Below are 57,671 nucleotides of genomic sequence, written 5' to 3' on the forward strand. Positions count from 1 at the left end.
CCAGTCCCTCGGCAATCATCCGTGTGGTTGCATAGCAAACTGCTTTATAGCAGTATTTATTGTCTTCGGTAATTTCATTTTCGCAGTTATGGTCATCACACGGCTTGCCGTCAGTATATACTTTATCAACCTGGCGGATGGGCAGCCCGTGAAAACTGAAGAGAACGTGGTCATACTCCGCGTGGTTATACTTTTTACCGATTTCAATAAACGCATTGATATATCCCGGATCATCATAATACTGGCTGATAACTCTCACCTCCGGTATCACCCACCATTTGCTGATAATCTGCATTGCTTTCTCAAGCGCTGAACCGGTGCTTGCGGATGCATACTGCGGGAAAAGCGGAACGATAATAATCTTCTTATAATTGGCCTTGTTCATCCGTGCCAGCACCTCATCCAGCGAGGGATTCTGATATCGCATGGCAAGTTCAACACCAAAATCATCTCCCAGTTCTTTTTTGAGCAGGTCACGCACGCTGTTGCCATAGAGCAAAATTGGTGAGCCCTCCCTGGTCCATAGTTTCTGATAGACATGAGATGAGTTTTTAACCCGGAAAGGGACGATAATCAGATTAACCAGAATCTTTCTAAGCAGCCAGGGGATATCAATCACCCTCGGATCGTTCAGAAATTCTGTTAAATAGCGGTACACATCAAAAATGCCCGGTGTGTCAGGGGTTCCGAGCTGAACAAGCAATACTCCCGTGGATGGGTTCTTTGGCACTAATAACTCCGTAAAATCATAAAATAAAACATCGTGCAAAAATACGATATCAATTATGAAGTTTGAATTATGAATTGTGAATTTCGAGGGTCGAATCCGGATAAAATTTACCCCCTTTGTACCACCGAGGATTATCCTGCCCTCAGCCCGGCTTTAAGGATACGCATTTTCTGTGCTCATTTACCCCCGGTTTGGCTGAAAAATATCCGCAATGCTTATTTAGACCGCGTGCTCATGTTCTCCCGCTGGAATCCACACTTCAGCAAGAGCCTCCGCCAGGCGGTCAATATCCCCGCGGGTATGGGTTGCCATCAGACTGACGCGGAAGCGCTGTCCGGAAAGAGGTACTGCCGGATATTCAATGGAATTAAGGAAAATGCCCATACGGTGCAGGTCATACGCTGCTTTACGGATATTCATGTTCTGAGGCACGGGTATTGGAATAATTGCTGAATTTCCGCTTACGGTAAATCCACTTCTCTCAAGGCAGGCATGTGCATAAACAATATTCTGCCTTAGCTGTTCAAGCCGTTCCGGTTCTCGCTGCATCACATCAAGCGCTGCATCAACCGCCGCGATAATCAGAGGAGAGACGGTAGCAGAGAACATATACGAGCGTGCGTAAAATCTCAGATAGTTTATGATATCCGCACTTGCCGCAACAAATCCTCCGGTAACTGCGAAGGTTTTACTGAACGTTCCCATGATCACATCAACTTTTCCTTCAACCCCGAACGCTTCTTCAGAACCCCTGCCGGTTTTTCCCGCTACTCCGGTTCCATGCGCGTCATCAACCAGCAGGATCGCTCCGTATTTTTCGCAGATGGCAGCCGTTTCATCAAGAGGGGCAGCATCGCCATCCATCGAATATATACCCTCAACTCCCACAAAGATATCTCCATGATTCGTCAGGCGGGCTATCCGGAGTTTTTCTTCAAGCGCGGGCATCGAATTGTGAGGAAAGCGGAATGATTTTGCGCCCGAAAGTTTTATCCCGTCGGTAAAGGATGCATGACTGTATGCATCATATATCAGAATCGCATCTTTATCAGCAAGCCCCGAAACCAGCCCCAGGTTTGCTGCATAGCCGCTTGCAAATATCATTGCTGATTCTGTTTTTTTAAGTTCCGCGAGACGCTCTTCAAGCCGGCGGTGCAGTGATGTATATCCGTTCAGCAGCGGCGGGCCTCCGATTCCTGTGCCAAACTGCTGCGCTGCTTTTTTTACCTGTTCTTTAATGTAAGGATGATTTGCAAGTCCGAGATAGTTATTTGAACCGAACATCAGCATCGGACGCATCCGGCCGGTCTCCTCATCATACACCAGCACTTCCCGGTCAGCAGCCGATCCGATCATCCGCATATACATAAGCTGATGATGTTCATCAAGCTGATCCGTGATCTGCCTGAAATAAGCCATTTTCTCTTTGAAGCTGAATCTCCTTCCGCTCTCCATAATCGAGTGAAGGTCAAAATTCTCTCCCCCTCCGCATGCAGTGTCTTCTTTCATCGCCGTTTCCTTTTAGATAGTAATAATAACTGAAAGAAACTTACCCACCCCAGCGGAACACACTGTCACGGTGATGTAAAAAAGTTGTCATGATCTTAAATCGTTCCGGCCCGCGCCAGGTATAAATAGTTTTCACTCAGGAATTATTCCAGGCTGCATTCAGCTCATTAAGATAACCACCCGGGTTTTCAGCATAATGCTCATACAGATTTCTTATATATCCCGTATCAGGTTTCCGCTTTTTCCCTTTAATTAGAAATTCTATTGCCGGTTCTTCAATCACTTCCCCGATTTTTATAATGCTAAAACCGCCTGCTTTCTCATATTGGGCTAATTCTTCCGCTCTGCCGGATGGAACCGTAAAGACCAGTTCAAAATCACCGTGAATGGCTGAAAGAAAAACTTCAGCACCTGTGCCTGTTGCAGATGCCAAAGCAAGCGCTTCCTGAGCAGTAAAAACTTCAGTATCCGCAAAAAGACGGAATCCGCAGCCATTCACCCGCATGAGCTGGTCAAGCGCGGCAACAAATCCGTCGCTGCTGTCAATGCATGCCGAAGCAAATTGTTTTATCAGGTATCCTTCCTGCAGTTTTGCTTTGGGCAGATAGGTAATTGTTCTTTTGTCAGCGGGGATGAATAATTTTTCAAACGCGTAAGCATTTCCAAGACCCGGTTTTCCGGTTGTGCAGAGTATATCCCCCGGACTGCACCCTTTCCTTGTCATTGGTTTCCCGTCACTGATGATTCCCAAAGCTGTTCCGCCAAGCATTATGCTGCGGCCTCTGTTGGTGTCTCCTCCGAGTATATACGTCCCGCATGCCTGCACTGCGTTATGTATTCCCATCTGAATGTTCATAATGTCCTGCTCTTTTATTTCGACTGGTAAAGTCTCCTGCATCACCAGACCGAGAGGAACCGCACCCACAGCCGCAAGATCACTCAGATTGATCATCACCGCCATCCATCCCGCCTGCCGGAAATCATCATACAGCCCGCTGCTGATTTCCTCAGATATACTGTCTGTGGTTACTGCAAGAATCGTACTGGTGCCATCAAGTCTGATCAGTTCAGCATCGGACTCCTGCAGCCCGTTTACCTGAAAAGGGGAACGGGTGAAATTTTTTACCAGGTTTTCAATAAATAGATTTTCACTAACACGGGTGTTTACCTGCATACTTTCACCGCTTCCTTATAAACAGAAAAAATTGCTTTTTTTGTTTTCACCGTTTCGCCGTCACACTCAACCGTAAACTCCTGTTCTGCTGATACCGCAAGTTTCTCCGCCGAAAATGATGAGGTTTTTGCAATCCTCCGGAATTTCCCTCTCACAAGAGCATTCATCAGTGACGGGATTTCTCTTTTGTTCATGTCCCCGGCAAGGTACACCCGCAGTAGCCCGTCGTTATATACAGCTTCATCATCATACCGGAAACTGCCGGAGAAATGAGGATTCTTCACTATGCCTAAATTAGTTACGTTACAGTGCAGTTTGCTCTCTTTCCGGTGCAGGCACACGGGAATATTTCTGTATCCGGCAATCGTTTCAGCCGCAGCCAGCAGTATGGCGGAACCTGTATGAACTTTCTTCAGTATTGTAAGCAGCGCATCAGGATGATTAAACCGGTAGTTTGCCTCTGCTGTTATTCCTATGCTTGCGTTTATCATAAAATACCGTCGGCCGTTATCATAATCCAGAGAACAGATATCACGGAGTACGGCGCGTTCGAAGTCCAGTGCGACCGGAATGCCGCATATCATCATTGATATCGGCTTATGGAAATCATTGCTTGAGCCGAGACCTATGGCGCCGATCGTATAACCGGAAAGCATGCCGGGTGATATATACAACAGCAGAGTGTTCAGCAGAAGGTTCACAGTTCCGTCTCCCCCTGCTGCAATAAAGCGGGTCTCACCTCTCTGTATGCGCAGTTTCATCTGCATTCTCCATTCATGATTTTTAATTGAGATCACAGACGCCTCACGTATATCAGGTGCTCCCTTTATTGCATCCCACTTAGCAGCACCCCTCCCCTGCTGAGCATCCGGATTAAGTAAAATAACCATGGCCTCGTCTATATCTGGCTTTCAGAAGGCCGGAGTTTCAGCACGGCAATAAATAGAAAATAATATCCCGCAAGAAACAGCCACCATTCCGGTCTTTGTAAGAGAGAAACAGCCGAGAGACAAAGTATATATCCATGCACTATCAGGGCAATCGGTTTGTGGGCACTATCATCCGTCCGCACCCTGTGGAGCAATACCTGTGCCGTTACTGTCACTGCAAGTGATAACATAAGGAATACCATTGCCGGGAGAACCATGCTGAGTTCTTTCCCTGCTCGCAGTTCTTTAATCAGCAATGATGCAGCCGGCAGAATCATCCCGAGTGCAAAGAGGTCACTGAAATACGCTGAAATTTTTCTTCCAAATTTGACCGGCAGCGTGAAGTATCCGGTCTGGCGGTCTGCTTCAATATCCTTAAAATAACCGCCCAGCACAAAATTAGCATACCCTGAAAAAACTAAAATCACCGCCGGTAAAAGCATCAGATGCGCACCCGTTGATTCAGCAGGACTGGTTATATATCCCATCAGAAAAAGAACTGCAACTATCCATGCATTATAAAACGGACCAGCCCAGTATCTTTTTTTAAACCAGGTATACGTCAGAAGTCCGAGAGCAGAAAGCCCGCCGAGGGCAATATTCCAAACTGAATAATGAGCGAAAATTGCAACGCAGATTAGTAAACCAGCCATACTGACAAATAGGACATCTCTGACAGAAATCAGTCCCTGAACCAGAGGCCGGTAAGGGGAGGAGATTACATCGGTATCCGTCTGAAAGCAGTCCGTAAGCGCCTGCCCAAAACCGTAGGAAAGGAACGAAGCAAGTCCGACGAGTAAAAATCGGGTAAAATCACTCCCTGCTGAAAAAGCCAGTCCGGCAAGTCCGGTAATACCTGAGACAAAGAGCAGATACGGCCTCATGGTGACCGCAAATGCTTTCATAAATCCGATGGAAAACAGGGGATAAGGTTTGATGATAAGTTCGTTGTGCATGGCCAGGCCTCATATAAATTGAACTGTCTGTTGGTTCAAAATTACCCGGACTATAATCCTGCTATGTCACAGTAATGTAAAAATGTTGTAAAACTAATGTCGTGCCCGGGGAAGACTCCTTCCAAGAAAATACGCAGGAGCCAGAGGTTCACCAATTGGTGGTTTAGGAGTTGATAACAATTTCAATAGCTCCCGGTTTTAACCGGGAGCTATTGAATACAAAAAAAATAATTATGAAAAAGCGGATGAGGCAGAGATTAAACCGGAAACTATTGAACAAAACAGAGAGCCATTATGCCCGCCGAACCTTGTGTAAAGGAGCTAAGCCGCAAAGGTTTCCCGCAGATTTCGCAGATTAACGCAGAAACCACTACTAATTAATCCATCCCAATTACTAATTACTTCCTGTATATTCTTCATTGTTCATTGTTCATTGTTCATTGTACATCGTTCATTGTACATTGTAGATTGATTCTCCCTATTACTAATTACTAATACCTAACTACTAATTCCTTCTCCGCGTCTTTTGCAATCCATGATGCAGTTTTGTTGTTGAGTGTATATAACCTACCGCAGGATTCAAGCGCCTTCAGCCGGAGCGTTTCATTCCTCTTCCCGATTGAGCGCAGAGCCCAATTGACCGCTTTCTTTACAAAATTTCGGTTGTCTGTGGCTGCTATATATATCTCTTCAAAGAAAGGGAAATACGTTTCATCCGGCAGTTTGTGCCGCTTGAGCGCAAGCGATGCCATCAGTGCAAATCCCGCACGGCGGACATATTCTTCATCTCTGCGTGCCCATTTCATTGCCTTATCAAATGCATAGGGCGTGCGGTCAAAAAGCATCATGCAGCTTGCATCGCATATATCCCACGAGTCAAAATCCTTTACCCTTCTTTCCATTTCTTCCGGAGTAATCTTTTTGGGATCATCAACCAGTGCGGAAAGAATCCGCGCTTCATGGATTTCGCTGTCCCACAGAATTGCAGCAAGCTCCGGATTTTTTTTATAAACTTTGGCTATTTCTCTCAGTTCCGGTGCTTTTATCCCCAGACAGTTTTTAACGGAAATACCATACCGCGCCATCCCCTCAAGCCGGCTGGGATCGGCTTTTGCTTTCATTAAAGCAATTACTTCATGAAAAGTCTTTTCTGAACTGGTCATTCTGAGCACTCAAAACAGCAAGAAAAGGATATTAAGCTTATTAACCATTTCACAATTCATACTTCATAATTCATAATTCATAATTCATAATTCATACTTCCAATGTATGCTGTTACTTCTATTTCGATAAGCATATCCGGATCAATCAGTCCTTTTACTTCCACCATGGTGCTTGCAGGTTTGCAGTCTTTAAAATATTCTGCGTGAGCTCTGCCATAATCTGCCCACCTGGATATATCAGTAACAAACATCCTCGTTCTTACCACATCACTCATATCCGCCCCCGCCTGTTTAAGGGCTTTTTCAATTTTTGCCAGGATAAACAGGGTCTGATTAAACGCATCACCGTGATAAAGGACAATGCCGTCCTCAGTTGCTGTTGTTCCCGCCACTTCAATCCAGTCCCCCGCCTTAACCGCCCGGCAATAACCGAACATTTCTTCCCACGGCGCCCCCGAGGTAAACCGCTGAATTCGGGTCATATCGCTGCCTCTTCGCTAAACTATATTTAGTCTGAATAAGATGTATATGATTTCCGGTGCAGATTTGAACCGGATATCGTAATTTACTGTTTTGATTATTGTAATTCTGTGATTTAAACGTTATAAAGAAAATAGTTAACAGGAGATCTCTATGCTCAATGCAAAACTGGAAAAAGCTCTAAACAAACAGATCAATGAAGAGTTCTATTCATCATATCTTTATCTCTCCATGTCCGCATGGTTCGAAAGCAAAAGCCTGCTCGGATTCGCCAACTGGATGAAACTGCAGTCAAAAGAAGAATATCAGCACGCTGAAAAATTCTATAACTACGTTTTCACTAAAGGCGGAACCGTAACCCTCGCCCCAATCGGCCAGCCAAAAACCGAATGGAAGAGCGTTCTGGATGCTTTCCAAAACACTCTCGAACACGAGCAGCATATTACAAAATGCATCAACGACCTTGTGGATTTGGCTCTTGCCGAAAAAGATCATGCTACCGGCGCCTTCCTGCAATGGTTCGTTAATGAGCAGGTTGAAGAAGAAGCCAACGCAACCAAAATCCTTGATGACCTGAAGATGATCGGCGATAACAGCTACGGTATCTTTATGCTCGACCGTGAAATGGGTCAGCGCAAGCCGGAAGCTGAACCGGAAGCCGGCAAAGAATAACTCTTATTTTAATCAGTAATGAGTAAGTCGTAATTAGCAATAATTACACTTACTCATTTTTTATTTGTTTTTATTGGTGCAATTCGTGGTTTTACCTTCTCTGTAATCCGCATAATCTGTTTAATCCGCGATCTGAATCTTTCCCCCTCTCTCCTGCATCACACCCTAATAAATTTAAGGAAAAACACATGGAAGAAGTACATTATTATCAGACATCGGTAACCTGGAAGCAGGACCGTATAGGCCAGATTGACGCCCCGGTAATGCCCCCGGTTGAAGTTGCCACCCCGCCTGAATTCCCAAAAGGCGTGCCCAATATCTGGTCACCGGAGCATCTTTTTGTGGCCTCTGCCAATGTCTGCCTCATGACCACATTTCTCTCGATAGCTGAAAACTCAAAATTTGAATTCATCTCCTATAATTCGAATGCCACCGGAAAACTCGAGAAGGTTGACCGCGCGTTTATGATTTCAGAAATCACCCTGGAGCCCGAAATTCTGGTTGACTCACAGGATAAAGTAGAAAAAGCAGAGCGCCTTATTCACAAATCTGAGCAGCATTGCTTAATTTCGAACTCTATGAAAACAAAAATTAACCTGAACCCAAAAATCATTGTAAAGGGATAACGATTCCTATGCCGATGTACGAATATAAATGCAGCGACTGCTCAGCCAAATTTGAGCAGTTTCAGAAATCACTTACATCCTCTGAAACCGTGGAGTGCCCGCAGTGTAAATCAGAAAAAGTTACTAAATTGTTTTCTGCTTTTGCTTCTGTCGGAACCTCATCCGGTTCATTTGCGTCAGATTATTCAGACTCCTGCTCAACTTCCGGCGGGGGATGCTGCGGAGGCGGAAGTTGTTCAGTAAATTAGAAACTATCAAAAAAGGGCTTATGAAGAATCAGAAGTTTTTATTCACTTTTATTATCGTTGCTGCCGTATCAGTCTTTTTCTTTGCGCAGTCTAAACCGGAGAAAAATATGAGTGTTGAAGAGCTAAAACAGGCAATGAAAACCGATAAAAATCTCCTTATCCTTGATGTTAGGACACCCGGAGAACTGACCGGAAATCTCGGCCAGATTGACGGTGTGGTAAACATTCCTGTTCAGGAACTCGAAACACGGGTGAAGGAACTGGATAAATACAAAGGAAAGAAAATCGCGGTTATCTGCCGTTCAGGCAACCGGTCAGTACCGGCTACCAACATCCTGCTAAAGAACGGACACGAAGCATATAATGTTCCTGGCGGAATGATTGCCTGGCGTAACGCGGGCTTCTGATCCCCTATTCCAAATATTCGTTCATATCCGGTATTGCACGTTGAGTTCAGTACCGGATTTTTTTTGCCCTCCCTGTAAGTAATTTCTTTCCCTGTAGCAAAACGGTCTTTTCAGTAATGCTTCATGAGTTCATTCACGCGGATCGCTTGTTTCCCAATTACAAAAAAAAGCCCCGGCCGGGGAGAGCACGGGGCTGTCTACACTAAGGTTCACAGGCCAGGGGAGAAACCTGCAAACGAGACTTTTAAAATTAAAACATTTTTCAGATATGTCAAACCCGCACCGAAAATTTATCGTCCGCCTCCATTGATTATTATTTCAGTGCTTTAGCCACAGAGCGTCAGTTACCATGCAAACTCCGCCGTATCTCTTCAGGATAGGTCTGATAGCTTCCTCAAGTTCATGCTCCCTTCCCGGCTCAGTTGTAGTGATAATCAGGACATTTTTTGAAATTCCTGATAAATCATCCCCCGACTGTGACCCTCTGTCTCCGCTGCCGGTGACATCCGGAATCACTGAGTATCCGGTTATATTCCTCTCCCTGAATGACCGCATCAGCTCTTTAAGCGCGGCATCGGGTGTTATTATTTCAAAGCGTTTTACCTTTTGCATAGAGGTCATCCTGTTATGAGTGTTACAAGATACAGATAGAGCGGAATTCCTGCAATCACATTAAAAGGAAAGGTGATTGCCAGTGCCATTGTTACGTAAATACCGGGATTGGCATCAGGCAGCGCCAGCCGCATCGCAGCAGGAACGGCTATGTACGATGCACCGGCACAAAGAACCGTAAATAAAAACGCATCTCCCGTGCTAAGATTCAGGAACCAGGAAACTCCCAGTCCGGGTATTGCCTGCACCAGCGGGACAATCAGAGCGAAGAGAACAACAGTCAGATTAATCGTATTGCTTCCTTTAATCCTTGCCGCGCTCACCAGCCCCATATCCAGCAGGAAGAGACACAGAATGCCCTTAAATAAATACTGCACAAACGGAGCGAGATCAGCTTCACCCGAAGAGCCGGTTACCATCCCTATGACCAGACTGCCTGTAAGCACCAGAACCGATCCGTTAAACACTGCCTCCCGGATTAGCTCCTTTAGCGGAAGTCCGCCTGACTCGCTGTTGTTCCTTCTGCTCATGACGATACCGGAGATGATCGCGGGCGACTCCATAACTGCCAGGGCTGCCACCAGATACCCTGCGTATGGAATCTGCAGTTTCTGAAGGAGTGATACAGCGGTAATAAAAGTAACCGCACTTACTGAGCCGTAGGAAGCAGCTATAGCAGCTGAATCAGATTTCCCGAAATACCTGCTTAATACCGGATAAAGCAGAACCGGAAAGATAAAGGAAAGCAGGAGCGAGAATACAAGAACCCAGATGAGCTGTTCGTTTATGCCGGTTTTGCTCAGCTCCGTCCCCCCCTTAAAACCGATCGCCATCAGGAGGTAAAGTGAAAAGAATTTCGGAAGCGGCTGAGGTATGGAGAGGTCCGAGCCTACCCAGACTGCGAACATACCCAGAAAGAAAAAGAGTACAGGAGCGTTTAGTAAATTAGACGAAATAATTCCGGCATCCATCAGCTAATCTCATGTGGGTTAAGAAAATGACACATTATTGCTCCAAAAATACAAAACAGTCCCTCATTTCCTGATTTTGGAAACATGGAATTCCCTTTTTTGAGTTTTAGGAGGGGTTTTTCCTGAATCTGAAAAACCTTCCGTCTCCTTTTCCCAAGAAAATGTGCGCTTTTCGTCTGAAAAATTGGGGTTATCCCCTTTTTAATGCCCTTGGCATGTAATTTGTATAATATAAGCAGACTTAAAACCGGACAAGAAACATGAAAAGCTTAATTCAATATTTTATCTTCGTTTTTTTAGTAATCGGACTTTACGGATTCGCATTCGCCAATTATTCCAATACTGCTGAAGAGCCTGCCGGAAAAAAGGCATTCGTTGATGCAAAATGCACCACCTGCCACGGTATCTCAAGCGAAGGTGTAGTTACCAAAAGCAAAAAGAAAGAAAACCCTGATCTTTCTGGTATCGGTTCTAAACTGAAAGCCGATTTCATGAAACAGTATATATTAAAGAAAGAAATGCTTAACGATAAGAAACATCCTTCAAACTGGAAGGGTGATGAAAAAGCTCTTGATGATATCGTTAACTGGCTGGAATCTTTAAAAAAGAAATAGCAAAGAAACACAAAAGACCCTCTTTTCGCCATCCCCTGGCGATACACACACACGAAAGAAAGAAACCCTCTTAAAGGTCTGCAAAGCTCTCAATTTGCAGACCTTCCTCTTTTTAAAGCGTTTCCCTCATTTCGGTTAACTTCCTGCAGTCACTCAATCCGAGCTGTAAACAATAATTTCACTTCCTGAAGAATTCGCATACAGTTTTTTTCCGTCCGGGCTAAACTGAAGGCCATGAACCGGATTGGTAAAATCTGAGAGTATCATAATGGTTTCACCTGAGGTGAAATCCCATATTCTGACGGTATTATCCGCACTTCCTGTTGCAATCCGTTTTCCGTCAGGATGAAACGCAACATCCCAGACGTATTGCGAATGTCCCTTCAGTACCCTGATGATATTACCAGATGTATAATCAAGTATTCTTGCGTTATTATCAGAGCCTGCGATACCGATATATTTTCCGCCGGGACTGACACGAAGTTTTAGGTTCATGCCATTATTCAGCGGAACAACCGAAAGAGAATCAAGTCCGGGAACGGAAAACATTCTGAGCATGCCGTCGCTTGTGGTACAGATAACTTTTTTATCATCCGGTCCAAAGCAGAGCGCATAAGGCCTTGCGGGAAGCGATGCCCTGGAAAGCAATTCACCGCTTTCAGCATTCCAGAGAAATACTGCTTTCTCAGTTGAAACTGATGAGAGATAATTGCCCGACCGGCTGAAGGAGAGACTGCTGGTTCCGCCGCTCATTCCGCTGAGCTCCCGCACCATGCTTCCGTTTTCAGTATCCCAGATTCGTATCTGCTTTCCCCAGTTGCCGCCGGCTATATATCTGCCAGACGGATGAAAACTCAGATCGTTAAGCAAATCGGGCAGGGCAGGTATCAGTCTCAGCGGTGTGCCCTTCTGCGCGTTCCAGAGCGCAATCGCTGAGTCTGATGCACTCATGGCAAGATACCCGCCGTCAGGGGAAAGTCCGAATGCATATATACTTTTATGTCTGTACCTTCTGTCGCTGAACTCAAGACCGGCTTCTCCTTTCCATATTCTGAGAGCGGTATCAGCACCAGAGGTAACAAATGCTGAACCGTCTTTTCTAAAACCGATTGACTGGATTTTATCCCTGTGTCCGAAAAGTTTATTCACGATGGTGCCTTTACCGGTTTCCCATATATACAGCGCGGCATCCGCTCCGCCGGTGTAAATAAACCTGCCGTCAGGGGAGTAGGCAATACTGAACACTCCCTTGCGGTGTCCTCGCAGTTCATAAAGCAGCTTTCCGGTTTCAAGACTCCATACACGCGGAGTCCCGTTTTTTGTTGCGGCAGCAATGGTTTTCCCGTCAGGGCTGAAGGAAATATCATCTATCGCGGAATATACCGGCACATCATTAAAATCAAATGTGCTTTTCAGCTCTCTGGTCTCCGTGCTCCACACCGGAACTACCCAGTTCCAGGTCCCGGCAGCAAATAGATTTCCGTCAGGGCTGAACTTTACAGAAACAACCGGCTTAACATCATACTCAGTAGTCCAGAGATTTTTGCCTTCGATATCCCACAACGACAGAATGCCTTTCACTCCACCTTCCTTCAGGTACCATGACCCGAAAAGTATCATCTTTCCATCGGGGTGTATATCAATATCTGCAAGTCCGTGCCCGGATGTATATATACGTCTCAGTTCCTTACCGGATGCAAAGTCCCAGATTCTTATAGTTGTATCTCTTGAACAGGTTACCACCAGTCTGCCGTCAGGCGAGAATTTGGCATTATATACCGCTGCCTTGTGTCCGGTAAGTCTTTTTACTTCAGTTCCGTCTGAGGAGTTCAGCACCACTACATCCCCTTTTGTGCTGCCTGATACAAGAAATTTTCCGTCAGGTGAGTAATTGGTCTTTAAAGGAACAAACTCCTGAACAGTTATCCTTTCAGAAGGACCAGCAGCTCGTTTTTTAAGAAAGTGCCACTCCCAGTTACGGAATTTTTCCGGAGCGGCCTCAAGCCATTTCTCAGCAGCGGGAGCTTCGTCAAGACGGAGTGAGTTGTTAGCTGCTGCTATATGAGCAAGATACGACTGGTACTCCCTGTCACTCTGCTGAGCAAAAGCTGATACCAAAACCCCGGCTAAAAGAAACAAAACCAAACGGACCACACACAGCTCCTTACCTTAGTTTCATGGGAAAGAAATTTGAATGGTGAATATAATAAACCGGCTGAGGATGAACTAAAAAATTATACTGCCCCGGTTATTCAAACTACATTTGAACTAATCCCCCTTCATTTGCGCAATCTGCGGTAATCATAAGAATGAACAATGTACGATGTACAATTTATAATGTGCTTTCCCCCGTTACTGACAATTCACTTATACTGCTAAGATAATTTGCCAGCATAAAATGTGATTTTAGCTCAAAAACGAACCTTGTTTCATGACATCCAAAAAGCAGGGTCCTTGTTTTACAATACTTTAGCACAATAGCGTATCAAACTCAAAAAAAAAGGCGGCTCACCTGAACCACCTTTTTGCAAAGTGAATGATTTCCTAAACCGTGCGGGAGTATTTTCCGCTGTCTTTTTTCGCTTCGATATAGCCGTCAAAATTCATGGCAATATTGCGGATAAGCAGTTTGCCTGATTCCGAAACGGTTATCTTTTCTCCTTCAATGGCTACAAGTTCATCTTCAATCATTTCAGTTAAACCGGTCAGACCGTTTTTGAAATACTCACGGAAATTGATTGAGAAGAGCTTGCTGGTTTTTTCCATATCCAGTTCAAAGTCACACATCAGCCGCATAATTACATGCCGGCGGATATGATCGTCTTCGGTCATTTTATAACCCTTGGTAACCGGCAGACGCTCTTCATCCAGTGCTTTGTAATACTCCTTTTCGGTTTTATAGTTCTGAGTATATATATTCTGCAGCTGGCTTATCGCGGTAATGCCCATAGCGTAAAGATCAGCTCCTGCATTGGTGCTGTATCCCTGGAAGTTGCGGTAGAGTTTCTTTTCTCTCAGCGCAACCGAGAGTTCATCATCCGGTTTGGCGAAATGATCCATCCCGATAAAATCATAGCCGTTATCAGTCAGTTTTTCAATCGTCATCTTCAGGATGGCAAGTTTCTCTTCAGGCTTCGGAAGGTCTTCTTCCCTGATCAGCGCCATATGTTTTTTCATCCAGGGCACATGAGCGTAGTTAAATACGGCTATACGGTCCGGATTAATTTCAATAATCTTGTCAACCGTGCTCTCAAATGATTCTAGTGTCTGGAACGGAAGTCCGTAAATCAAATCAAGATTAATGGAACTAAAACCAAGTTCCCTTATCCACTCAATGGTCTGCCGGGTCATATCTTCCGGCTGAATGCGGTTAACCGCTTTCTGCACTTTTTCATTAAAATCCTGCACCCCCATGCTGATGCGGTTAAATCCGTTGGTGCGGAGCGCTTCAAGATGCGCGCGGGTCAGTCCTCTCGGGTCTATCTCACAGGAGTTCTCTGAAGTATCATGAAACAGGAACGAGGTGCGTATATAAGAAGCCAGATCATTAATTTCATCCGGATTCAGATGCGTAGGGGTTCCTCCTCCCCAGTGAAGCTGAGCGACTTTCCGGTCAGGGAGTATATAGCTGCGCAGCAGATCAATTTCTTTCTTTACATAATCAACATACTCTGCCACACGGGTACGGTTGCGGGTGATAACCATATTGCAGCCGCAAAAATAGCAGAGTGTATCGCAGAACGGGAGGTGATAGTACAGTGAAAGATCAGGAAGATTTTCTCCATAATTGGTTCTGGTGATTTCATCCATATAGTTATCAGCGGTGAACTCCTCGGTAAAGTGAGGAGCCGTGGGATAACTGGTATATCTTGGCCCCGGACGGTCGTATTTCTTAAATTTTGAGAGATCTACTTTATACATAGTAACTTAGTGCTTCTTCCTGTGTTGCTTCTTGTCAGACTTCTTTTCCTCTGAGTGGAATCTGACACTTTCTTCTTTAACATATTTAACCAGTGCCTTTGCTTTTTCCGGATCAATATCCGGAAGTATGCCATGCCCCAGGTTAAAGATATGTCCGCTTCCCGTTCCGTATGATTCAAGCACACGGACAGTTTCCTGTTTAATCTTATCGAATGAACCGTAAAGTATTGTAGGATCAAGATTGCCCTGAAGAGCAACACGTTTCCCGATCTTTTCTCTGGTTCTTCCGATATCAATCGTCCAGTCAAGCCCCACCACGTCTGCTCCGCTCTTTGAAATTTCTTTCAGAGCATAATGCACTCCCTTTCCGAAAACAATGACCGGCTTGTCTTTATGCTTAATGCCGTCGATTATTTTCTCTATATACGGCAGGGAGAACTCCATATAATCATGGTAGCCAAGATTACCGCCCCAGGTATCAAAAATCTGAATTGCATCAGCCCCGGCATCCATCTTCGCCTGCAGATAGAGTATAACAGACTCAGCAATCATATCAAGCAGCTTGTGCGCAAGGGCAGGGTTATTATATATAAGGCCTTTAATCAGCGCGAAATTTTTGGAACCCTTGCCTTCAACCATATACGTAAGAAGAGTCCAGGGGCTGCCGGCAAAGCCGATAAGCGGCACACGGTTGTCAAGAGTGCGTTTTGTCATGGAAACTGCATCCATCACATATTTCAGATCCTTAAGCGGATCAGGTATCTTCAGACGCTTCAGATCTCCTTCATGAGCTATTGGCTCAGGGAAAACGGGACCTTTCTTTTCTTCAAGTTCTAGATACATCCCCATCGCCTCGGGAATAACCAGTATATCAGAAAAGATTATCGCGGCATCTACTCCGATTAAATCCACCGGCTGAACCGTGACTTCTGTCGCCAGTTCAGGGGTTTTGCAGAGTGTAAGAAAATCTGTTTTAGCTCTTACTGCTCTGTATTCCGGGAGATACCGCCCCGCCTGGCGCATGATCCATATCGGGGTTCTTTCTGTTTTCTCTTTTCTGCATGCTCTGAGAAATAGGTCATTTTTTATCAAACTGTCTCCAAAGTTCTAACTGTTGAAAATTTCAATACTTTTTCTTGCGATCAGGATAGATTTAGATACCCTCACTGGCCGCTATTCCTGCCGCAATCTCTTCCAAAGAGGGCTTTTCCGGACAAAAATCATAGCTTATACCCTGTGAAATGAGGAATGCGCCGGTAGTCCTGCCAATAACTGCAATTTTTATGCCGCTAAAATACTGCTTATCCTGCTCAATCTCCATGAGGGAAATAAAATTACTTACTCCGGACGGGCTTTGAAACACTATCCAGTCCGGTTTCTGATGTCTCAGAGCCTCAATCACCTCTTTTACCGTCTCCCTTTCGGGAAGTTTATTGCTATAAACAGTTACCGGAAAAACCGTTCCACCCTTTTCCGGAAGACCCGTAAGCAATTCCTCTCTGCCGATTTCAGAACGGGGCATCAGAAATGAGCAGCCTTTTATCCCTCCTTCTCCAAGTAGTCTGAGAATAGAAGCTGCAGTTCCTTCTTCCGGAAAAACAGCATCTCTTACACCCTGCTCATGAAGTGCGTGCGCTGTTTTTTCACCAACCGCTATTACTTTCTGTTTTAAAAGAACCGGTGTAAGATTCTGCTCCCTGCAGTAATCAAAATAGGAGCTCACACCGAAGGCTGATGTAAAGATGATATAATCCGCGTGAGCGTCATATGCTTTGCTGAATGCTTCTTTATCAATATATTGCTTCAGTGATATGACCGGAAGAAAAACCGCTTCACAATTAATGCCGCTGAACACCCCAAGCGATGATTCTTTTTTATGCACTTCCCCGGTAATAAGAATGCGCGGGAGAGAGAAGCGGGTCATGCCACCTTCATCAGAAGTTGAATTTCAAACTGATTATCTGTCATCCGCATAATCTGAATTCCTTCACGGGACTGCGTGCGGATATCATTCTCATGGATATAGCGGAAAAGAGTTTCATACGCCCTCCCGATTATCTCCGCCGGGTCACCTTTGCTTTTTACCGATACATATTCCCCCTCTATGCGGTATATAAAATATGGCTTCTCAACCTCAAGATATTCACCCACCAGAACACCCTGCCAGCTTCGCAGATCCTGCTCCGGCGTATCGGCAGGATTATCATAATATATGCCGACAATCTGCTTTTCCAGGTAAGGCAGTCCTTTTTGGTCAAGATACTCTGCCACCTCAGAAACATACTCTGATGATTTCATATAGTCCCCCCTGAACTCGCGGCAGACACAAAGAACAGGCGTGCTGATCTGAATCAGTCCGGCAGAAATATTATTGTCAATCATATAATTAGTAATTAATAGTTAGAAATTAGTAATAATTTTTGCGGCATAGCTGCGATACATTACTGTCACACATAAAATATAACCACAAACAGCGCCGCAGGCGCGACATATCAATAACATAGAACAAAGCGCTTCATACCAGCACCGTAGGTGCGGCATATCAGTAACATACAACAAAGCGTTCCATCACCAGCGCCGTAGGTGCGGCATATCAACAGCACCCCTCTTTATGTGATATATACACAACAAAAACAAAAAGCCGTACCCCCGGTAAAGAAGGCACGGCTTTATTAATCAGCTGGCTGTCAGATAGAATAGCCGATACCGAACCGCAGAGCGAAATCAGGTATCGTGAAAACCTTCACCCCGATGCGAAGATCATTAAAAATTGTATACTCACGGCTCAGACCAATTCCTGACGGAAGCGGAGAACCGAGAAGACTCTTAACATCCTTATTCTGTGCCGGATCAGCAAATCCCATAGCAATGCCGTCTCCGAACATCAGCCCTGCTTCAAAGATGTAATGCGGATCGCGGTATCCTGACCACTTACCAAAAGTCTGGAAGAAGAGACCATCCACATCAAAGAACAGAAGCAGACGGGTCGGTATCAGTGCCCAGCCCCATCCTTTAACCTTATCAGCAAACTTTATATTAGCGCCGAATTTTATTCCGAGGTCAACATCTTTGCCGAATTTATAACGGTCATACTCGTAAGACATTTCATTCAGATACTTAACGATATTAAGCGCAAATGCATGATCTCCCCACTTATAGTCAGCACCGATAGTCAGTGATGAAGGGAACTGAAACCGTGTCTTCTGGGTGAACGGGTTGGCTGCCTTGGCAGTCAGATTAGGACGCGCCAGATCAAGTGAATCAATAATGATATTCAGCGCTTCATCACCTTCACCAAGAACACGGCCGGTCATAAACTTTGGCTGATAGCTCTGCCCGTATGCATTATTATCCGCCATTTCGAATTCCGGTATATAATCATAAGCAAGAGAGATATTAAAATTCTCGAACTGATGCAGAATACCGAACTTCACTCCCCACTTGGTATCATCGTAATTTGCTTTGATCTTGTAACCAAATTCATTTGTCTGACCTGATGCAAAATCAATATTCTGGTCATTGGGATTGTTAAAATGATATTCCTGAGTTCTGTTCAGAACCATCATTCCGTCAATCTGCATATTATAGTTAATGTAATTGGTTACATTATACTGAGTGAGCGCCAGTCCAAAATGTGTCCGTCCGAATTTAGTGTTCAGAAGGGGCGAGCCCACGCCGATGGTCATGGCGTTTACCCTGAAATAGACATCCGAAGTGATAGTCACATTCAGTGGCATATCAAGACGTACCTCCTGATCGGAAACCTGCTTTACGGATTCAAGTTTTGTTCTGACTCCTGAAAGCACCGAGGATAACGAAAAATCAACCGGGAAATTAACAGCAAAAGCAAGCACAACTTTCTCATGCACGGGGAGAGAAATGGCAAAAGTGCCAAAGCCGCCCGGCTGGCCAAATTCAAATGAATTGGTCTTGGTTGACTGCTTATATGCACCCGCGGGGAACTTGAATGTTGTTGTGTCCTTTAAGAAGTCATCCGTGGTTTCTTTAAGACTTGCATCCATGGTCTTCTTAAAATCAACACCCAGAAGATTTGCATCCAGACTGAACTTCGTATCAAAAAAGACGAATGCTTTTTCATTCATCAGTCCGAGTTCAGCCGGATTGGTAAATACCGCCGCGGCACCGGTGCTTATAAGAGGCGATATCACGCGTCCCAGCGTTCCGGAACCATAACCGCCTCCCATGGCACTCAGACTGAAGTTCATGTTAAAATTCAGTTCGCCTCCTGAGTAATAACGCATAACAGGAGTATCGCTCTGGGGTAATATATACGGCGCTGAAAAAAGCACCGCGAGAAGAACAATATATAGCTTTTTCATGACTGCTCCTGTTCCTTAAAATTCTAATCCGAAAGTCAGGCGGCTGGTATTCGCCAGATTTTCAATAACATTGGTATAATCAAACACAAATCTTCCGCCGAAAATCTTGAACTTCAGCCCGGTTCCCAGAACAATCCGTTCATCCTCAACATTGTTGATGGTGTTCTGAACTCCCGCGCGGACGAAGAGGAAGTTAAACAGACGAATTTCAGCGCCGCCCCGGATTTTGTTATATACATCTTTCGAAAGTGAAGGAAGATAATCCGCGGTAAACATAAAATTATCGGATATCCTGAATGAGGTTCCCACGACCGATTCAAACGGAACCAGTTCAGAATAACTTCCTTTCGCTTTAGCGGCCGGATTGTCAACTTTTGAATCCCAGAATACCGGCGAATAGATATCCTTAAGCATGATACCCATGTTTACTTTATCATTCACCTTAAAAAGAACTCCGATATCAAATCCGAATCCGTTTGCTCCTCCTTTTACCTGATTAAGCTGCGCCTGCGCGATTTCATCGGGTTCAAATATCCGGTAATCATCTCCTCCGAGAGTATTATTCCCGAATGATGAGCGGCGGTATTTAATACTTCCTCCGACGGTCAGATCTTTCCAGACTTTTCTGCCGTAGCCAACCTGCACGGTCATCTCATTCATTGCCTCATCACCTGAGTAAATAAACGCGAGGCCGAGTCCGTCAAGCCCTGAGTTATAGGGCATAGCATAACCGAGATAATTGTACTTAACCAGCCCAAACTGATTGTGGAATGAGAAGGTTACTTCTTTTGACTCAATGTTGGTCAGTCCCGCAGGATTCCAGAGAACCGCGTTAACGTCATTTGCAAGTCCTACATAAGCGCCTCCGAGCCCCATGGGACGGGCGCCATAGCCGACATCAACAAATGCTCCCGCAACCGAGGCAAGCTCCTGAGCCCTCATGCCGGCAGTCAGCAGCAGTACTGCCGTTAGTATCTGTAACAGTTTCGCTTTCATGATTATTTCCTGTTCGATAATAAACTTTATGGTTAATTCCCGGCTCCGGCATATATACTCCGGAGCCGCGGCTTTCAATTTACTTTACGAGAACAATACTTTCCAGTTCTTTCACTTCGCCTGAACCGTCCTTGGCAATAATCTGGATGATATATCTTCCGTTTCTTGCCATCAGACCATCGTCGGTCTTGCCGTCCCAGGTAATCTGTTTAATTCCTGCGGAACTGCCGTAGCGTCCGGGGAACTGCAGATCATCCTGCAGAAGCGTGCGTACCAGTTCACCGCGCATATTGAAGATGCGGATGGTTACGCTTGCGGGCGGTTTAGCCGAATTCAGGAAATAACCGATCATGGCCGGTGATACTTCCGGTGAAAAAGGACTCGGCATCACGGCAATATATTTCAATCCAAGCGGCTGATTTTCCGTAAGCATTGAATACTCGCCGAATCTTCTGAATGAGCCGAATGAAAGATCATTAGCGGCAGAAAGTTCTTCACCTTCTCCTCCTTTTGCAAGTGACGCGCTCAGGATGCTCCACTCATTTGTGTTAACATCGTAGAAGCCCATCACAATACCGCCGTCAAAGAAATCAAGTGATTTATCAACCGGCAGCTTAAGCGTTGCGTTTTTCAGGAGCGAATCCCCCTTGAGCGCAAAGTCAGCTTCATAACTGATGGCATACTGACGGTCAGAAACCACATAAGATGCTGCCTTACCGACGGGATTATAGTTCTTCTTTCCCGGTCCGAATGCGGGCTTATTAATGGTAACATTAACCGGTCCCGGAACTGAACCTGATTGTATATTCAGCGTGAGTCCTTCTTTGTTGGTCAGTGTAACAACTGACGTTGGAAGAAGCTGTGCGTATACACTCAGATCAGCGCTTCCTTTTTTGCCGCCGCTCTTATCTTCAGCAGTAACCGTTACGTTACCGATGAAGGTTGAGTCAGCCGGCTTGAAGAATCCGGAATTGCTGATGGTACCGGCTGCGGCAGGAGTAAGCGACCATTGCAGACTGCTTCCGAGATAAACGCTGCGCTGCAGGGTATCAAGGCCGGTGAATGCAAACTGAAGTCCTGCTGACGTGTTTGCAAGTTTATTTGTTCCTGATGATACTTTAATTTCACTCAGCGGTATATCAATACTCTGCAGAGACTGATTTACTCTGACTGATGATCCCTTAAAGAGAGCAGTTGCAGAAAGAATAAAACTTCCGTTCTTCGTGGGTTTAATCAGTACTCTGGTTGAGTCATTCGGATCAGGGAATGAGAAAACCAGTCCGCTTTCAGCGCTGCTTTCCCATCTGATTCTGCCCGCCGGATTTGCTCCGGTAAACTCAGAAGTGAGCGATTTATTGGTACCGTCACGAAGATTAAGATGGAGCTCGTATTCATCATCCTTTCTCAGAATGATGTTATCTAATGACGGCTCAAGAGTTGCCTGAGTAAGCACTCCTGATGCAAGAGGAGTTACTACATACTCCTCTGTGCCGAATACCACACCGGTGGCATTATTGCGCACCCTTATATAATAGTGCAATGGTTCAAGAGAGTTCTGAGCAGGTATAGATGCACTCAGTACTTTATTGCTGAGTGACATATTCAGCTGGCTGAACTCACTCTGATTTTCATTCCTGTAAAACACTGTGCCGGTTAAGGTAGTGATATTATCACTCACATTTACCGCAATGCGTGTCGCGCTGTCAGAGAGCACGCGCGTAACAGGTACATGTTTATATCTGAAGCCAATGTTTCTGGTGACCTTCGTGGTGTCAGAAGCAAGAGTAATTACAAACTCGCTTTCATCCGGCACCATATATCCTTCAAGCTCAAATGCAAACCGGTAGTTTCCTGCCGGCAGACGGTCTGAAGATGCATAACGGCCGGTATTCGAGGTAACATTCTGATTCTCTGAACCGTCCGGTTTAATCAGAGTAATCTTAACGTTCGGCAGAGCAGTAATACCATCCGTCACGTTAAAGGTAATTTGTCCGCTCGGCAGAATGAAATTGCCTGCTGAGACTGATGTGCCGATCTGTGATGCGGTAAATCTGATGATCTTGCTCTGGGCAACCAGTCCCGCGCCGGAAATGGTTACGATATATGTTGTGGTATCAGTAGCACCCGATGAGACCGGCAGGTTATCAATGGTGAAATTACCGCTGGCATTGGTCACTGTTGTAAACGTATTTGATGAGGTGGCATTAACAGTGATATTTGCCACACCGGCACCGCCAAAAAGCACGCGGCCGGTTACAACTGCTGATGCTTTTACAAGGTCATAGTTCTTATTATTCAACGAAGCTCCGGCTGCAATGGTTACCGTTTCAGTTGCGGTAACGTATCCGGTCTTTGATGCCGTGATAACGGCTTCACCCGGAGGGACATTGCTGATAGTATATGCTCCGTTGGCATTTGATTCAGCTGAAATCAGCTGTCCGGTGGCTGTATTACGGATTGTTATCTGAGCCTGTCCGAGAGCTGTTGTGCTCGAACCTGACACACTTCTGATAACACCGGCGATTGATGAGGTATTGCGTGTCAGAACAAAGCTTTCACTTATGCTGCCTCCGCTTGCAACCGTTACCGCCTTTTCAGCTGGGACGGAGCTATAACCGCTCAGTGATGCGCGCAGTATATATCCTCCTGATGGAATATCCTGAAAACGGAGTTCTCCGGTTGTTGAAGTTGCGCCGCTGAAAACTCTTGTTCCGTCGTTGCTTACTAAGGTTACCGATACATTTTCCAGCGGAGCCGAGGTATTGGTTCTCGCGGATACATTTACGGTACCGGAGTTAACTGTCGCAGTGAAATTAATTGACTGGCTGTTGCTTCCGTCAAGAGCAAAGTTCTGCGTTGCAGGGCTGAAGGTAAATCCGGTTTTAACAACCGATATGGTGTAACTTCCCGAGGTAAGATATTCCATCCGGTAGTCACCCGTGCTGGATGAAAGGATTGATCTTGTTTCACCCGTAGTGTTATTAACCAGCGTGATGGCAGCCGCATCGGTACCGGCATTACCGGAAACAACCGATGTGCTCACGCGGATGACAAGCGACTGTACCGGCACACTGGTTGCTCCGGCGGCGATGTTCAGATTCACTGAATCATTCGCGTGGCCTTCACGGAAAATTTCAGTATATAAACGATAGTTTCTTCCGGAACTCACTGCCGGGAACTCAAATGCTCCCTGTGAGTTTGCCGTGGTTGTATATACCGCATCAGATGCAGTAAGCCTTACATCGGCATTAAATCCGAGAGCCAGGCCATTCTGATTCAGCACTGTTCCTGTTACGCGGACTGTGTTCGGCGTAAGCGGAATAAACAGATTAGCTGTTGTGGTAACATTCACACTCTGGGTTGATGTGGCGTATCCCGCGGCGCTTGCCGTTAGGGAATAGGTGCCCGGAGCCAGTCCGGAAACGGTGAATTCACCCGCAGCATTGGTAACAGCATTGCCTGAACCGCCTGAACCGCTCACTGCCACAACCGCATTAAGGATACCGTTGCCGGCAGGATCGCGAACTGCACCGCTGATAACTGAGTTATTCAGCGCCATATCATTTATGTTTGCCGTTCCGTTGAGTGCGGTTGTCGTAAGAGTTACGTTAATACTCTGTGATGACCGGTAACCGCTTCTTGATGCTGTTACAGAATAAGCACCCGTTGCAAGACCAGTTATTTCATATGCACCGCTCGCGCTGCTCACTGCTGAAAGCGCCGCTCCGGCAGCATTTACCGCGGTAACCGTAGCACCCGATACTGCGCCTCCGCCTGCAAGGGTTACTGTACCGCTGATCTTTCCGGCAAGTGCAAAGAGTGTTGAATTGACTACTCTGGACTGACCGTCATTCAGAGTAAATGAACTGAGCACTGAATCCGCATATCCGGGAAGTCTGAAGGAAAGTGTATATACTCCTCCGAGAACTCTCTGCAGCGTATAACTTCCGTCAGATCCGGTTGTGGCGGTTGCACCTCCTGCAGTGCCGGTCAGATTAACCACAACACCGCTGAGCGGTACTGCCGCATTGCTTCTGACAATACCGGTTACCAGCGCAAAATTTTCGTTAAGATTAAAATTGATATTCGTTAATGACTGGCCAAGTGCCAGAGTGATGGCAAGACTGTCAAGTGTATACCCGGCCCTGAATGCACGGAGTCTGTAACTTCCGGCAGCAGCACCCACGGTATATTGTCCGTTGAGGTTCGTGGTAATCTGCTCAATAACAGCACCGGTGGATGGGTTAACCAGCTGCATGGTTACGCCGCTGAGCGCCTGTCCTGCCACTCTTACCTGTCCTGCTACTGAAGATGGTACAGCATTCATTGTTCCGTTAAGCGTGGTTGAACTGCCCGCTGTAAGAGTTGCTGTTGTCTGTGATACTGTTGCGTATCCGGTAGCACTGAAGGTCTGAGTATATGCCTTGCCTGCCTCAACAGTAAGTGCATATTCACCCGTAATGCTGGTTACCGTACTGAAATTATTATTTGCGTTCGCATTATCAACCAGACGTACCGTTACTCCTGAAAGAGGCAGGTTGTTAGAACGGACTGTTCCTCGGACAATTGCTGTATTCTGAACAAGATTAAAATTATTATTGGAACTGGTTTGTCCCGGGCCAATAACTGTTGTATCAGTTACGGAAGTAATGAATCCCTGCCGGAAAGCAAACTTTCTCCATGTGCCTGGCGCTAGACTGAATGAATAGTCACCGTTTGCATTGGTAACAACGGTAAAAGTTGAAACACCGTTAGTCGCGGTTACCGAAGCGCCTGGCAGAGGCTGTCCTGCACTGGATACACGGCCCGACATCACGCCTGCATTGGCTGACATCTGAAAGTTAATTCCGGAAAGTGACTGACCTGGATTTACCGTCACGGAAACAGACTGAGGAGTTACATATCCTGATCGGGTGACCGTAACAGAATGAGTTCCGGCCGGAAGACTGAGTGTATAGGTACCGGTTGAGAGTGTTGTCGTTGTGGCAACCCCCTGCACTGATACGGTTGCACCGGCTAAAGCGCCTCCGCCTAATGCAGAAACATTACCAGAGATTGAACTCGGGTTTGGTGTAAGAGTAAAATCAACTCCTGAAACCGTCTGTGCAACACTCAGAGTAAGCTGGACAGCATTGCTCGGAGTAAATCCGCTCTGTGAGGTGCTGATGGTATATGAACCATTTTTCAGACTGAGTGTATATTGTCCGTTGTTTCCGGTTATCGCGGTAATAGTCTGGCCGGATACCGGTGTGGCCGTAACGGTAATACCGCTGACCGGAACCTGCCCGGTAGAGCCGGTTACCTGATAAACAAATCCCGTAACCTGATTTGCACGGGGTACCAGTACAAAATTCTGGTTCAGTAAATTACCGCCTGTGGTCAGGGAAAGAGTTCTCGGCGCCGGACTAACAAAACCGGTTTTCGTAACCTCAACAGTCCATGAACCGGAAGATATATTAAACGCATAATCGCCCGCGCTGTTTGTGGTTGTCGTCTGAACTTCCGTTCCCTTTGTTGCCTTAACGATTGCAAGCTGCACCGGTGCATTCTCATCATTAACAACTTTGCCTGAGAAAGCAGCAGCATCAAGCCTGATAACAATAGGAGTGGATAAAACAATCTGACCGGTATCAACATTCACCTGAACGGCTGTGTTGGATATATATCCTGCCTTTGAGGCGACCACACTATAAGAGCCCTTTGGAAGGTTCAGACTGAACGATCCGCCGGATGTGGTGCTTCCGCTGGTAACGGCGCCGGTAAGATTATTGGTAAACCGGACGGAGGCAGCCCCTACTGATGCATTCGACTGATCACGGACACTTCCTGATACAATCGAGGGGAGAGGCCTCATGATAAAATTAATTTCCGTCTGTGTTGTCTGACTGAGTGAAACAGTGACTGTCGTATCCAGAAATCCCTGCTTCCTTGCAGTGAAGCGATAGGTATCATGCGGTATTGAATCCGAGAATGATGAACTATTCGATACCACATACGGAACTGATGGCGTATATCCTGAAGTGGTTGATGCGATCTGGAATTCGAAGTTCGTTAACGCCGTATTATCAAGCGATGAAGTAGCCCGCACCCTGTATTTTGAAGTAGGCACCTCATATTGGAAAACCCGGCTCAGACTGGCGCTTCCTGCACCGGTTATTGAATTTGGAACAACAAACCATACATACTTTCCTTTAATCAGATTAAGCCGCGCGGGGAAATCCAGAACGTTATTGGTCGTAGTTCCATTCCATAACGGAAGGTCTATCTCCTGGTTGCTTCCCGCAAACTGCGTTACACGGTTAAAAAGATATACGGTGTAGCTGTTTGCATTCGGCACAACATCCCACTGGAATCTGATGGTAGGAGACGCAAAGAATGTTGTATTAGCAGCCGGGGCAACCAGATTGGGCACAGCAAGTGAGGAAGATGACTGATACGTAAAAGTGGTAATACCGCCAAAGGCAGTACTTGCGTATGCAATATTGGTCTGATCATACATATTCAGGATTGTATAATAATACGTGGTTCCTGATATAAGAGGTATGGCTGACTGCGTAAATGGAGTATGGGGACTTATAGTGCCATATTGCGCGGAGTTGCTGGTTGTTATAAAGTCCCAGACAATGTTTGCACCCTGCACACTCGGGTTTCCGAGTGAATCAGTTCTTACCACAAAAGGTGTGCTTGAAACAATAATCCAGTATGCAGATACACCGGGGAGAGCATTCCACTGGAAATTCGGTGTGGCATTGGTTATTGTTCCTTTAGGCGCGCTTGGCGTGGGGGCAAGTGCTGTTTCAATAACAAACTGCACTTCATTGGAATAATCAATGGTGCCCGGATTGCTGTTGAAATTTGCCTGAATGCCGGCGAGGGTGGTCTGTGTTGAATTGGTTATAAGGCCATAATATCTTCCGACCGGAAGGTTAAGCGGGCTTCCCCCCGGAACTATTGTACCTGTGGTTCCCAATACATTAACGGAACCCAGACCATAATTACCCGGAGATGACCCCACCCGGAATCTGTTGGATGTACCAGAAAGGTTCTTAGTCCATTTAAGAACCATCTGACTGTTTGTCCCGTAGAATACTTTAATTACAGGGGTGTTGCTCCCCGAATTGAACCCTCTGGGAGGTTCAAGTATCATCGTTTGCGACAGGGCAAAAGAGGTCAGTAAAAGAAATCCAAGAAAGAATTGTGACACGAAAGCGGATTTTCTCATCGTTCTACTCTTTTATTAAATATGAAAATGATTCAATTTCAAAGGACAGAAAATATTCCCGGAACACACAAAAACGGGGAATATTTAGCACCCTAAATTTAGTCCGATTTTCACAAATAACAACGTAGTTTTATTATTTTCCGTCTTTAAATCACAGCGGTTTTTTTCCGTTGTTCATTATTCACCTTTCTTTTAAGTAAATAATACGGATTCCATGAAGCAACTTTTTTTTCTGTTTTTGGCATTCCTGCTGCTTATCTCACAGGCACTGCCCCAGCAAAAGGTAACCGCCTGGAAAGGAGCACGGATATACACCGTGGAAGGAAACGTCATTGAGAATGGCGTGATTCTGTCCAAAGGGGGAATAATTACTGCGGTTGGTTCCGCTGAATCAGTTTCCATCCCTTCGGATGCAGAAGTTATTGATGTTGAGGGAAGGGTTATCATCCCGGGACTGGTTGATACCCATTCCCACATCGGCAATGGTGACGGAGGAGACGCATCATCACCTACTCACCCGGACGTACGTATTCTGGACAGCATTGATCCACGGAGCGATACTTTTATGAGGGCAAGGTCAGGCGGAATTACAACCGTAAACGTGATGCCCGGCTCAGGCCATCTCCTTAGCGGTCAGACCGTTTATCTCAAACTGACCCGCACCGGCAAACTGCAGGATATGCTCTATTGCGATGACCCCATGACCGGTATCTGCGGCGGCATTAAAATGGCTAATGGTACCAATTCCCTGCGCGGTGCACCGTTCCCCGGAACCCGCGGAAAATCTGCCTCCATTGTCCGCCAGTTGTTTGTGAAAGCACAGGAATACAAAAAGAAAGTGGATGCTGCCGGAGGCAATCCCGAGAAAATGCCAAAGCGTGATCTTGAAATGGAATCACTGGTGCAGGTTCTGGAAGGAAAGAAAATCGTCCATCACCATACCCACCGTAATGATGATATTCTCTCGGTTATCCGGCTGCAGAAAGAATTCGGGTTTAAGGTGGTGCTGCATCATGTTACAGAAGGATGGGTTGTGGCTGAGGAAATCGCAAAAGCCGGAATCCCCTGCTCTATCATTATGATAGACTCCCCGGGAGGAAAGATGGAAACGGTTAACCTCGCTTTCGAAAACGGAGCGCTTCTTGAAAAAGCAGGTGTGGATGTGGCGTACCATACGGATGATTATATAACCGATTCACGCCATTTCCTCCGCAGTGCTGCTCTGGGAGTAAGAGGCGGTATGTCATTCGATAAGGCTCTTGAATCACTCACACTTGCCGGTGCAAGAATGCTCGGGCTTGAGAACCGGATAGGATCACTCAAAACCGGAAAGGACGCGGATTTTGTCATCCTCTCCGGCGAACCTTTCAGTGTATATACCAAGGTTGAGCAAACCATCGTTTCCGGTGAAGTGGTGTTTGACCGCTCCAGACCTGATGACTATAAATACGCTACAGGCGGCTACCGAGTTTACAAAGACCTCTTTTATGATCATGTCCATGAGGAAGAGAGATAATGAAAATGAAAAATCTGATTGTAACCCTTCTGATTCTCTGCTCCTCTCTTTCAATGGCTCAGATTGCCGTAAAAGGCGGTATAATATATACCATGGACGGCAAGCCTGTTGCCAACGGTGTTATTCTCATCAAAAACGGTTTGATTGAGGCAATCGGCCCAGCATCTGAAATCACCATCCCCGCAGGATATACCGTCTATGAGAATAAAGTTGTAACTCCCGGACTGATTGACGCCCGCACCGTTATGGGGCTCAGCGGTCTCTATAATCAGCCGCATGACCAGGACCAGCTTGAAAAATCCGACCCGTTTCAGCCGGAACTCCGTGCATTCGATGCATTCAATCCGCAGGAAGAACTGCTCGCCTATGCCCGGCAGTTCGGTGTAACCACCATCAATACCGGACATGCCCCCGGAGCGCTTGCTTCCGGACAGATGATGATCGCCAAGACCTGGTCCCCCGATCAGACAGCCAATATCATGGATTCAGCAAGCTATGTTGCGTTCACGCTCGGCTCATCAGTTTCGTATATATATAAGAAACCCGGCACACGGGCAAAAGGGATCTCAATGCTGAGGCAGGAATTTATCCGCGCGCAGGATTACCTGAAAAAGAAAGATGATGCGCCGCGCGACCTGAAAATGGAGACCATGGCCTCAGTACTCCGCGGTGAGATAGGCGCACTTATCACCGCAAACACATCCGTTGAGATTCTGGCTGCTCTCCGTCTGGCTGAGGAGTTTGGCATTAAAATCACTCTGGATGGTGCAGCCGAAGCATCAGTAGTTTTGAATGAGATCAAAAAAGCCGGAGTTCCTGTCATCCTGCACGCTCCCATGGCCCGCAGTTACGGAGACCTCAAAAACGCATCTCTTGAAACAGCATCTCTGCTGAAAAAAGAAGGAATCTCTTTTGCCATTCAAAGCGGTTACGAAGGGTATGTGCCTAAAACCCGCATCATTCTTTTTGAAGCAGCAATGGCAGCAGCAAACGGACTTGGAATGGAAGCGGCTCTTGAATCCATAACCATCGGCGCAGCCAGGATTCTTGGCATTGATAAAAAAGTTGGATCCATCACCAAAGGCAGACAGGCAGATATCGTTCTTTTTAACGGAGACCCGTTTGAATATACCAGCAAGGCATGCACCGTTATAATAGACGGAACTGTTGTTTCAAACGAATGTAAATAATAATTTCTCATACAACATTTAAGAGGGCTGGCTTGCTTCAGCCCTCTTAAATGAACCCGGAGGGTTCACAGGTTGGTAGAAACATGATATATCCAGCAATTCCTGATTCCGGAGGAATCACAGATCGGCAATTGACTGCTGAGTCTGAAACCGGAGGGTTCACAAATCGGCAGAAACATGATATACCGCTCCCGCCCTCACTGATTCCGGAGGAATCACAGATCGGCAATTGACTGCTGAGTCTGAACCCGGAGGGTTCTCAGGTTGGTAGAAACATGACGTGCAAGCCCCGCAAAACCCATGTTTGCCGTTAAATATTTACATGCGGGAAAACTCCCTGTATTGCAGCTTTGCGGTATATACTCCGTCTTTCTGTATCAGCGCATATAAATATATTTTAATAAGTTTCCCGTTTTCAAGCTGATAGGATAAATTTCCGGTAGTCGTGTTAAGTTCAACATATCTGGCAGGAATGTTCGGGTATGTGATAATAAGCATGACTCCGCTATTCTGGTTCGTATGCTGTTGAACCTGAAGGAAGGTAATCTCAACCTCCCCGAGCTGAAAATAGATGTTTCTGCCCAGTTCTAAACTTATAAACGAATATTCTTCCCCCGGAGACAAAGTATTAACATAGTTCGTAAGATCATAATCACTCTCCCCGCAGCTCAGATTTAACCCTGCAATAAGAATAATCAAAGCATATACTCTGCTCTTTGATAAAATTCTGTTTTTCATTTTCCGCTCCATTCAATTATTATTGTGACCTGATCAAAATAACCGGGTCAACAAGAAATCTGACATTCCCTTCATACCAATACAACATGTCTTACAGCCTGAAACCAATTCTTTCTTCGAGGCTGTGCTTCCAGGGGATGCATCTGCTTTGCTTCTGATACATTTTCCTGCCGGTAAAAATACAAAGATTATCCTGAATCCGGATGAGATAACAAATTATCAGCGGAGTCTTAACAGTAATCAAACGTCCGCTCATGATCGCGCTGCGGAATCTCTGAGAAAAATTCCGCGGCTTCCGCCCCGGCAATTTGACAAATCCGTGTATTCCGCCTCCCCACAGCCCGGGGCTGTTACGAAATCCGCCCCCATATTGGCGCCAAATCATTATATTTGACCTTATTTTCTATTAATTTCAGACTCCTTTGAAGCGGTTATTTGGCCTTAGTATTATCATGTTTCTCTCCCTCATATTTGTTTCCTGTGAGGAAGAGGGTCCGCCCGTACTCCCCGGACTGGTAAAAAGCACTCTTTCCGTTGCCACACAGCCGCCAAATGCCACAATTGTCATCAATAACAGGCAGTCCGGCAAAACCTCCCCCGGCGATCTCTCTGAACTTGAGCCGGGCTTTTACCGCATTGATCTGAAACTCAACACTTACCTTGATACCACGTATTACTATCTGATTAAACGGGGGGTCAGGGATACCATTTCAGTTGAAATGCGTGAGGATCCGGCTTACTGGTGGCAGATTTTCCGCAAGGAATCTCACCCCATCCCGACTAATTCATTTAACAAAGTAATGATTGATTCCGCCGGGGTTAAGCACCTCAGCGCTACTTCTTTCGGGCTGGTTATCTTCGATAATGCTTCATGGACAAATTACACCAGAACCAATTCTCCGCTCCCCTCTAATACGATTAACGATATGCACAAAACCGGAGGCGTACTCTGGATTGCAACCGATGCCGGACTGGTCCGCTTTGACGGCAGCATCTGGACAGTATATAATGCTGCAAACTCCGGGCTTCCTTCGAATTATATTACTGCCGTTACCTCCGATAAACGGGGAAGAATCTGGTTCGGCAGTGACAACGGCGGACTTGTGGTTTTTGACGGCGTTGTTTTCCGTATATATAATACCTTTAATTCCGCCGTTCCCTCGGACAATGTGACAGCTCTTTTTTCTGATACCGAAGGAAATATCTGGGCCGGAACATGGGGCGAGGGGGTCTATAAATTTGACGGAACGACATTTGAAACCTTTAATAATTATAACAAGGGACTGGTCAGTAATTTTATCAGGCATATCACTGCTGACAAGAACGGTTCTATATGGATTGCAAGCGGCAACTTCAGCGGAGGAGGAGGACTCTCCCGCATCACTAACGGCTTTTTAACAAATTTCACACAGTTCAACTCAGGATTCAGGGGATCAATTGTAACAGGCATTCAGTTTGATAAATACAACAACCCATGGGTTACTACCGCTGATGCAGGACTGATGTTCCGCGAAGGAAGCAGGTGGAGGCAGTATATACGGGAAAATTCAGGCATGCCTTCGGCTTCAGCTCTCTCGGTTGCAATTGATCAGGACGGAAGCAAATGGGTGGTCTCTGATTTCCTTTCAAAATATATCGGCTACAGGTAAATAAACATTTATGGATATCTATAACTATCAGCTTCTGGTTATCGGCGGAGGCTGCGGCGGAGCATCGGCAGCTATTCAGGCAGCACGCCTTGGCATTAAAACCTTATTAATAGAAGAAACCCCCTGGCTTGGCGGTATGGTTACTTCCGCAGGAGTATCTGCATTCGATGGAAATAAATATGCTGTCGGAGGCGGTATCTTTGCAGAACTCCGTTCCATGATAGAAGACTATTACGGCGGTGCAGATAAAACCTTCACCGGATGGATCAGTCTCACCTGTTTTGAACCGAAGAAGGGAATGGAGTTCCTTCACCAGATTGCTTCACGCGAAAAATCACTTGATATCTGGTTTGAATCATCATTGGTTAAACCTCTCCTCAGCGGAAAACGTGTAACCGGCGCGCAGATAAAAAGAAAAGACGGATCAGTGGTTCAGGTTAACGCGCAGATTACCATTGAAGCAACTGAATTCGGCGATCTGCTTAAACTCGCTGATATACCCTATCGCCTGGGACGTGATGCAAAGTCCGACACCGGAGAAACCGATGCATGTGACAAATGGGACGGCGAGGTACAGGATGTAACTTTTTGCGCCATTCTTAAAAAGTATGACGGAACTGCACCTGCCATTGCGCCGTCTGCTGACTATGATCCAGAGCGGTTTATCAACTCAACTGATGTTCACTGCGATACCACCGACGAAAAGATACTTGGGCACAAACTGCATTCATTTGAAAGCTTTATCACCTACGCGGCTCTTCCCAATGATAAATATCTGCTGAACTGGCCATTCCGTTCAAATGATTATCCCACGACTATTGATTTATACGAGAATCTGCCAAACCGCAAATGGCACTACGAACAGGCAAAACGCCTGACGCTTGACTATATACATTATATACAAACCCGGCTCGGTCATCCTGAGTGGGGCCTTGCAACTGATGAATTCCCGACAGAAGACCATCTCCCTTTCATCCCCTATGTGCGTGAAAGCAGAAGGATAAAAGGACTCCGCCTTATGAAGGAGGAAGATGTTATTCCTGTAAGCGGTTCATACCGCCCGCCCCTGCAAAAGGATTCCATAGCGATTGGTGATTATTTCCTCGATCATCATCACAGCAAGTTTTTTGTTGGTCCGGAAGATGAGCGTATATCTGAAAACTTTCCCGATAACGCGCCGTTTCAGATTCCGATGGGAACTCTCATCCCCGAAGGATATGAAGGAGTCATCGCTTCAGAAAAAAGCATTTCCGTAACGCATATCGTCAACGGCTGCACACGGCTTCAGCCCTGCGTGATGCAGACAGGACAGGCAGCAGGCGTACTTGCAGCGGTTGCAATTAAAAAGAATATATCAGCCTCTGCGGTTGCCGCGGAAGAAGTTCAGGATATTCTCCTTGATGCAGGCGCACCGCTTTTCCCCTATAAAGATCTGTATCCTGCCAATCCTCACTTTAAGGTAATTCAAAAACTTGCTCTTCAGGGAGTAATTATTGATGAAGAAGATCATCAGTTCTATCCGGAAAAAACTGTCTCGGCAGAAGAAGTAACCGGCTGGTTTAAGAATTACGCTGCCGGTGTCCCTCTTAACGGTCAGGAACTCGCTGGAATGCGCAGAGATGAAGCTTTTGCACGCATTGCAGAGAGACTCTCACGCAGATGAGAATCAAACTGCGGTGATATGCATCTAATGAAGTTAATCTCTAAAAGCGGAAGATTTTTTTGACAGAACAATTGCTGCATGTCATTGAACATGCATTTTTTGATACCCTCCCCGTAGTACCGGTGCTTTTTGCTGTCTATTTCCTTATGGAATATTTCTGGCACAAAAAAGCGCTTGATCTGCTTACCTTCCTGCGGGTTTCAGGTAAATACGGCGTTATAGCAGCCACACTCTTCGGGCTGATTCCCCAGTGCGGCATGTCAGTCTTTTTCACATCACTCTACCTCAGCAGAAAGATAACTGCCGGAGCATTGGTCGCGAGCTATCTTTCAACATCAGACGAAGCAATTCCGGTAATGATGGCTAGCGGCGGGCAGTGGCATACTATATTATATATCGTTGGAATCAAAGTGCTTCTCGGAATCGCGGCCGGATATACCATTGACTATTTTATAAAAAGCAAACTGTATGACGGACCTCCCGTTGAAGAGGGACGCAAGGACCTGGTGCATATCGGCATGGAGAAATCAGGCTCCGAAACCATGAAGATGATTAAACACTCCGTTTCAAGAACTCTTGAAATTACCGGATGGGTTTTCGGCGCGACTGTTATCATTGCGCTGATTCTCGAGTTTGCCGGACCGGGAGGACCGTTTACCGCTCTTACAAAATATCCCCTGATTGAGATTCCCGTCACTGCGGTATTCGGCCTGATTCCCAATTGTGCCGCATCAATCGCTATTGCTACAGGATATATACAGGCAGGGCTCTCCTTCAGCGCGGCGATAGCGGGACTGAGCGCCGGAGCCGGCTTTGGGCCCATTTTGCTGGTAAAACAGGGACGCTTTAAGAGTTCCTTTATGATTCTGGTTTATACATTAACCTCCGCCATTGTAGCCGGACTGATTTCCCACGCAATAAGCATTATCTTTTTCTGATTAACATACCATGACAATACTCGAACGGGAAGAAATTCATCTGCCTGCACATCTGCAAAAAATGCTGGTTTCCGGCTGGTCTGAAGAAACCCTGAGCAATACCATTGTAGAAAGCATCGTATATCTCTCTGACGGATATAAAGTAAAGGGATATCTGGCTTATCCGAAATATATACCGGAAGGAACAAAGCTCCCCTGTATCCTCTGGAACCGTGGCGGTGCTAAAAGCCGCGGCGCGATTGACCGCTTTACCGCGAAAGGTATGTACGGTGAAATGGCGCGCTGGGGATATGTTGTACTTGCATCATTCTACCGCGGAAGCATTAAGGGAGAAGGGGAAGAAGAGTTTGGCGGGGCAGATGTAAACGACATTATCAATCTAAAAAAAGCTGCCGAAGAACTCCCCTTTGCAGATACCACCCGCTGGGGCATCGAAGGATGGAGCCGCGGCGGCATGATGACCTGGCTTACGCTGCACCGCGATCATGACTTCAAATGTGCAGTACTGGTCGGGGCTATCAGTAATCTGAAAGAATACTCAGACCGAGTCCCGAGTTTCAAAGAACACTATTATGCGCTTGTACCCAATGGTGATTTTGAAGCCGAGCTTGCAAAACGCACTGCAGTTAACTTCCCCGAACGATATCCGAAGGATGTAAAATACCTAATCATTCACGGCGGGGCTGATGAAACCGTACCCGTAAGACAGACCTATCAGATGGCAGAACTGCTGACCAATCAGGGCATCACACACCGGACCGTCATCCTTGAGAACGGTGATCACTACCTCAAAAACCAGCGCAAGGAAGTCGAACGCTTGAAAAAAGAGTGGTATGCAAAATACCTTTCTGAAGTGTAGAAATTTTAATTCCCTCACAACCCACCCCAACTCCGGAGGAGTCGCAGGTTGGTAGATGCATATTGGTAGAAACACAGCGCCTAATTAATCCCAACCCGGAACGGGTGATATTATTATAGAAAAACGATTTACAATTTACCCAAACCCGGAACGGGTGAAATTATTTTCCGGATACCACAATCTAGTGTCATCGCTTTGGGATTTTTTTGACTTTTTCAATCCCTTTCTCAAAAACCCGTGCAAAGAAGTAAACACGCCCAAAAGGAGTGGCAACAAATATCTCTTTAATCCGTTAATACCTTTGCACGCAAATAAGGTCCGTTTATGTTCAAATTAATACAATTCCTCCCCTACAAGACCATCAGGCGTTTGTGCTTCACTTTAAAACACATCATAGTGGCTATCCTGTAAATCTAGTGATTCCTTGACAATTTGATGGTGTTCATTTTGTTTTTGTTTAGTCCTTTTCTTTTTAGAAGTGATCAACACAAGGATTCAAAAATGTCTCTCTTTATTTTTAGCTTGGGTCTATCTACGAGAGGTAGCTATCTACTTCACAAAAATAGAAGTGGTCTTTCCTCCACACTCCTCGATAGATTCAACGATAATATTCATTATTACCTTTAAAAACTTCTTTGATGCTTCACTTGTATCATCAATAGCGGGAGGAACAACATTATCTAAAATTGAATCTACCTTCTTGGCCCGTAATGTAGCTGATCCGCGACCAGAAAACTCAAACGCTACTTGCCATTCTGTAACGACGCTTTCTTTGAGACTAATTCGTGCAAACTCTAACAGCTTCTGGCTGATTTTCCGCTTTATCTCATTCGTCTTCTCAATTCTTACTTCTTCAGACACATTTGATGGCCGCCAATCATCCGGGCTATTAAGAAATCCACTGATTTGTTCGCTAAAACTGTCCCAAAGATCAGATATTGGTTTTAATGTGTCATAATGATCCATCCAAGTTTGACCCAGTCTCTGTGATAATGCTTTAATTCTTGAAAAATGCTGCTTGTTAATTCCTGGTATCTCATTGGTTCCAAACAAAAAACCATCCCATTTATTATGAAACTTAATTACAGCTGAACGTATTTTAAATACGAGTGTTGATATATCATATTCAAGAGTAACAGGTCCAAACTCTGGTGCCACATTCATCAACTCTAAACTATTAATAAGATTAAATAATTGATCCCGAGTAAACTTGAATTGGAACTCAGTTGTTATTTTTTTGTCCAAGTTACCTAGGTAATAAGAATTATTTGCGAAATGATTTGTTAAATATTTTTTAACTTCATATCCCAATTCATTTTCAAGTTTGCCTAAAAGATTATCAACTGATCCATTTATATGATCAATTTTATCGTCCAAGGTTGGAAGATTATCACCAGACACACTATCGAAATGCGTGAAACAAACTACAAGTTTTCGATAGTGACCACTTATTGCAGTACTTTTAATTACTGCATACGGAGATGCAAGCATTGAATTCTGGGCATTGTCAACTAAAATTATCGCATCAGAATTATCAAAATTTTCTATTACATTTGATGGTAAGTTTGCTGCTGTATTTGGTATATGCCCCATTCCTTCACCATCAAGAATAACCAATTTGGGGATTCTTTCTAAAAAGTCAGGTTTAAAAGGACCCTGAGTGCGAATTCCCGAAACGAGTGGGGTTAGAAGTTTCCCAAAAAGTTTAGATGAATTACTTGAAAAAAACTTCAGTGCGTTTATAAATTCACTCCGATCAGTTGTTTCAAGCCTCCAATAAATAGGCCAGCCAAATTTTTCCCTCTTTAGTTGATTCTGATCAAGTAAAGTAAATCTCTTCTTGATCTCCTCGACAATATCCTCTACAAGTTCTATGAAGTCATCCTCCTCATACTCTGATATGGCAGATTCGATTATTTCTTCCACTATTAATTGGTCTTCATCCGAAAGATTTGATTCCGCTGCTAAATCTGCCTTAGTTGAATCGATAATTTTTTTTGTTAAATTGACTATTCTATCAAGATAATCTTTAAGTTTGATCTCAATTTCTAGTTGTTCACTTTCTGTAATCCCAATATCATTACTTTCTATGGGTTCAACATACTCGTAATTGGAATACTTTTTCCTTTCCTTAATTTTTCCCAGTACATAGCTTAATCTAAATCTTTGGTCTTCATCTTCTAAAAAGATTCTTAGAGTATCATTTCTGTTGTCTGTAGATAGAAACTTTTTAATAGCATTTCTGATAGATTCTTTTATAAATTCCCTCGTCTCGCTTTCCGTAAAAAAGGTAACTACCCCCAAATATGGACCATTAGCCAGTATTATCTCTGTGTCAAAAATGGTAGTTTTAGCTGTTGATGTCGCTGGGAACTTTTCTTTTATCGGATCAGTGCCAATCATTTGCCTGAGAAGTGTTGTTTTTCCTGCTCCGGTCTGTCCAAGCAGCAGTACTGTTGAATAGCCATCAATTTTGGTCTTAAGGGGGATAATTTCTTCTCTCTTTTTTCTGTAATCACATAAAATGTATTCGATTTCTGAGTAAAATGACTCAACAATTCCTTTATCAAACTGTGCCAGAGCGTTTGTTTTAGAATTAATATCCCAATAAAACTCATCGGACAAGAGTGCATTCATTTGTTGGGTTAAAATTTCAGCAGTTTGTTCATCTCTTGTACTAAGCCCTTTTCTGACTTTTTTGCCTTTTTTACCCTTGGAATCTATCAAAAGTGGGTGTCTGTATTCTAAAACCCACCCTTCTCGACCTGCTGGTTTTACTTTTCGAGCCGTGTAAACCTTTTTTTCCATTTCATACCTTAAAAAATGTTATTTTTTGTTGTTCCAAACTTACAAATCCTTAAATCTATTGTCAAGAAGAATCTGGAACAACAAGGAATAACTGAAAATTTAATTAGTTGTGATGATTTTTGCTCTCGTAGATTTGGAGGGTGCCTCAAAAAAGTTTGAGAAAATTTTTTTAGATTAGTCGAGACGGCATTCAATGGAATAATTCTCAATTACTTTCCATTTTTGGTTTACCCTGCAATGTGATCCGCTTTTATCGCCAATTAATCTAACGGGAAAAAGATTCCGGGTTGAAAGATAATCATAAACCGGATTTGCAAGATCAGCTTCACGCAGCACTTCTTCGAGGATATACCCTAACCGCTGCAGCACAGCAACAGGGATGGAGTCGTTCAGTATTTCGTATAACTTTTGGGCATTCATCTGTTCGGATAATTCAGATAACACTTCCGCAACCCTGTTCATGCCCCCTGCCTGTTTATAATAAGCAACCAGATCAATGGCAGTCAGTTCCGGACTGGATATCCTGAAGTAGCCCGCATCTGATTTTCTTTTGATAATCCCTGGCTCCGGGAAAACGGACTTTACAAGGTAATTTACCTTTAATCCTTCTGATTCACTTCTTCGCATCGGGGGTTTTTGAATAAACACAAAGGATTCCATCACCGCCTGATGCGCGGCCCCGTAATAGGCAGCAGCCGAAAGCAGTCCCACATAATACTCACGATCAAGAAACCTGAAGAACTGGTCAATGAATAATTCGAGCGGAAGTATTTTCCTTTTCCGGTATTCCGGGGGAATTATCAGATAAAACCCCTTGTAAAAAGCAACAAGTTTCCCCTTTTTGACCAGCCTGTTAAGAGCAAGTTTGAGAGAATTTTCTGACCTTCCGGAAAAACGCATTTTCAACCCGACCCAGGAAAAACTGATTTTGCCTGAAGACTGCAGCTCGTCCAGGTAGTTTTCGAGGTATTTGTAACTCTGATTTTCCATAAAACAATAGTAATTGTTTGCGTAAATTATTGTTTTCCAACATTATTTGCAAACGTCTGCTCATTTTTCTGACTCTGACCCTGCTCCCTAATGTTTATGATTACCGCCCCCTCACCATGTGGCTCCTTGGCGGAATGCCAAATCAAGCCGGCAACCCGACTCCGGAGGCGCGAAACTAATTATGAAGTTTGAATTATAAAGTATGAATTGCCGGGTTGACCCCAGCGGGGTCACAAATTGGTAGAAAACCAAATTAACCCAGCAACCCGACTCCGGAGGAGTCGAAGATTGGTAGAATTCCGGATACAAAAATTCTTTACAACACACCAGCAGACCAAAAATCAGAAATCCAGCTGACCGTATCAGCCACCGCCTAATCTGACTGATTTGGAAAACTAAATACCTTTAACTAAATTTTACTGACTGGTATAGGTATTTCCCGAAATTTGTCAACTTCCCAAATCAGTCAGGAGACCTGCGGAAATATTTTTGCAAACAAAAGGAGTGTCTTACCCTTTTGATATCAGAGCTAAGAGTATACTAGCAGATATCTTGTAATCAAATAATTTAATTTCTTAATAAGGGAGCCGCAAATGTACAAAGTGCTATTGCTGGTAGTCGTTATTGGTCAGTTCGTTTTTGCTCAGGATCCTCATCTCTATTTTCGAAATAAAACAGATTTGGTTTATCCTTCCGGAGGGGACAATCCAAACCAACCGGCAACCTGGGTAAACTCACTGTCAGAGGAATACTTGTGGGGTAGTGAACAGTGGAATTTATGGTATAAATTCATCAACACATTCAACACCCAGGGTAAGATAACCTCATCGGATCAACAGGTTTATGATGAAGGCATGTATCTTTACTCGTATCTGTCAACATATACCTATGACTTTAACGGGAACAATACTGAAAGACTGGTGATTTTCAAAAGAGATTCAACACTTAGAAACAAATACCGGTACATATCTTCCTTCTCCGGAGACAGACTTCTTCAGACTGAAATATTCGAATGGGAGAATGAGACGTGGGTGCCAACTTATAAATGGGTTTACGCTTATAACTGGAACGGGACTGTCAAAACAATTGAGTATTCAGAATATTCTGGCGACGAGTATTTCATTATTGACAGAAAAGTATATACGTATGACAGCAATCGCAACCCAATAGAAATTCTCATTCAGGATTATGGGTCAGCAAACTGGACTGACAAGGAGCAAAGAATCCTGACTTACAATCAGAATCTGCCTGTTCTGGAAAGCAGGTACAGACGCGAAAACAATAACTGGGTTTTATTCACAAAACACACCCATATGTATAATTCCTTTAATAAAATTGACTCAACACGGATTGAAGATTTTCATATGACTGGACATTTTGTTTCCAGGACGAGTTATACGTATGACGAAAATCTGAATATAACCGAAGAACTTAAACAGTCGTGGTACCAGTCAAACCTGGTAAATTATTATAAGACCACATACGCGTATCAAAGCCTGACAGAAGTTGAAGATAACGAAACAATGCCGCAAACAACTGTGCTTCATCAGAATTATCCTAATCCGTTCAATTCTCAAACATCAATATCATTTCAACTGCCGGAAGCGCAGCAGGTTGAGCTGAGCATATATAGTTATACAGGTCAAAAACTCACAACCATTTTTAACGGCGCAAAAGAACAAGGAGATCACCAAATCCAATGGGATGCAGCAGGTTTCGCTTCCGGAATCTATTTCTGCGAACTCAGGACTGCAAGCCAGCGCAAGTCAATCAAACTGATATTGTTGAAATAATAATGAGGAAAAATACATAAACCACTCTGCTTTTATATTTCCTCCGGATTGACTGAAATATTCGCCAATGAAAATCATACGGACAGGATGCCTCAATTACAATACATGACAGCGGAGCAAAGTTGTACCGGCGTTCTGTACAAGCCCGTCAATAATTTAGTTTAAACCATATTTCCGGTAACTGATATTTACGTTTAATCAGGATATACCGGTAAATCCATTCAGCTGATCAGCTAATGTACTATTGGCGCGGATATCAGCTTCCTCTTATTTGTATTCAAATGATGGCCTATCCTATTTTACCAATACAAGTCTTTTTGTATCACTAAAATCACCTGCCTGCATACGATAGAAATACACTCCTCCCGCCAGGCCAGAAGCGTTAAAAATGACTTCATAGCTGCCCATTTCCTTTTCTTCATCAACCAGTATTGCTACTCTGTTACCTATAATATCATACACAGCCACCTGAACATGGCCGTTTTTAGGCACAGCATACCTTATTGTGGTTGCCGGATTACATGGATTCGGGTGATTCTGAAACAGCTGATATTGGGCATTATCGTTCGCCCCGGTAATTATAACATCGGTCGTGTATTCCAGCCGTATACAATCAATTATAAGAGTTGTGCCTGAATCAGCACTTTCAAATTCAGCACAAGTCCAAAAAATTATTACAGAATCGGGGGTCAGCGATAAAGAATATTCAACGGGCACCTCTGCATAGGTATAATTTACTGCGTTTTCAATAATTAGTTTTTTTCCCATTCCGACTGATACTGGCTCTGCACTGGTGCCTTTGAACAAACTTATCATTACCGTTGCCGTATCGCTTCCGGATCTTGAATATTTATACCAAAACGATAATGCCCGCGGACGATAAGGAAAGTAATGTCCTCCGGAATAGTTTGTCGTTCCAATTGTTTTATCTGTTCCATAAATTAACATTCCAGGAAAGACAAAACCCGATGGCAGCAATCTTGATTTGAGTTCAACCGCATACTGGCCGGAGAAAGCATCTGTAGTTCTGAAAGATGTACCTACATTAATTATCTGATCAAATGTATAAAATGAGTCAGGCACATTCACCCCTGCTGTCTGAATCCAGTTTTCAAGATCAGCATTGCTGATTTGCTGTGCGTGTGATTGCGCTGCAAAGAAACAGAGGAGAACAATTATGACGCCTCTGTGTAAAGAATTCTTTATCGAAATTACTATCTCGGTTTTCATATAACTGCGTCCGTATAATTTGCTGATAAAAATAATGGTTACTTCACTTTTTATCTGATTAGCATCATTTTTTTCGTCAGGAGCACTTCATCTGACTTTAACTGATAAAAATAAATGCCGCTCGGCAATTCAGAAGCGTTAAAAACAATTTCATGGTTGCCAGGCGACTGTATTTCATTAACCAGTGTTTTCACTTCGCGCCCGAGAATATCAAATACTTTAATAGTAACAAAGCTCCCCCGCCCCGATATACTCTGGGTACCACTCTCTCCATCCGCTTTGTAAGGTGCCGGGATACTATATCTGATTTTCGTCGAAGGATTAAACGGATTTGGATAGTTTTGCATCAGCGCATATTCTGAAGGCACATCAGATTCATGAGTTATTTTAATTCCGACAAGCGGAAGGGAAAAATTATTGTCATACAGACCCTGAACATATCTGTTCTCCTGCTTCAGGAGAGATACTGAGTTAAGAGAGCTGCTCCCGCGGGCAGCGGAATATGCAACGATGATTTCAACGGGTTTTCCGGATTCAAGTCTGAATGGACCAGTGTTAATCATTAGTCTTTGGTCTATCGGCGTGGTATTTATCCAACCGGTATTTGTTACCGGGTCACCGGAATACATATAGTTTATATTTACCGTTGAGCAGCTAACACCGTAAACACTTCCAAAAGACCAGGTACATGGATTTATAAAGCTGCCTGTTTTGCCTCTTCCTCCGAGCTGGTAGTTTCTTAATTCATACATCGTATTGGGATCCCCGTGAGTAGGGTGGGACTGCATATACTGATTAAACGAAGTCATGGCAAGATTTTTTGCGCCTGGAAATGATTTCTTTTCAAGAAAAGGACCGTTAAACTGATACGCTGTATCAAGAGCCGTGTCAGTCCCCTCGTCATATATTCCATTTGAGTTTAAATCTATATAAGTCGTACCGGGTATATAAGTATGTGGTCCCTGCAGCAGATCAATACCAAATGCAGGCGCATTTACACCAAAGGTGCCATCCTGGGTTTTCTGATAGGCATAGCCCATATTCAGACTGGTATCGCACCCCACCAGGTCATCGGTATAGTCTCCGATATCAGGATCAGATGCAGCGGTGAAATACACAGAGTCAAAAACCTGAGAAACAGTTCCCGAATTCAATATACTGTACCGGATAAAAATAGTACCCCGGGAATGAGCAAGAGTGTCTGCAAAGGAAAAGACTGTCTGTCTGATCTCTATTCCTTTAGGAGGGACATCATAAAAACGGCGGTACTGAGAAGGTACACGGTCAGTATAAAAACACCATGCCGTCTCATCTCCAAGGAAATCAGGCCTGTCCTCATTCCTGTCCCATACACCGTTGGAGTTACGGTCAACGGGATTGTAGATACCATCATTTAACCCATCGTAGAATTTTGCGTTCTTCTGTACGGCGTTTTCCCAATTGTGCCAGTAGAAATTAAAGTCACCGATGGACTTATCACCAATATAGACCGGGTTATATGAGACATTCGCTCCTGCGTCATAATCCTCAATTCGGGAAGCAGAAAGCACTCCGTTAGACCATACTACTCCGTTATCCAAACCTGAAAGAAAAAAGCCTGAAGAAAAAAGCAGGTTAGCTCCGTCTATAGTGCCGCTGCTTTGTCCTCCCGCATCAACATCGGCAAGAACTCCCTTATTATCCATCGGAAGCCACAACTTGTTTTTCTTCATCAGGTGAACATCTGAAACAGTAAACGATTGCTGCGAAGCGAAAAATACCCCTGAATTCTCATCATATATTCCTTGATCGTCTGAAGAAACAACTTTCATTTTACCGGTGTTGGTAATCAGAGCCGCTGGAAGAGAGTAGAAAAATGAATAATTGCCTGTATCAGGAACGTTAACGGCAATCTGAGAATAGTTTACACCGCCGTCGGTACTGAAAAGAATAGTAACGCTGCTGCAATTAAACGCAAGCCAGTTTACTTCAATGAAAGAAGTATGAGAAGTAAAAGGGAGAGGATTAAGCAGAGTAACGCAGCCGGTTGTATTTATAGAAAAGTTTTCGATTGTGGAAACAACCCACTGTCCGTTTTCATTTAAATAATATTTGTATTGTTCAGGATTGCCTTCAGCATCATAATAATATTCATCCTTCTGCATATCCAGCCATTGGATTGTATTTGAAATCCAGATTGAATAAATCACTTGTGAGGTCAGACCTGCTGCATTATACTCGTAAGTATATCGTTCATTATTCTCCCAGGTATTTGAGTAGAAATAATATCGTATCTTTTCTGTCAGCTGTCCTGAGGTATTATAGGTAAATTCAGTTTTTGATATATCGCGCCATGAGCCAGGCAACACATCAGGGTACTGGGTTAAAGAGACTATTAACTGCGCTGAAGTATCATAGGAGTATATTGTTTTCTTCTCGTTATTCCACCCCCACAAATCACTTCCTGTCATCGTAAGAGCTTCGGCTAAAAGTCCGCCTGTATTATATGAGTAAAATGTCTTTCTGAACGGAATGTTCTCAAGATCGGTAGTCCAGACTTCTTTAAGCTTTCCGTCAGGGAAGTAGAAACTTAACGTTTTCTGAACCTTGTGCCAGAGCATCTCAATCTCTCTTCCTGAAACGTCATACTTGTATGTCATGTAAAACGAATAGGGATTTGAAGAATTAAGATTACTGAAAAATGCAGACTTCTGAATCTTTCCCCTGCTGTAAATCCTGGAGGTCCTACCGGTAATTTCCTGAGCTGAACCGGTTACATCATAAATGAGCGAATTAAGTGCACCGGTTTGAATTGCTGTTATAAAATGACTGCTTGGAACCCCGGGTAATGTTTCCCCTGAATACAAAGTTTCATTATAGTGTTTTCTGAAATCATCAATTCCCCTGGTTTGTGCCGTTACAATAGATGCTGCAACTGCAAGGAAAAATAAAACGGAATATGTATGAGACATAAATCCTCCGAAACTAAAGATTATGTGTTATTGATTATTACTCAGTTCAGGTCTATGAATTTTTACCGCATCCTGCTCTGAAACCGGCGGTGAAGCATTCAGCTGTTATTATAACAGAGATAACCAAATGCAGACCGATGGGACAAAACTACAGTACCGGGGATTGGCATTTGTCACGAAGATGTAAAAATTGCAGTCAGGGAAAATGTATGCTTATAAACAGTAAAGATTCGCGGAGACCTTAATGTAATCCCTCCGGAGATGTATAATAACTCTTTTAAGAGATAATTATATCGGGTGTCGTAATCAGTACGTTCTCAGACTACGCAATAACTGTAAAATAGTTCAGAGTGGAATTTAAATAATGAAGAACAGTCCTGCCATCCCCTACACCCCGCTTATCCGCATCACTAAAAAGACCAGTATCCCCGCAGTGGCGCCAAGATAAAGATTGCGGATATGTTTTCTCCCTTCATCTCCCTTCGATTTAAGCAGCATCACTGTGCTGTATGCAATACTCAGAGCCATGATCCCAACCGGGATAATATATATAGGCAAACCAGCCAAGATAAAACGGAACTGCTGAAAGTACTATTACAGACGCAAAAATTACTGAGCTGATTCTCAGTGCGGTTGGTCTTCCGTATCTGATAGCTATTGATTTAGAATTGATGAGTTTATCTCCCTCCGCATCCATGGCATCAGCGGCGATTTCTTCTCCCAGATCAATCAGTGCAGCAATAAGCCCAAAGAACCAGGCAGTGTGGTTAAACGGCATCCCGACGGAGATTCCGCCGTAAATAAACGTCATCCCGACAGAAAAGCTCACCATAAGATTTCCAGGCAGTCCGCTCTTTTTATATTTCCTGTTATAAAGAAATCCGGTTAAAGCGACCACCAGTGCTGTTGCAAAAGCGATCATTCCCATTAGATAACTCAACCCGATTCCTGAGACAAAAAGTACCAACGCCCAAATAAGCGCCTCTGAGGGTGTTACCGCGCCGGATGGAATCGGCCGGTGCGGTGCATTGATCTTGTCTGATTCAATGTCGAAGTAATCATTCAGCACAAGAATTGCTGCTGATAGTAAAAAGATGGAAAAGAACCCGCTCAGCGCTGAAGCAAGGTCTGGTACTTCTCCGAGAGAGAAAATCTGTCCCATTACCACACAAAGTCCTGCCGAGAACGGCAGTTCCGGCCTCATCAGTTTTATCAGCCCTTTGATTCGTCTCATTTAATAATCTTTATTGTGTATCATCTAAATTATGAAATTTATCCGGTTCCGCCTTAATTCCTTTACTTTCCCGGAGTTTTTGTTTTCCTGAGTATATACATGTTTAATTTTTCATCACAATCACCCCGGTCATCATTACAGAAAATTTCACGCCTTGTCATTAATCCCATGTTTTCCCGTAATTTTACTTCATCGTTTTCACAATTTTGTAACGGCACACAAATGACAGAGCGCACTATACCTCAGATGTTCGAAGAGAGCGTCAGACGCTATCCTCAAAATACCCTCATCCTCGAAAAAACCGGCGGCTCATACAAAAGCTATACTTATAAGGAGATACAGTCCAGAGTCCATTCGTTTGCAGCAGGATTAAAGTCCCTGGGTCTGGCAAAAGGAGACCGTTCCGCCCTTATTGCCGAAGGGAGGCGGGACTGGGTGGTTTCCGAACTGGGCGTCCTTTTCACCGGCGCCATCAACGTTCCCATTTCAGTCAAAATTGACGAGGCTGCCGACCTGAAATTCCGCCTTGCCCACTCCGGCTGCAAGATGGTGATCATATCAGCCGGTCAGAGGTCAAAAATCTCAGCAATCAAAAATGATCTGCCTGATCTTGAAAAAGTTATCCTGTTGGATATCGCGTCGGATCTGCAGCCCGGCGAGATATTTATTGAAGATGTGATTGCTCTCGGAGATGCATATCTGAAGGAACATTCTACGGAATTCAATTCCTGCTGGAAATCAGTAAGGGAAAACGATTACGCAAATATCTGCTATACCTCCGGCACCACTGCCGACCCCAAAGGCATCATCCTCACGCACCGGAATTATACTGCCAATGTTGAGCAGTCAAGCACACTGCTTCCCATCCCTGAGTATTACTGCTCACTGCTGATTCTCCCCTGGGATCATGCCTTTGCACACACAGCCGGTATATATACACTCATGAAAAACGGCGCCTCGATGGCTGCGGTTGAGCAGGGCAAAAGTCCGCTTGAAACATTGAAAAACATCCCCGTGAACATCCGTGAAACCCGCCCGACCTTCCTGCTCAGCGTTCCCTCCCTTGCAAAAAGTCTGAGAAAAAATATTGAAAAAGGAATCAGGGAAAAAGGAGAAAAGGTTGAAAAACTTTATCAGAAAGCCCTTGAACTTGCAATTGATTACAACGGACTGGGATACAACCGCGGTGAGGGCCTGAAGAAGCTGAAATATCCACTATATAAACTGTATGACAAGCTCATCTTCAGCAAGATACGGGCTAACTTTGGCGGACGGCTTGAGTTTTTCATTGGCGGCGGCGTTCTGCTTGATATCGAACTGCAGCGTTTCTTTTATGCAATCGGCATCCCGATGTTTCAGGGATATGGTCTTACTGAAGCAGCACCGGTTATCTCTGCCAACGTTCCCGCGTGCCATAAACTTGGTTCTTCAGGCAAAATCGTAAATGATCTGGAAGTGAAAATCTGTGATGACAAAGGCAACGCACTCCCGCCCGGAGAGAAAGGGGAAATAGTTGTGAAGGGGGAAAACGTAATGGCAGGCTACTGGAAAAATGAAAAAGCTACCGCGGAGACAATCAAGGACGGATGGCTTTATACCGGAGATCTCGGATACGTTGACCATGAAGGTTTCCTCTATGTGCTTGGCAGATTTAAAAGTCTTCTGATCGCAAATGACGGGGAAAAATACAGTCCTGAAGGAATTGAAGAAGCCATCTCAGAACATTCAGTATATATAGATCAGATGATGCTCCACAACAATCAGTCCCCCTACACGGTTGCATTGGTTGTGCCGAATAAAGAGAATCTGAAAAACTGGCTCACCTCTCAGGGGCTTGACTTCACCTCCACGGAGGGACAGCGTGAAGCGCTGAAGAAAATTGAAGCCGAGATTGCGCGATTTAAGGAGGGAGGAGAATTCGGCGGACAATTCCCCAACCGCTGGCTGCCCGCCGCCATAGCGGTATTGGGTGAGGGGTTCACCGAGCAGAACCACTTCCTGAACAGCACACTCAAAATGGTGCGCGGAAAAATTGCATCATTCTATCAGAACCGTATTGATTATCTCTACACTGCCGAAGGAAAAGATATATATAATCATCAGAACATGACGATCATAAGCAGATTATAATTAGTAGTTAGGAATTAGTAATTAGTAATGCCGGAGCCAAAATATTCCTCTTATAAAGGCAGTGTAAAATTCAGAAAAAATGCTCTTTTGGTGTTCAAAACTATGGAGAGATTCTAAAACTTTTATAAATGTTTGTAGAGACACGCCGCGGCGTGTCTCTACAGTGTAAAATAACTGATCAACTAATAACTGCGGCAATTATTCTAATCACAAGTGATTCAGGAACATTGCAAATTGGCAGTATCTCTCCCCTCTGCTCAATCCGTTCCTAAACGGGAGGATTTATTCCTTTTTACTCTATGTGAAACAAATCCGGCCTTGCAGACCCACGCCGTGGCGTGGCTCTGAATATTTATTTTCATCACTTCAGCAAAATCATCTTCTTCACTTCAACGAACTCCTGCTTTCCATCCGTGGATTTTGCACGGAGTGTGTAGAAGTAAATACCGCTAGCCAGACTTCGCGCCTGGAATGCCGCTTCATAATAACCCGCTGTCTGCGTGATGTTTACCAGTTCGGCGACAGTCTCGCCGAGTGCGTTATATATAAGCAGCCGCACTTCACTTTCAAATGGGACTGCATATCTCAGAACCGTTGAGGGATTAAACGGATTCGGGTAATTCTGTGAAAGCTCATACCGTTCAGGAATTGCGATTTCATTATCCGTACTGGTCAGAATATCAACAGTTACCGCATTGGAAAACACAGACTGTATATCTCCGTTCACCGCCTTTACACGGTAAGTCCAGGTAAGCTGAGTTCCGGTGATTGAGTCCGTATATTCCGTAGAATTCCGCGGAACAGATGCAATCGGCACAAACGGATCTGCTGAGGTCAGACCACCCTGCTTGCGCTCAATAACGAATTCCTGTTCTCCTGATGAACGGTCAAGCCACTTGAGCAATACTTTCCGCGGGACAACCGCTGCAGCTCTCAGACTGTCAGGCGCCTTCATTCGGGTAGAAAAGCTCCATACTCCGCTGAAATCACTCTTCCCGGCTATGTTCGAAGCCGCCACCCGCCAGATATACCTGACTCCGTCCTCCAGGTTTTGCAGCAACCTTGTTGTATCGGTCATGGTTGAATCATTGATATATAGTGCCGTAAAAGCGCTGTCCGTGGCAATCTGCAGATGGAACTGGACACCATAAGCAGGCTTCCTCCAGCGAAGGAAAAAGCTGTAAGGGGTATTCACTGCTCCGTTGCCCGGCTGTACCAGAACTGGAGATTGCGGCACCGGAACAATCGTCCGGAAACGGTAAACCTGCGACCAGACGCTCAACCCGATACTGTTCTTACCGCGTACTCTCCAGTAATAATTCCGGTCATGCATCAGTCCGCTTATATTTTTTGTTGTATCGGTCAGCGTTGAATCATTCACCACAAGCTGTGTGAAAAGACTGTCCGTTGCAACCTGAAGCTGATAGCTTAATGCAAGCTGGCTTAAGGACCACTCAAGCTGCAGTGCCACTGGCTGATTCACCGCTGCATTTACTGGATTCAGAAGTGAAACCTGCGCCGGAATGGTATTAAGAACAAATCTTCTGACAGCAGATTCTGCCGAGCCCCCATCATTAAATGCCTTCACCTTCCAGTAATGAGTCGTTAAAATCGGAATAGCAAGTGTTTTCACAGCACTGGTGTCACTAACCGTATCGGCTATAACCGTAGTTGTAAACTGTGCACTTGCAGAGACAAACAGAATATACCCTGCGGCACGCTGCGAATTGTTCCAGCTAAACGCAACCGGATTGCCCACCATTGCGCTGTCGGGGGGCAGTTCTAGGGCGAATGATGCCGGCGCTTCGATTATGGTACGGAAACTGTTCCACGGAGTAAATCCGCTCCAGCCCGCTTCATTGCGGCTTTGAATTCTCCAGTAGTAATTTGTATAGTATGCAAGCTGTGCTGCTGTATATACAGTATCAGTAAGAGTGGTATCCGAAATCATCGGGGCAGATGCTGTATCTGCCGTTAACTCAAAGTGATAATTCAGAATAGTCCGGTTTTTAGCCAGAATATCAGCCGCTTTTGTCCATCTGAACTGAACATTACTTACCGGAACATTAACTGCCATATTCTGCGGCTGAACAAGCTGAACTGATGATGGCAGCCCGATCGTACGGAAACGGTAAACCGGTGAAAAATCACTCACTCCGCCGGTATTCTTTGCCTGCACGCTCCAGAAGTAGTTTGCAAGATTCTGCAGTCCGTTCATGGTATATACCGTGTCGGTAAGAGTTGAGTCATTACGTATAATTTGAGTGAAAAGACTATCGCTGCTAAGGATAAAGCGATACGTCACAGCCCTGTCGGATTTCCTCCATTTGAATGTAACCGGCTGCGTAACTCCTGCAGCATTATCCGCTGGAAGTGAAAGCTGCGGCACAGACGGACGCTCTGGCAGAGTTACGATTGATGCCTGATTGCTGTAACCGGATGCAGTATCAGGATTAAATGCTTCAACCCGGTAGGTATACAGCGATGCATAGGAAACTGTACTGTCAAAATAATCAGAAGCATTAGCGGGGAGCTGTGCAATCACATTATATGGCAGCGCAGAGAGAGAATCTCCCTCTTTCCGTTCAACGCGGTATGCTGTTTCATTGTTTGCCGCATCAGTCCAGCTCAGGTAAGTCTTCAGCGGTGATGCGTTAAATACCGCAAGTGACTGCGGTGGAGCAACCGGCAATATGGTATAAAGGCTCCGGATCTGAAACTGATTGCTGTAAGGCGAAGATGTTTCCGAATTATACGCATAAACACGGTACGTATATACCACGGTATCATTCACCGTAAAATCCGTATATGAAACAGTGTTAGCCGGAACGGTATCAATTGCCCGGTAGGCGGAGGTAGTTAATGAATCTCCTGATTTTCTCTGAATCACAAAATGAGTCTCATTTGCAGAGTTATCATTCCACTGCAGTTCAATGCGGAGCGGTCTGCGCTGTGCGGCTGCTCTTACTCCGGATGGTGCACTAATCGGCAAAATTGGATTTGCAAGCACTCTGAACCGCACATCAGCCGAATCAGTGTATCTGTTAATCGTATTCACATCCTGCGCAAAGAACCTTACCGACTGACTCCCCGACCAGTTGTTGTCAGAGATTATGGTGCTTACCACATTATTCTGATTAATATTCAGAACAATAAATCCGGCGTCAATCTGAAAAGGATTATCAACCGTTCCCACACTGCCGTTTATTGAAAAATTAAAACGCTGTCTGACCGGATAAATTTTCTGTTTGTCAGCATCATAGAAAGTGAAGTAGAGCGGTTCATTATTTGTGTTGCTGTAAATCGTCATGAAATACATCCAGTCACTGCCAACACGAATCGCGCGGCTGACACCTCTCAGCTGTCCACCTGACCAGGCGGCAAGTGTATGCAGAGAACTGTCCTTCTTCATCCCTGACGAAGTAACACGAGCTATCATGGTCATCGTAAGCTCAAACGATGCCGGATTAATAGTCCACGCCGGATCTGCATCGGTTGAATCGGGAGGAAGAATGGTATATCTCCAGGCAACAGTATCGCCGTCAACCTCGGTTAAATAGCTGTCAAGATCAAATGCATTAAAAGAACCCTGAAAGCCCGCTACCTGATCCGGAATATCTCCTATCACGGGTCTGTTATCCCGTTTAAGTACGGTGAAGGATGCAGTATCCTGAGAGAAAAGTCCGTTCTGGCTAATATCAGCAGCACGGAAAATCAGATGTTCCGTTCCTGACCAGAGTGTATCCGTTACCGTAAAGGACACATTGTTGCCTGCAAGTATCTGAGCTGAAATTTTATTCCCTCCGCTTACGCTCCATTGAACACTGTCACCGTCCTGTTCGGTAAGATAGGTATCGAGATCAAAACTGCTGAAACTTCCGCCGCCTGAGATGATTTGATCCGGAATACCGCTCACCAGAGGCGCGTTATCCTGCAGTGTGCGGAATTCTGTTTCCGTAGAATCACCGAGCTGTGCCAGAGTATTTATATCATTCACGTAAAAACGGATGCGCTCAGTAAACGGTTTTGTCCGTTCAATGAGTGAGACTGTTGTCTGATTGTTTTGAGAAATATGTACTTTTATATATCCGGCATACATCTGATATGGCTGATCCGGTGATCCGAAACTTGCATTCTGCAGGAAAATAACACGCTGTTCAACCGGAAGCTCACGCTGGGCGACTTCATCATAATATCGGAAAGTTATCTGTCCGCCGTTATTGTTTGCATAGACGGTGAGAAAGAATAACCGCTTCCCTCCAACATTTATCGGGCTTGCAACACCGCGTACCTGCTGACCGGAAAATGCAGCTATCCTTCCTCCGCTTGTTGTGACATTGCGTCCAAGTGCATTCATTTCAATGATCATGGTCATGGTAAGCTGAAATGCTGCCGGATTAACACTCCACGAGGGCTGCGGATCTGCTGCTCCCTGCGGCAGCGTTATATACCGGAAACCTAAGGAGTCACCATCTGTCTCCTGCACATAGCTGCGAATATTGAAACTCTGAAAATTACTGTTTGCCCCGATAGTTTGTGAAGGAATTGTGCCAAACACAGGAGGATGATCAACAGGCAGAACGGTAAACCTGACGGTATCTTCTGAAAATAATCCGTTTGCGGTGTTATCCGCGGCTCTGAATATTATCTGCTCACTCCCTGTCCATGATGCGTTTGGTGGAGTGACAGTTACTGTGCTTCCGCCAGAAATCTGAACAGTAAGCTGGTTTTGTCCTCTAAAGGTATATATAACACTGTCACCGTCACTTTCAGAAAGAAAGTTATCAAAATCAAACTGCGTGAAAGCCCCTCCGGCATAAATAGTCTGATCCGGAATTCCCGAAAGCAGAGGCGTGTTATCCGCGGTCTTTGTATATACGGCAGAGCTGGTATCCCAAAGCTGAGCAGGAGTATTCGCGTCAGTTACCTTAAAACGGATTGTTTCAGATCCGCTCCACAAAGGGTCCGGTGTTAAAAATGAAACAATATTCCCCGCACCGATTCTTACAAGGATGTTTCCCGCGTTAACAGGATATGGATTATCGGGAGAGCCAAATGATGCATTTGAAACAAACACAACGGTTTCCCCGGCGCTGTATATCTGCTGCTGAGCTGCATCATAAACCCGGAAACGGATTGTCTCACCATTGCTGTTTGCATAGACGGTGAGAAAGAACATCGTTGAACTGCCAACGGTAATCCCCTGCGTAACACCGCGGATCTGATTTCCGGCAAATGCAGCTATGCGTGAGCCGGTTGAATTCACTTCTCGTCCGCGTGAAGTAACTTTTATTACCATAGTCATATTCGACTGAAACGCTGCAGGATTAACCGTCCAGTCCGGAGCAGGCACTGGTGCCGGCTGCCCGGTGAATTCATAGTTGTATATAACGCTGTCGCCGTCTGTTTCGATGAGATAATCATCCAGATCAAAAGAAGCAAAGCTGCTGTTGGAGCCGATGGTCTGCCCCGGTATTACGCCAAGCTGAGGCGCATTATCCGGCCTGAGCACCTGAAAGATTACCGTATCTTCTCCGAAGAGACCCGCACTGGTTACATCCGTTGCTCTGAAATAAACGGTATCTCTCCCCCACCATCCGCTGTTCGGTGTAACGGATGCAATGCCGGCAGGAGAAATCGAAATCTGCACATTATCAGCTCCCCGCGAACTGAACGCAACGCTGTCCCCGTCAAATTCTGTTAGATAGGAGCGGAGATTAATGTTTGTAAACTGAGAACCAAAAGGTACTGTCTGATCGGGAATACCCCGCAGCAGCGGAGCCCGGTCAAAGTTAAAGAATGCACTTATCTGCAGCGGATTGTCAATTGAACCATATACACCGTTCGGAGTGAAAGAAATGGAATCAGTCGTGAATACCACCGTATCAAGTGATGGTATATATGCCCTGAAACGGAGCTGTTCACCCGCGGCATTTGCATAAACAGTAAGAAAATACATCTGCTGATTTCCGACCTGAATCGGTGTTGCGACACCCCGCACCTGTTCTCCGGCAAAAGCCGCCAGGATATTGACCCCCGCGGGAGCCGGCTGTCCGTTAAGTTTCAGTACCGCAATAACACTTGCGTTAAACTGAAAGCTTGCCGGATTTACCGTCCAGTTTGGCGGATCATCAGTTTGTGCCTGAAGCGGCAGAACTGCCAGGAGCAGCAATGTTAGCATGCGCAGAATATGTTTCATCATCGGTTTCCGTGCTTAATTTTATAGACAAAGCCGGCTGCGGTCCAGCCGGCTAATGTAATCTGCTTAATTATTTTAAAAATACGATTTTCCGGGTCTGAGTGAATGAACCTGACTTCATCACAGTGAAATAAATACCGGTTGGAAGCATTTCTCCGTTTTCATTCCGGGCATTCCAGGAAACGGTATAATATCCTGCCTGTTTATATTCCTTAACCAGTCCGCGGACTTTTTCACCCATTATATTATAGATGCTCACTTCCACATCTCCTGCTTCAGGAAGACCAAAACGGATATTGGTTGAAGGATTAAACGGATTCGGATAATTCTGCTCCAGGATATATTCCGCGGGAAGTCCCGTCATATCCTCCGCCGATGAAAGAGGCGAATGGATAATCAGCGGATTCTGCAGGCTACCTGCAACAGAATTTGCCGTATAGATGATGCTCAGGTTCGCAATCCTGACAGCGCCTGTTGCCTCATCAAGAAGCCGAAGCTCGAGTGTGTCAGATGAACCGGCAGAACCGTAAACTGTTATCAGGTAGATTGGCTTCTTATCCTGACCAAATCCTGAAGTGCGTGCAAATCCGCGGCATTCATTACCTGAGAATAATCCCGCAACAGGATATACTGATGCGGTATCACCCCATGCAGCATCCGGTGCGGCAATGATATTCATGCTTGTTTCATAGCGCGAGGCATCAACAATCCAGTCAGGTGAAGCAGGTACCTGCCTTACATATTGTGGCACAGGCGCAGCCGGCTGTGTTCCCACAGGAGGATCCTGCGGATAGAGCAGTGTATCGCGGCTGTCTAGGCGGAGCAGATAACCTATCTGCGGTATCATAAACTGCAGATCACCAAACCAGCCGAAGTTCTGATCATAAATCGCGAACTGGAACTGGCTCTTTATTACATCACCATCCTTCGGATTCAAAGTCCTGAGAGCTTCATTAACCGGCAGAGAAAACTGTGGTATATATCCGATCCAGTTCCATCCGCTGTCAATCATTATGGGACGCTGATCGGGACGCACCGCGTATCCTGTTTTCAGGAACTGTGCCGGAGTTGTTCTCTTCCAGAGATAGTACGTTTCCAGATCCAGAGTATCAAGTGTTCCGAACCAGTTCTGCAGCGAACCTGAATACTGTGAGAACGCACTTTGCGTCTTAAAGTTATCACCATTTGCATGCGATACTCCGCCAAGCAGATCATTCAGTCTCATACTAGCAGATACTGTATTGAAAGACACCCAGTTCCATCCTGCAGAGAGAGGATACTGCTGAATTATCTGTGATGTCGCGGTCAGCCGTACCGGATTAGCGATATTCCCCAGCAGTGTATCTGACTTAAAGGTAAAGCTTTCCAGAATCTGGCCGTATTCAGTACAGGAGGATGCATCCCAGACTCTGAAGGTAAGAGCTTCTCCCTGTGTCTGATTACTGTATATAGTAAGGAAAACACGGTATTCACTGGTATTATTAAGCCGTGTTACCGCTGCTGCTCCCCGCAGCTGCGTTCCGGCATAGACTGCCACACGGTCATATATATCATTGGACAGTGTGGTGTCAACATAAAGCCGTGCGGTAATATTCATTGAATATTCATACATCGCCGGGTTAACCGACCACTGGGGCGGACGGCAGAGTACTCTCAGCTTCACGATCATCGGCTCATCTCCGTTGAGTGTACTGGCGTAAACCGTATCTTCGTACGTGCCCGGAGCAATCATATTACCAAAGCGGAAGTTTACCGTCACCGCGCCCTGTGTCTGTACCGTACCGGTAACCGGTGTCAGTGACATCCAGTTTGGAAAGTTGGTAATCGTGTATGGATATGCTGTTCCGCCTTCATTCAGGAGCTGGCGCTGTATATCCGCGATCTCATCAGCAAACTTTACCACTTCAACCTCACCGCCCGACCAGCGCACCGGATTCCTGTCCACCAGAAATTCCCATGCAACTGAATCCCTGTATTCAGTTCCGAAAGGCACGCGCAGTATATTGCCGTTCATATCGCGAACCCTCTTAACGACTGCTTTCAGGACACGGTTTTCAATAAAGCGGTTCTGTACATTAGGCGTAATCACAATCGTCTGACCGTTACAGGAGTAGTTAAAATCTACCATCTGACCCGTCTGTGTATTGATCAGCATAAGATTATCAACCGCATTTACACTCTCACATGAAATCTGCTCTGTAAACGTCACGGAT

The 57,671-nt window shown here is 45.0% G+C and carries 37 protein-coding genes and 1 pseudogene (2 of these 38 running past the window's edge); 13 read left to right on the plus strand and 25 right to left on the minus strand.

The features are described 5' to 3' along the window. From hemH to HRU80_00670, 7 genes are all read right to left on the minus strand, one after another. Positions 1–730 carry the 5' portion of a ferrochelatase gene (gene hemH / locus HRU80_00640; protein ID QOJ27447.1) on the minus strand. The gene continues 290 nt to the left of window position 1, outside the view, so 730 of the gene's 1,020 nt are visible here — the first part of the coding sequence; the start codon lies at positions 728–730; its stop codon lies off the left edge, out of view. A 219-nt stretch (positions 731–949) separates the two neighbouring features. Beyond that, on the minus strand, positions 950–2,239 hold the full coding sequence (locus HRU80_00645; protein QOJ27448.1) for an aminotransferase class I/II-fold pyridoxal phosphate-dependent enzyme: 1,290 nt from the start codon (positions 2,237–2,239) through the stop codon (positions 950–952). 136 nt (positions 2,240–2,375) lie between these two features. Beyond that, positions 2,376–3,413 carry a thiamine-monophosphate kinase gene (locus HRU80_00650; protein ID QOJ27449.1) on the minus strand — a complete coding sequence of 346 codons (1,038 nt, stop codon included), beginning with the start codon at positions 3,411–3,413 and terminating at the stop codon, positions 2,376–2,378. Next, entirely contained in the window at positions 3,404–4,303 is a 900-nt protein-coding gene (locus HRU80_00655) for a hypothetical protein (protein QOJ27450.1), read from the minus strand. The genes HRU80_00650 and HRU80_00655 overlap by 10 nt, the downstream gene beginning before the upstream one ends. Positions 4,304–4,311: 8 nt before the next feature. Then, positions 4,312–5,298, minus strand: a complete 987-nt coding sequence (locus tag HRU80_00660; GenBank protein ID QOJ27451.1) for a UbiA family prenyltransferase — start codon at positions 5,296–5,298, stop codon at positions 4,312–4,314. Positions 5,299–5,789: 491 nt separating this feature from the next. Next, a complete protein-coding gene (locus HRU80_00665) occupies positions 5,790–6,461 on the minus strand; it encodes a DNA alkylation repair protein (protein ID QOJ27452.1) in 672 nt (223 codons plus the stop codon). Between the two features lie 77 nt (positions 6,462–6,538). Continuing rightward, positions 6,539–6,943: a RidA family protein gene (locus tag HRU80_00670; protein ID QOJ27453.1), complete on the minus strand. Its 405-nt coding sequence runs from the start codon at positions 6,941–6,943 to the stop codon at positions 6,539–6,541. Between the two features lie 151 nt (positions 6,944–7,094). Between HRU80_00670 and HRU80_00675 the strand changes: the two genes are divergently transcribed. From HRU80_00675 to HRU80_00690, 4 genes are all read left to right on the plus strand, one after another. After that, on the plus strand, positions 7,095–7,613 hold the full coding sequence (locus tag HRU80_00675; protein QOJ27454.1) for a ferritin: 519 nt from the start codon (positions 7,095–7,097) through the stop codon (positions 7,611–7,613). Positions 7,614–7,801: 188 nt separating this feature from the next. Beyond that, entirely contained in the window at positions 7,802–8,239 is a 438-nt protein-coding gene (locus HRU80_00680) for an OsmC family protein (GenBank protein QOJ27455.1), read from the plus strand. Positions 8,240–8,247: 8 nt separating this feature from the next. Next, positions 8,248–8,487: a zinc ribbon domain-containing protein gene (locus HRU80_00685; GenBank protein QOJ27456.1), complete on the plus strand. Its 240-nt coding sequence runs from the start codon at positions 8,248–8,250 to the stop codon at positions 8,485–8,487. Then, positions 8,472–8,894, plus strand: coding sequence for a rhodanese-like domain-containing protein (locus tag HRU80_00690; GenBank protein QOJ27457.1), 423 nt, complete (start codon positions 8,472–8,474; stop codon positions 8,892–8,894). Before HRU80_00685 ends, HRU80_00690 begins: the two co-directional genes overlap by 16 nt. Positions 8,895–9,212: 318 nt before the next feature. Here the strand turns inward: HRU80_00690 and HRU80_00695 are convergent, their stop codons facing one another. Both HRU80_00695 and HRU80_00700 read right to left on the minus strand, forming a co-directional pair. Then, positions 9,213–9,506, minus strand: a complete 294-nt coding sequence (locus HRU80_00695; protein ID QOJ27458.1) for a transcriptional regulator — start codon at positions 9,504–9,506, stop codon at positions 9,213–9,215. A gap of 5 nt (positions 9,507–9,511) precedes the next feature. Further along, positions 9,512–10,477: a sodium-dependent bicarbonate transport family permease gene (locus tag HRU80_00700; GenBank protein ID QOJ27459.1), complete on the minus strand. Its 966-nt coding sequence runs from the start codon at positions 10,475–10,477 to the stop codon at positions 9,512–9,514. Positions 10,478–10,737: 260 nt separating this feature from the next. Between HRU80_00700 and HRU80_00705 the strand changes: the two genes are divergently transcribed. Beyond that, positions 10,738–11,091, plus strand: a complete 354-nt coding sequence (locus HRU80_00705) for a cytochrome c (protein QOJ27460.1) — start codon at positions 10,738–10,740, stop codon at positions 11,089–11,091. A gap of 153 nt (positions 11,092–11,244) precedes the next feature. Here HRU80_00705 and HRU80_00710 read toward each other — a convergent pair whose 3' ends face one another. The 8 genes from HRU80_00710 to HRU80_00745 form a co-directional block, all read right to left on the minus strand. After that, positions 11,245–13,245, minus strand: coding sequence for a PD40 domain-containing protein (locus tag HRU80_00710; GenBank protein QOJ27461.1), 2,001 nt, complete (start codon positions 13,243–13,245; stop codon positions 11,245–11,247). Between the two features lie 390 nt (positions 13,246–13,635). Further along, the gene (gene hemN, locus HRU80_00715; protein QOJ27462.1) at positions 13,636–15,012 is read right to left on the minus strand and encodes an oxygen-independent coproporphyrinogen III oxidase; all 1,377 of its coding nucleotides are present in this window, start codon (positions 15,010–15,012) and stop codon (positions 13,636–13,638) included. A 6-nt stretch (positions 15,013–15,018) separates the two neighbouring features. Next, positions 15,019–16,104, minus strand: a complete 1,086-nt coding sequence (locus HRU80_00720; GenBank protein QOJ27463.1) for a uroporphyrinogen decarboxylase — start codon at positions 16,102–16,104, stop codon at positions 15,019–15,021. Between the two features lie 61 nt (positions 16,105–16,165). Beyond that, positions 16,166–16,936 (minus strand): uroporphyrinogen-III synthase, encoded by a 771-nt coding sequence (locus tag HRU80_00725; GenBank protein QOJ27464.1) that lies wholly within the window; start codon positions 16,934–16,936, stop codon positions 16,166–16,168. After that, positions 16,933–17,394, minus strand: a complete 462-nt coding sequence (locus tag HRU80_00730; protein ID QOJ27465.1) for a GyrI-like domain-containing protein — start codon at positions 17,392–17,394, stop codon at positions 16,933–16,935. Before HRU80_00730 ends, HRU80_00725 begins: the two co-directional genes overlap by 4 nt. 305 nt (positions 17,395–17,699) lie before the next feature. Next, positions 17,700–19,352: a hypothetical protein gene (locus HRU80_00735; GenBank protein ID QOJ27466.1), complete on the minus strand. Its 1,653-nt coding sequence runs from the start codon at positions 19,350–19,352 to the stop codon at positions 17,700–17,702. A gap of 15 nt (positions 19,353–19,367) precedes the next feature. Beyond that, entirely contained in the window at positions 19,368–20,348 is a 981-nt protein-coding gene (locus HRU80_00740; GenBank protein QOJ27467.1) for a hypothetical protein, read from the minus strand. Between the two features lie 79 nt (positions 20,349–20,427). After that, positions 20,428–27,414, minus strand: a complete 6,987-nt coding sequence (locus HRU80_00745) for a carboxypeptidase regulatory-like domain-containing protein (GenBank protein ID QOJ27468.1) — start codon at positions 27,412–27,414, stop codon at positions 20,428–20,430. Between the two features lie 370 nt (positions 27,415–27,784). Here HRU80_00745 and HRU80_00750 point away from each other — a divergent pair, with 370 nt between their 5' ends. Together HRU80_00750 and HRU80_00755 are read left to right on the plus strand one after the other, a co-directional pair. Next, entirely contained in the window at positions 27,785–29,086 is a 1,302-nt protein-coding gene (locus tag HRU80_00750) for an amidohydrolase family protein (GenBank protein QOJ27469.1), read from the plus strand. Then, the gene (locus tag HRU80_00755; protein ID QOJ27470.1) at positions 29,086–30,276 is read left to right on the plus strand and encodes an amidohydrolase family protein; all 1,191 of its coding nucleotides are present in this window, start codon (positions 29,086–29,088) and stop codon (positions 30,274–30,276) included. The genes HRU80_00750 and HRU80_00755 overlap by 1 nt, the downstream gene beginning before the upstream one ends. Positions 30,277–30,594: 318 nt before the next feature. Here HRU80_00755 and HRU80_00760 read toward each other — a convergent pair whose 3' ends face one another. After that, on the minus strand, positions 30,595–31,014 hold the full coding sequence (locus tag HRU80_00760; protein ID QOJ27471.1) for a hypothetical protein: 420 nt from the start codon (positions 31,012–31,014) through the stop codon (positions 30,595–30,597). Between the two features lie 422 nt (positions 31,015–31,436). Here HRU80_00760 and HRU80_00765 point away from each other — a divergent pair, with 422 nt between their 5' ends. The 4 genes from HRU80_00765 to HRU80_00780 are packed head-to-tail and all read left to right on the plus strand — an operon-like array spanning position 31,437 to position 36,123. Further along, positions 31,437–32,663, plus strand: coding sequence for a PEGA domain-containing protein (locus tag HRU80_00765; GenBank protein ID QOJ27472.1), 1,227 nt, complete (start codon positions 31,437–31,439; stop codon positions 32,661–32,663). Positions 32,664–32,673: 10 nt separating this feature from the next. Beyond that, positions 32,674–34,326, plus strand: coding sequence for an FAD-dependent oxidoreductase (locus HRU80_00770; protein ID QOJ27473.1), 1,653 nt, complete (start codon positions 32,674–32,676; stop codon positions 34,324–34,326). A 59-nt stretch (positions 34,327–34,385) separates the two neighbouring features. Then, positions 34,386–35,264, plus strand: coding sequence for an arsenic efflux protein (locus HRU80_00775; GenBank protein ID QOJ27474.1), 879 nt, complete (start codon positions 34,386–34,388; stop codon positions 35,262–35,264). Positions 35,265–35,274: 10 nt separating this feature from the next. Then, on the plus strand, positions 35,275–36,123 hold the full coding sequence (locus HRU80_00780; protein QOJ27475.1) for a prolyl oligopeptidase family serine peptidase: 849 nt from the start codon (positions 35,275–35,277) through the stop codon (positions 36,121–36,123). 549 nt (positions 36,124–36,672) lie between these two features. On the opposite strand, the gene HRU80_00785 is transcribed toward HRU80_00780, so the two are convergent. Together HRU80_00785 and HRU80_00790 are read right to left on the minus strand one after the other, a co-directional pair. Next, a complete protein-coding gene (locus HRU80_00785; GenBank protein ID QOJ27476.1) occupies positions 36,673–38,931 on the minus strand; it encodes a hypothetical protein in 2,259 nt (752 codons plus the stop codon). 174 nt (positions 38,932–39,105) lie between these two features. Next, complete coding sequence (locus tag HRU80_00790) at positions 39,106–39,921, minus strand: hypothetical protein (protein ID QOJ27477.1); 816 nt, start codon at positions 39,919–39,921, stop codon at positions 39,106–39,108. Between the two features lie 593 nt (positions 39,922–40,514). Between HRU80_00790 and HRU80_00795 the strand changes: the two genes are divergently transcribed. Then, entirely contained in the window at positions 40,515–41,714 is a 1,200-nt protein-coding gene (locus tag HRU80_00795; protein ID QOJ27478.1) for a T9SS type A sorting domain-containing protein, read from the plus strand. A gap of 294 nt (positions 41,715–42,008) precedes the next feature. On the opposite strand, the gene HRU80_00800 is transcribed toward HRU80_00795, so the two are convergent. The 3 genes and pseudogenes from HRU80_00800 to HRU80_00810 all read right to left on the minus strand — a co-directional run bounded on the left by HRU80_00800 (position 42,009) and on the right by HRU80_00810 (position 47,057). Then, positions 42,009–42,944, minus strand: coding sequence for a T9SS type A sorting domain-containing protein (locus HRU80_00800; protein QOJ27479.1), 936 nt, complete (start codon positions 42,942–42,944; stop codon positions 42,009–42,011). Between the two features lie 50 nt (positions 42,945–42,994). Continuing rightward, positions 42,995–43,573, minus strand: coding sequence for a T9SS type A sorting domain-containing protein (locus tag HRU80_00805; protein QOJ30416.1), 579 nt, complete (start codon positions 43,571–43,573; stop codon positions 42,995–42,997). Between the two features lie 2,709 nt (positions 43,574–46,282). Further along, positions 46,283–47,057: pseudogene (locus HRU80_00810) on the minus strand (UbiA family prenyltransferase). A 294-nt stretch (positions 47,058–47,351) separates the two neighbouring features. Here HRU80_00810 and HRU80_00815 point away from each other — a divergent pair. Continuing rightward, positions 47,352–49,259, plus strand: a complete 1,908-nt coding sequence (locus HRU80_00815; protein ID QOJ27480.1) for an AMP-binding protein — start codon at positions 47,352–47,354, stop codon at positions 49,257–49,259. Between the two features lie 361 nt (positions 49,260–49,620). Here the strand turns inward: HRU80_00815 and HRU80_00820 are convergent, their stop codons facing one another. Both HRU80_00820 and HRU80_00825 read right to left on the minus strand, forming a co-directional pair. Then, positions 49,621–55,461 (minus strand): T9SS type A sorting domain-containing protein, encoded by a 5,841-nt coding sequence (locus HRU80_00820; GenBank protein ID QOJ27481.1) that lies wholly within the window; start codon positions 55,459–55,461, stop codon positions 49,621–49,623. A gap of 67 nt (positions 55,462–55,528) precedes the next feature. Further along, positions 55,529–57,671, minus strand: partial view of a T9SS type A sorting domain-containing protein gene (locus tag HRU80_00825; protein QOJ27482.1) — the end only. It continues 4,253 nt past the right edge of the window; only the last 2,143 of its 6,396 coding nucleotides appear in the window; the start codon falls outside the window, past its right edge — the gene reads right to left on this strand; the stop codon is at positions 55,529–55,531.

The organism is Ignavibacteriales bacterium (assembly GCA_015709675.1).
GTDB lineage: Bacteria > Bacteroidota > Ignavibacteria > Ignavibacteriales > Ignavibacteriaceae > H2-BAC3.

Excerpts from the sequence above, each read along its gene's own strand:
- HRU80_00675 (QOJ27454.1), top strand. The coding sequence starts at position 7,095 with ATGCTCAATGCAAAACTGGAAAAAGCTCTAAACAAACAGATCAATGAA.
- HRU80_00755 (QOJ27470.1), top strand. The coding sequence starts at position 29,086 with ATGAAAATGAAAAATCTGATTGTAACCCTTCTGATTCTCTGCTCCTCT.
- HRU80_00785 (QOJ27476.1), bottom strand. The coding sequence starts at position 38,931 with ATGGAAAAAAAGGTTTACACGGCTCGAAAAGTAAAACCAGCAGGTCGA.
- HRU80_00730 (QOJ27465.1), bottom strand. The coding sequence starts at position 17,394 with ATGATTGACAATAATATTTCTGCCGGACTGATTCAGATCAGCACGCCT.
- HRU80_00695 (QOJ27458.1), bottom strand. The coding sequence starts at position 9,506 with ATGCAAAAGGTAAAACGCTTTGAAATAATAACACCCGATGCCGCGCTT.
- HRU80_00780 (QOJ27475.1), top strand. The coding sequence starts at position 35,275 with ATGACAATACTCGAACGGGAAGAAATTCATCTGCCTGCACATCTGCAA.
- HRU80_00685 (QOJ27456.1), top strand. The coding sequence starts at position 8,248 with ATGCCGATGTACGAATATAAATGCAGCGACTGCTCAGCCAAATTTGAG.
- HRU80_00795 (QOJ27478.1), top strand. The coding sequence starts at position 40,515 with ATGTACAAAGTGCTATTGCTGGTAGTCGTTATTGGTCAGTTCGTTTTT.
- HRU80_00740 (QOJ27467.1), bottom strand. The coding sequence starts at position 20,348 with ATGAAAGCGAAACTGTTACAGATACTAACGGCAGTACTGCTGCTGACT.
- HRU80_00655 (QOJ27450.1), bottom strand. The coding sequence starts at position 4,303 with ATGGTTATTTTACTTAATCCGGATGCTCAGCAGGGGAGGGGTGCTGCT.
- HRU80_00735 (QOJ27466.1), bottom strand. The coding sequence starts at position 19,352 with ATGAAAAAGCTATATATTGTTCTTCTCGCGGTGCTTTTTTCAGCGCCG.
- HRU80_00670 (QOJ27453.1), bottom strand. The coding sequence starts at position 6,943 with ATGACCCGAATTCAGCGGTTTACCTCGGGGGCGCCGTGGGAAGAAATG.
- HRU80_00665 (QOJ27452.1), bottom strand. The coding sequence starts at position 6,461 with ATGACCAGTTCAGAAAAGACTTTTCATGAAGTAATTGCTTTAATGAAA.
- HRU80_00650 (QOJ27449.1), bottom strand. The coding sequence starts at position 3,413 with ATGCAGGTAAACACCCGTGTTAGTGAAAATCTATTTATTGAAAACCTG.
- HRU80_00805 (QOJ30416.1), bottom strand. The coding sequence starts at position 43,573 with ATGTATTCCGGTGACCCGGTAACAAATACCGGTTGGATAAATACCACG.
- HRU80_00645 (QOJ27448.1), bottom strand. The coding sequence starts at position 2,239 with ATGAAAGAAGACACTGCATGCGGAGGGGGAGAGAATTTTGACCTTCAC.
- HRU80_00770 (QOJ27473.1), top strand. The coding sequence starts at position 32,674 with ATGGATATCTATAACTATCAGCTTCTGGTTATCGGCGGAGGCTGCGGC.
- HRU80_00725 (QOJ27464.1), bottom strand. The coding sequence starts at position 16,936 with ATGACCCGCTTCTCTCTCCCGCGCATTCTTATTACCGGGGAAGTGCAT.
- HRU80_00660 (QOJ27451.1), bottom strand. The coding sequence starts at position 5,298 with ATGCACAACGAACTTATCATCAAACCTTATCCCCTGTTTTCCATCGGA.
- HRU80_00820 (QOJ27481.1), bottom strand. The coding sequence starts at position 55,461 with ATGATGAAACATATTCTGCGCATGCTAACATTGCTGCTCCTGGCAGTT.
- HRU80_00700 (QOJ27459.1), bottom strand. The coding sequence starts at position 10,477 with ATGGATGCCGGAATTATTTCGTCTAATTTACTAAACGCTCCTGTACTC.
- HRU80_00745 (QOJ27468.1), bottom strand. The coding sequence starts at position 27,414 with ATGGTTCTTAAATGGACTAAGAACCTTTCTGGTACATCCAACAGATTC.
- HRU80_00800 (QOJ27479.1), bottom strand. The coding sequence starts at position 42,944 with ATGAAAACCGAGATAGTAATTTCGATAAAGAATTCTTTACACAGAGGC.
- hemN (QOJ27462.1), bottom strand. The coding sequence starts at position 15,012 with ATGTATAAAGTAGATCTCTCAAAATTTAAGAAATACGACCGTCCGGGG.
- HRU80_00705 (QOJ27460.1), top strand. The coding sequence starts at position 10,738 with ATGAAAAGCTTAATTCAATATTTTATCTTCGTTTTTTTAGTAATCGGA.
- HRU80_00680 (QOJ27455.1), top strand. The coding sequence starts at position 7,802 with ATGGAAGAAGTACATTATTATCAGACATCGGTAACCTGGAAGCAGGAC.
- HRU80_00750 (QOJ27469.1), top strand. The coding sequence starts at position 27,785 with ATGAAGCAACTTTTTTTTCTGTTTTTGGCATTCCTGCTGCTTATCTCA.
- HRU80_00760 (QOJ27471.1), bottom strand. The coding sequence starts at position 31,014 with ATGAAAAACAGAATTTTATCAAAGAGCAGAGTATATGCTTTGATTATT.
- HRU80_00790 (QOJ27477.1), bottom strand. The coding sequence starts at position 39,921 with ATGGAAAATCAGAGTTACAAATACCTCGAAAACTACCTGGACGAGCTG.
- HRU80_00815 (QOJ27480.1), top strand. The coding sequence starts at position 47,352 with ATGACAGAGCGCACTATACCTCAGATGTTCGAAGAGAGCGTCAGACGC.